Source organism: Streptomyces sp. NPDC101165 (assembly GCF_044768135.1).
GTDB lineage: Bacteria > Actinomycetota > Actinomycetes > Streptomycetales > Streptomycetaceae > Streptomyces.
Map to the genome: position 1 here is coordinate 321,391 of NZ_JBIWPG010000006.1, position 55,984 is coordinate 377,374.

Below are 55,984 nucleotides of genomic sequence, written 5' to 3' on the forward strand. Positions count from 1 at the left end.
CAGCCCGGACTAGCGGTCCACGATCCGGTCGAACTGCGTGGTGGTGTGCCGCAGATGGGCCACCAGCTCGTCACCGACCGTCGGCTCGGGGGCGTCCGACGGGACGAACAGGATCGACACCTGCATGTGCGGCGGCTCGGCGAACCAGCGCTGCTTGCCGCCCCAGACGAACGGAGAAAGGTTCCGGTTCACCGTGGCGAGGCCGGCCCGTGCGACGCCCTTGGCGCGCGGCATGACGCCGTGCAGGGCCTTCGGGGCCTCCAGGCCCACTCCGTGCGACGTACCGCCTGCCACGACCACCAGGAAGCCGTCCGAGGCCGCCTTCTGCTGCCGGTAGCCGAAGCGGTCGCCCTTGGCCACGCGCGTGACGTCCAGGACGGCGCCGCGGTACTCGGTGGCATCGTGGTCCCCCAGCCACAGCCGGGTGCCGATGCGGGCGCGGAACCGGGTCTGCGGGAACTGCTGCTGGAGCCGGGCGAGTTCCTCGGCCTTGAGGTGGCTGACGAACATGGTGTGCAGCGGCAGGCGGGCCGCCCGCAGCCGGTCCATCCAGCCGATGACCTCCTCGACGGCGTCCGAGCCGTCGGTGCGGTCCAGCGGCAGGTGGATGGCGAAGCCCTCCAGCCGGACATTCTCGATGGCGGAGTGCAGCTGCGGCAGGTCCTGCTCGCTGATGCCGTGCCGCTTCATCGAGGACATCACCTCGATGACGACACGGGCGCCCACGAGGCCGTACACGCCGTCGATCGACGACACCGAGCGGATCACCCGGTCCGGCAGCGGAACGGGCTCCTCACCGCGCCGGTACGGCGTCAGCACCAGCAGGTCACCGCTGAAGTAGTCCTTGATGCGCGCGGCCTCGTACGTGGTGCCGACGGCGAGGATGTCCGCGCCCAGGCGCGTGGCCTCCTCGGCCAGTCGTTCGTGTCCGAAGCCGTAGCCGTTGCCCTTGCAGACCGGAACGAGGCCCGGGAACTGCTCCTGCACGTGCTTGTGGTGCGCCCGCCAGCGCGCGGTGTCGACGTAGAGCGTGAGCGCCATGGCCGGACCCGGAACCTTTCTAGTGGCTGCGGTGAATCAGAGGTGCGAAGGCTGTGAAGCCTATGGAATCAAACGCCTGCGGGTCAGCGGCGCGACATGTAGATGTCGAGCGCCTTGTGAAGCAGCTTGTTCAGCGGGAAGTCCCATTCGCCCAGGTACTCGGCGGCCTGCCCGCCGGTGCCGACCTTGAACTGGATGAGGCCGAACAGGTGATCCGTCTCGTCCAGCGAGTCGGAGATGCCGCGCAGGTCGTAGACGGTGGCGCCGAGCGCGTAGGCGTCACGGAGCATCCGCCACTGCATCGCGTTCGAGGGGCGGACCTCACGGCCGATGTTGTCGGAGGCGCCGTAGGAGTACCAGACGTGGCCGCCGACGATCAGCATGGTCGCGGCGGACAGGTTCACGCCGTTGTGGCGGGCGAAGTACAGCCGCATCCGGTTGGGGTCCTCGGTGTTGAGGGCCGTCCACATGCGCTGGAAGTACGACAGCGGGCGGGGCCGGAAGTGGTCGCGCACGGCCGTGATCTCGTACAGCCGCTGCCACTCGGCGAGGTCCTGGTAGCCGCCCTGGACGACCTCGACGCCGGCCTTCTCGGCCTTCTTGATGTTGCGGCGCCACAGCTGGTTGAAGTTCTTGTGGACCTCTTCCAGGGAGCGGTTGGCCAGCGGCACCTGGAAGACGTAGCGGGGCTGCACGTCGCCGAAGCCGGCTCCGCCGTCCTCGCCCTGCTGCCAGCCCATGCGGCGCAGCTTGTCGGCCACCTCGAAGGCGCGCGGCTCGATGAAGTCGGCCTCCATGTCGCGCAGGCGCTTCACGTCCGGGCTCTGGATGCCCCGCTTGATGGTTTCCGCATGCCAGCGGCGGATGATCACCGGCGGGCCCATCTTCACGGAGAAGGCACCCTGCTGCTTGAGGTGTGCCAGCATCGGCTGGATCCAGTCGTCCAGATTCGGCGCGAACCAGTTGATGACCGGGCCCTCGGGGAGGTAGGCGAGGTAGCGCTTGATCTTGGGCAGCTGACGGTAGAGGACCAGGCCGGCGCCGACCATCTCGCTGGTGCGCTCGTCGAACCAGCCGAGGTGCTCCGAGCGCCACTCCGCCTTCACATCGGCCCAGGCCGGGACCTGCATGTGGCTCGCCGACGGCAGGCTCTGGATGTAGGCCAGATGCTGCTCTCGGCTGATGGTCCTCAGGGTCAGGCTCATGTCGGGGCGCTCCTCGGGCTGGTGTGTCCCCATGGGTTCAGGGGCTCCGGCTCTCGCGCCGAAGCCTACTGCGCCTCGCGAGCGCCCCGACTGGGGCGTACGGCACCTTCGCCCCGGCTTCTGGCCGCCGAGGCGTTTTCACGGTGTCGGGGAAGGTGCCGGACCGACGGCCGGACGGGTCAGCCGATGAGGCCGCCGAACAGTCCGCCGTTCGCCATGCCGAGCATGAAGCCGACTCCGGAGGCGCCGAGACCCAGGATCAGACCGGTCCGCTCCCGCGTGGTCTCCGAGATCCACTGGCCGTACAGGCCGGTGATGATCCCCAGCAGGCCGGCCCAGGACGCGAGCAGGTGGAGGCCGTGGAAGAAGGACGTGATGAAGGCGATCAGGCCCAGGACCAGCGTCGCCACCATCAGGGTGTCCTGGACCGGATGGGGCTTGCCGTCGGTGGCGAAGAAGGATCCGGCGGTGTTGGGTCGCAATGCCTGCTGTGCCATGAGGCACCTCCTGCGGATCGCGGCGCACTGTAGCGCCATACACACCCGATGTGTACAGATTGAAGGGCCCCCACCGCCGGATTTCAACCGGAAGCACGTGTGCGGGTAGTCTGTACCGTCTGCACCGGTGTCTGCCCAGGCCGCTGCGGGGGATCCCTCCGAGGAGCCCCCGATTGTCAGTGGTGGCCGATACCGTTGCGTACGCATCACAACCCTCCTGCCACGGAACGACCGTGGCCGCTGAGTCCAAAGGAGGTGGGTTCCACATGCGTCACTACGAGGTGATGGTCATCCTCGACCCCGATCTGGAGGAGCGCGCTGTCGCCCCCCTGATCGAGAACTTCCTCTCCGTCGTCCGTGAGGGCAACGGCAAGGTGGAGAAGGTCGACACCTGGGGCCGTCGTCGTCTCTCGTACGAGATCAAGAAGAAGCCCGAGGGCATCTACTCGGTCATCGACCTGCAGGCCGAGCCTGCGGTCGTGAAGGAGCTCGACCGCCAGATGAACCTGAACGAGTCGGTCCTCCGGACCAAGGTCCTCCGCCCCGAGACCCACTGAGCCTTCCCGCTCAGCTGATCTCGGGATTCGAGTAGCAGCAACAAGCAGCCAGAGCAGCAAACCCGCCGAGAGGTTCCCCCATGGCAGGCGAGACCGTCATCACGGTCGTCGGCAATCTTGTCGACGACCCCGAGCTGCGCTTCACCCCGTCCGGTGCGGCGGTCGCGAAGTTCCGCGTCGCGTCCACTCCCCGCACCTTCGACCGCCAGACGAACGAGTGGAAGGACGGCGAGAGCCTCTTCCTCACGTGCTCGGTCTGGCGTCAGGCGGCGGAGAACGTCGCCGAGTCGCTCCAGCGAGGCATGCGCGTCATCGTGCAGGGCCGGCTGAAGCAGCGGTCCTACGAGGACCGCGAGGGCGTCAAGCGCACGGTCTACGAGCTGGACGTCGAGGAAGTCGGCGCCAGCCTGCGCAACGCCACGGCCAAGGTCACCAAGACCGCCGCCGGTGGCGCTCGCGGTGGCCAGGGTGGTTACGGCGGCGGTGGCGGCCAGCAGGGCGGCAGCTGGGGTGGAGGCCCCGGCGGCGGTCAGCAGGGCGGCGGCGCTCCTGCCGACGACCCTTGGGCGACCGGCGCTCCCGCCGGTGGCAACAACCAGGGCGGCGGCGGCTGGGGCGGAGGCTCCGGCGGCGGTGGCGGCTACTCGGACGAGCCCCCCTTCTAGGGCTCGCATCCCCACTTCTTGATCACACAGGAGAAACACCATGGCGAAGCCGCCTGTGCGCAAGCCTAAGAAGAAGGTCTGCGCTTTCTGCAAGGACAAGGTCACGTACGTGGACTACAAGGACACGAACATGCTGCGGAAGTTCATTTCCGACCGCGGCAAGATCCGTGCCCGCCGCGTGACCGGCAACTGCACGCAGCACCAGCGTGACGTCGCCACGGCCGTCAAGAACAGCCGTGAGATGGCGCTGCTGCCCTACACGTCCACCGCGCGCTAAGGGAAGGGTGACCGACTAATGAAGATCATCCTCACCCACGAGGTCTCCGGCCTCGGTGCCGCTGGCGACGTCGTCGACGTCAAGGACGGTTACGCTCGCAACTACCTCATCCCGCGGAAGTTCGCTATCCGCTGGACCAAGGGTGGCGAGAAGGACGTCGAGCAGATCCGCCGCGCCCGCAAGATCCACGAGATCCAGACCATCGAGCAGGCCAACGCTGTGAAGGCCCAGCTCGAGGGCGTCAAGGTCCGTCTGGCCGTCCGCTCCGGCGACGCCGGCCGTCTCTTCGGTTCCGTCACCCCGGCCGACATCGCTTCCGCGATCAAGGCTTCCGGTGGCCCCGAGGTCGACAAGCGTCGCATCGAGCTGTCCGCCCCGATCAAGACCCTGGGCGCCCACGAGACGTCCGTGCGTCTGCACCCCGAGGTTGCCGCCAAGGTCAACATCGAGGTCGTCGCGGCGTGACGCTGCGCTCGTCTTGAGCAGCTGAGAGGGGCCGCCTCCTACGAGGCGGCCCCTCTTCGCGTTCGGTCCCGGTACGGCTGTGCGCGGGGCGCTGCATGTTTCACGTGAAACGGTCAGCGCGTCGCACCGGTGACGATCCAGCGGCCCGAACGGGCGCGTAGCCAGAGGGTCAGCATCCTGACCGTCATCATGAGCGTCATGGCTGCCCAGAGTGCGGTGAGGCCCCCGCCCAGCGTGAGGACGAGCAGCGCCACCGGGGCGAACACCGCCAGGGTCGCCACCATCGCCCAGGCCAGATACGGCCCGTCCCCGGCGCCCATCAGGACACCGTCCAGCACGAAGACGATTCCGCAGACGGGCTGGGAGAGGGCCACCATCAGCAGTGCCGGAAGTGCCGCGTCCTTGACCACGGAGTCGCTGGTGAACAGCGGGAGGAACAGCGGCCGGGCAGCCACCACCAGGAGGCCCAGTACGACACCGGCGGCTATGCCCCACTGGACCATGCGGCGGCAGGCCTCGCGGGCGCCGTGGGCGTCGTTCGCGCCGAGGTAGCGACCGATGATGGCCTGCCCGGCGATCGCGATCGCGTCGAGGGCGAAGGCCAGCAGGCTCCACAGAGACAGGATGATCTGGTGGGCGGCGATGTCGGCGTCACCGAGGCGTGCCGCGACACCCGTGGCGATCAGGAGAATCGCCCGCAGCGACAGCGTGCGGACGAGCAGGGGAACTCCGGCCTGAGCCGAGGCCCGGATGCCGGCGGCATCCGGGCGCAGAGAGGCCCCGTGCTTGCGGGCCCCTCGCACGACCACGACCAGATAGACGGCTGCCATGCCGCACTGCGCGATGACGGTGCCCCAGGCGGATCCGGCGATGCCGAGTCCGGCGCCGTAGACGAGTCCCGCGTTGAGTGCGGCGTTGGCGACGAAGCCTGCGACAGCGACGTACAGCGGGGTTCTGGTGTCCTGCAGGCCGCGCAGCACACCGGTGGCGGCGAGGAGGATCAGCATGGCCGGGATGCCGAGTGCGGAGATGCGCAGATACGTCGTGGCGTACGGGGCGGCGGTGGCGGAGGCACCGAAGAGGTCCACGATGCCCGGGGCCAGCGGGAGGGCGAGGGCGATGACCGCCACTCCGAGGAGCAGGGCGAGCCAGATGCCGTCCATGCCTTGCCGGATGGCTGCCTGGAGATCGCCGGAGCCGACGCGCCGGGCCACGGCGGCCGTGGTGGCGTAGGCGAGGAAGACGAAGACGCTCACGGCGGTGGTGAGGAGGGCCGAGGCCACGCCCAGGCCGGCGAGCTGGGCGGTCCCGAGGTGGCCGACGATGGCGCTGTCGGCCAGGACGAACAGAGGCTCCGCGACGAGTGCGCCGAAGGCCGGGACGGCCAGCGCGATGATCTCTCGGTCGTGCCGGCGGCGGGCGGCCTGGGGGATCGCTGGAGCCTGTGTCATGAGCACTAATCTAATCGTCCACAGGTAAGAGATGCAATTGCCGACTGACCCTTACTTCCGCTCGCGAACCGCGCACATGAGCGCACCGTTCGAGGCGATCTTGGTCCGACTGGGGAAGTTTTTCTTCTGCACAGCCGGTGGACGGTAAAGGTGCAGGTCAAAAGGGTGCGCTTGATGGGATCGAGGGCTTGTTCACAGGGCTGTCCACCGTGTCGTGCACAGGTTTCGGCAGGTTCTCCACAGCATCCGGGCCGTCGTCCACATGCCCTGTGGATAACCAGATTGGCTGACGGTGCCGACAGGCCTAACGTTGTCCGGCGCCCGCTCCTTCCCTCGGCCCGGGAAACGTCATAAAACCGACGCGCCAGAAGCGGAGTTGGGCCTCTCAATTGTCAGTGTCGTGCCGTACAACAGAGGGCACGGCGAGGTCCGCCGTGCGGACGGGAGGAGGTGGCTCGGTGAGCATTTCCGAGCCCTTGGACGATCCGTGGGCCGACAGCGGACCCAGTGATCGTCTGCCTGCCTCCCGTCGTCGAAGCGACGGCGGCCGGGGCCGTGACGAACAGCACGACCGGGGCCGGGAGAGCGGCGACTGGGAAGGCGGCTCCTCCTTCGAGCGGGTGCCGCCGCAGGACCTGGACGCCGAGCAGTCCGTGCTGGGCGGCATGCTGCTGTCCAAGGACGCCATCGCCGACGTCGTCGAGGTCCTCAAGGGTCACGACTTCTACAAGCCCGCGCACGAGACGATCTACCAGGCGATCCTCGACGTCTACGCCAAGGGTGAGCCGGCCGACCCCATCACCATCGCCGCCGAACTCACCAAGCGGGGCGAGATCAACAAGGTCGGCGGCGCGTCGTACCTCCACACCCTCGTCCAGACGGTGCCGACAGCGGCGAACGCCGAGTACTACGCGGAGATCGTCCACGAGCGAGCGGTCCTGCGCCGCCTGGTCGAGGCGGGTACCCGCATCACGCAGATGGGATACGCGGCCGACGACGACGTCGACGAGATCGTCAACCGCGCCCAGGCCGAGATCTACGCGGTCACCGAGCAGCGCACCAGCGAGGACTATCTGCCGCTCGGCGACATCATGGAGGGCGCGCTCGACGAGATCGAGGCGATCGGCTCGCGCAGCGGCGAGATGACCGGTGTGCCCACGGGTTTCACGGACCTGGACTCGCTGACCAACGGCCTGCACCCGGGCCAGATGATCGTCATCGCGGCCCGTCCCGCCATGGGTAAGTCCACGCTCGCGCTGGACTTCGCACGCGCGGCGTCGATCAAGCACAACCTGGCCAGCGTCATCTTCTCCCTCGAAATGGGGCGCAACGAGATCGCGATGCGTCTGCTGTCGGCCGAGGCGCGCGTGGCCCTGCACCACATGCGCTCGGGCACCATGACGGACGAGGACTGGACCCGCCTGGCGCGCCGGATGCCCGAGGTCTCCTCCGCGCCGCTCTACATCGACGACTCCCCGAACCTGTCGATGATGGAGATCCGCGCGAAGTGCCGCCGGCTGAAGCAGCGCAACGACATCAAGCTCGTGATCATCGACTATCTGCAGCTGATGCAGGCCGGTGGTTCCAAGCGTTCCGAGAGCCGTCAGCAGGAGGTCTCGGACATGTCCCGTAACCTCAAGCTGCTGGCCAAGGAGCTGGAGGTCCCGGTGATCGCGCTCTCGCAGCTCAACCGTGGTCCCGAGCAGCGTACGGACAAGAAGCCGATGGTGTCCGACCTGCGTGAGTCCGGCTCCATCGAGCAGGACGCCGACATGGTCATCCTGCTGCACCGCGAGGACGCCTACGAGAAGGAGTCACCGCGAGCGGGCGAGGCGGACATCATCGTGGGCAAGCACCGTAACGGCCCCACAGCGACGATCACCGTCGCCTTCCAAGGCCACTACTCCCGCTTCGTGGACATGGCCCAGACCTGACCCGGTCCCCTCTTGCCGGGGAAATGAACTCGACGCATGGCGCCCCAGCAGATGGACTGGGCCCATGACGACATCGCAAGAAGAGCTGCTCCCGGGCACCCGGCGGGCGTTGCTGCACCGGATCGCGGTCGCGCAGGCCGAAGGACGGGCGCCCTCGCTGGTCGCCGCTGTCGTGCGGGACGGACGGGTCGTCTGGCACGGGTCACGCACTTCGGTGGACGGGCATGGGCCGGACGAGAACGTGCAGTACCGGATCGGGTCGATCACCAAGACGTTCACCGCCGTGCTGGTGCTGCGGCTGCGTGACGAGGGTGTGCTCGATCTCGGTGATCCCCTGGAGAAGTATCTGCCGGGCACCGGAGCCGGCGAGGCGACGATCGCCGAACTGCTCGCACACACCGCCGGGTTGGCCGCCGAGTCACCCGCGCCCTGGTGGGAGCGGACTCCGGGCTCACTGCGCCCCGAGCTGAGCGACGTCCTCGGCGAGCAGCCCCTCCTGCACCCCGTCGGTCGTCGCCACCATTACTCCAATCCCGGCTACACCCTGCTCGGTGCACTGGTGGAGGAGCTTCGGGGCGCCCCCTGGGAGGAGGCGCTGCGCAGCGAGGTGCTCGAACCCCTCGGCCTCCACCGCACCACCGCCCAGCCGCAGGCGCCGCATGCGGGCGGTTGGGCGGTGCATCCCTGGGCCGACGCACTGCTGCCCGAACCGCTGGAGGGTCTCGGCCGCATGGCCCCTGCCGGCCAGCTGTGGTCCACCACCGGTGACCTCGCGCGGTTCGCCGCCTTTCTGATCGGGGGAGACGACCGGGTGCTGAGCGCGGAGTCGGTGCGCGAGATGCGGACGCCCGCGGCGCCGGCCGAGGCCGCGGACGTGGTGGACGGGGCGACCTATGGCCTCGGCATGCAGGTCCAACGGCGGGACGGCAGGCTCCTGGTCGGACATTCCGGCTCGCTCCCCGGCTTCCTGGCGAACCTCACCATCAGCGTGGACGACGACGTCGCGGCGGTGGTGCTGGCCAACTGCACCAGCGGCCCGCTGCTGGGAGCGGTGGGGGCCGATCTCGTCCGTATCGTCGCGGAGGCGGAGCCGCGCATCCCCGAGCCGTGGCGTCCGCTGGGTGAAGTCGAACCGGACGTCCTGGAGTTGGCGGGGCAGTGGTACTGGGGGACGCACTCCTTCGCCCTGCGGGTGATGGCCGACGGGCTCCTTGCGCTGGGACCGCTGACCGGAGGCGGCCGTCGGGCCCGCTTCCGTTCGAACGGAGACGGGACGTGGACGGGCCTGGAGGGTTACTACGCCGGAGAGCTGCTCCGGCCCGTGCGTCGCCCGGACGGTTCCCTGATCCATCTGGACCTCGGGTCGTTCGTGTTCACGCGGCAGCCCTACGAGGTGGGGGCCGAGGTGCCCGGTGGGGTGGATCCGAAGGGCTGGCGGGGGATCGCGGAGTAGGTGGCTCGTCGGCCGGGGGGGGGGGGGGGGGGGGGGGGGGCTCCCCCCCCCCCCCCCCCCCCCCCCGGCCGTTCTTTCAGAGCTGGAGCTTGAAGCCCACGTGCGAGGCGGTGAAGCCGAGGCGTTCGTAGAAACGGTGGGCGTCCGTGCGGCTGCTGTCGGAGGTCAGCTGTACCAACTGGCAGTTCTGACGCCGGGATTCCTCGACAGCCCACTCGATGAGCCGGGTGCCCAGGCCGCTGCCGCGCTCGTCGGCGTGGATGCGGACGGCCTCGATGATCGAGCGGGTCGCTCCCTTGCGGGAGAGCCCGTGGATGAGCGTCAGCTGGAGGGTGCCGATGACTCGGCCTTCCCGCGCCGCCACGACGAGCCGCTGGTTCGGGTCCGCGTTCAGTCGGTCCAGCGCCGCGAGGTAGGGCGTCAGGTCGTCCGGTGACTCGCGCTGGGCGCCCAGTGGATCGTCGGCCAGCATGGCGACGATCGCCGGCAGATCGTCCGTGGTCGCACGGCGTATTTCAAGATCTCCCATACCCGCACCCTATGCGGGCACGTTCAGGGACTCCACGACGCGTACCAGCGGGGCCAGCTCGGGGTTCCTGGCCGCTTCGTCCAGGGCTTCGCGCAGCGCGGCGTCATTGGTGGGCCGCGCCTCCTCCAGCAGCCGCAGACCCGCTTCGGTGACGTTGGTGTAGATGCCGCGACGGTCGGTGGGGCACAGGTAGCGCTCCAGCAGGCCGCGGTCCTCCAGGCGGGTCACCAGTCGTGTGGTGGCGCTCTGGCTGAGCACGACCGCGTCGGCGACCTGCTTCATCTGCAGATGGCCGCCCTCGCCCTCGTGCTGCCTGCTGAGCACGTCGAGCAGGGAGTACTCGCGCACGCTCAGGTCGTGCCCGGTCTGCAGGGCGCGCTCGATGTGCGCCTCGATCCTCCCGTGCAGGAGTGCGAGGGCGGACCAGCCCTGAGCGAGGGCGGTGAGCGCGGGGTCCGTCGCTGTCATTGGCGTTTTCCTCCGTCCTGGAGCGGCTGGATCCAGAGTAGGGCACTCCCGCAATAGTCGGCGGTTGCATGTAGCACGCGTCTGCAACTATTGTGGACGCACGCAAAGCGCTCCTGCAATCGTCTGGGAAGGTGTTACCCCCACATGCCTCTCGCGCTTCTGGCCCTCGCGATCGGGGCCTTCGGGATCGGAACGACCGAGTTCGTGATCATGGGTCTGCTGCCCGAGGTCGCCGGAGACTTCGGGGTCTCCATCCCCACAGCGGGCCTGCTCGTGACCGGATACGCCCTCGGCGTGGTGATCGGCGCCCCGCTGATGACCGTGCTCGGCACCAAGGTCTCGCGCAGGCGGATGCTGATGCTCCTGATGGGCCTCTTCACCGCCGGGAACCTGGTCTCCGCCGTGGCCCCCACCTTCGCGATCATGCTGATCGGACGGGTGATCGCCTCCCTCGCCCACGGTGCCTTCTTCGGCATCGGCTCGGTCGTCGCGGCCGAGCTGGTGGCTCCCGACAAGAAGGCCGGCGCCATCGCGATGATGTTCACGGGGCTGACCGTCGCCAACGTCGTCGGCGTTCCGCTGGGCACGCTCGTCGGGCAGCACGTCGGATGGCGCGTCACCTTCGGCATCGTCGCCGCCCTCGGTCTCGTCGGCCTGGCCGGCATCGCCAGGCTGGTGCCCGAGATGCCCAGGCCCGAAGGCGTGCACCTGCGCCATGAACTGGCCGCCTTCAAGAACGCCCAGGTCCTGCTCGCCATGGCGATGACCGTGCTCGGATTCGGCGGTGTCTTCGCGGCCATCACCTACATCGCGCCGATGATGACCCACATCGCCGGCTTCGCCGACGGGTCCGTCACCTGGCTGCTGGTCCTGTTCGGCCTCGGCATGGTCGGCGGCAACCTCATCGGCGGCAAGTTCGCCGACCGCGCGCTGATGCCGATGCTGTACGTCTCCCTGGGCGCCCTGGCCGCCGTCCTCGCGCTGTTCACGCTCACTGCGCACAACAAGATCGCCGCCGCCGTGACCATCGCCCTGATCGGCGCCCTCGGCTTCGCGACCGTTCCGCCGCTGCAGAAGCGTGTCCTCGACCAGGCCCACGGCGCTCCGACGCTCGCCTCGGCCGTGAACATCGGTGCCTTCAACCTGGGCAACGCCCTCTCCGCCTGGCTCGGCGGCATGGTGATCGCGGCCGGCCTCGGCTACACCGCCCCCAACTGGGTCGGCGCCGCCCTCGCCGCGGCCGCCCTGGTGCTCGCCGTCCTCTCGGCCGCCCTGGAGCGCCGGGACAGCGGGCGGAGCGCTGTGATGGCCTCCGGAAGCCCCTCCGGGCAGCGGACCCCCGTCCACCACTGAGCCCGCCCCGACCACAGGGCATCACCACCCTTACGTGAACGTCACCCGGACCGCTGGGGCGCAGGCCGCCCCCGGCCCGTGCGGCACCCCTCACCTCACGCACACACCGCACCAAGGAGAACGCTCCATCAGCACCACCGCCGTCGCCCCGCTCACCATTGAGGACGCCGAGCTGCTCGTCGCCACGGCCCGTCGCGCCGCCGGGGAGGCCGGAGTCACCGTCAGCGTCACCGTCCTGGACGCCGGCGGCCATCTGCTCGCCTTCCGCCGGGACGACCGGGCCGTGCTGATCTCCGGCGAGACCAGCACCCGCAAGGCCTACACCGCGCTCCAGCTGAACGCGGCCACGGCCGACCTCGTCGACGCCGTCCAGCCCGGCGGCCTCTTCCACACGCTCCCCACGGCCCTCGACCGGCCCCTGCTCTTCATCGCGGGCGGTCTCCCCGTCCACCGGGACGGTCGGCTGGTCGGCGCGATCGGCGTCGGCGGCGGTGCCCCGGACCAGGACCACGGCTTCGCCACCGCGGCCGTCCAGGCGCTCGCCTGACCGCACGCCCCGCGGCATGACGGCGCCGGCCCTCACCGCCCTGAAGCGGTGAGAGCGGCGTCTACCGTGCGACCGCTCAGCCCGCGGCGACCGTCAGCGGCGCGAACCGGCGCGTCCAGTCCCCCGGCAGGTCCGTGATGCCGTAGGTCATGACGGCGTTGAAGGCCACGGACGCCAGCCCCCGTGCCTTGGCCCAGGCCAGCAGCTCCTCGTGGCGTACATCGATGTCGGTGCGCAGCGGGCGGTCCGTATGGGCCGCCAGCGAGGTGATGAGGGCCTTGGCTGTCTCGGTGTCCCGGGCGATCAGCGGGCCGACGACATGCGTGTCCATGTTGGGCCACGCGGCCGTGTAGCCGATGATCCGGCCGCCGTCCTCGGCCACGCGCAGCTGATCGGCGAAGGCGGGCAGGCGGGTGATGAGGGGAGTGCGGTCGACGCCGAACACCTCCTCGTCGAGACGGAGGATCGAGGGCAGGTCCTCCGCGGTGGCAGCACGGGTCGCCACCCCGTGTTCCGGGCTGCCGGGTACGAAGTGTCCCTGCAGCATCTCCGCCCGGCCCGTGGCCTTGAAGCCCAGTTCCTCGTACAGCGGGCGCCCGTAGGGCGTGGCGTGCAGGGTCAGCGGCGTGGTTCCCATGGCCGCGACGACACGCTGCATCAGGCGGCGCCCGACACCCCGGCGGGCGTGGCGCTCGGCGACCAGGACCATGCCGATGGCGCCGAGGTCCGACCGCTCCCAAGATCCGTACTCCGTGACGACGCAGGCGGCGACGAGCCCTCCGTCGGGGTCGTCGATGCCGTAGCCCTTGCCTGCCGTGAGCAGGAAGCCCCACTTGTGTTCCTCGCGTTGCCACCCCCGATCTTCGGACAAGTCGGCGCACGCGGTGAGATCGCGGAGCGTCAGACGGCGGATGGGCAGAGCAGCGAGGGAAGGAGTCGGCACGCAGGTCAGGCTGTCCGACCGGCACCCCTGACGTCCACCTGTTTCGACGTAGACGCAGGTGCTTTTGGCCATGTCGTGGCCGTTCGTACAGGCCGACGACAGGCGTGCGTGTTTCACGTGAAACCTCGGCGGACGCGGCGGGGACTCCCATTAGCCTCAGCCCATGGCGAGACTTCATCTCTTCGACCTCGATGGCACTTTGCTGCACGGCACCACCGCTCCCGTGGAGATTTCCCGCCAGTTGGGCAGGGAGGCGGAGACGGTGGCGCTGGACCGGGAGATCGCGCAGGGACGGATAGGTCCGCCGGAGTATGCGACCCGGGTGTACGACCTGTGGGCGGAGCTGACCGAGGCGCATGTGGATGCGGCCTTCGAAGCGGCTCCATGGCTGGCCCGGATCCGTGAGGTCTGGGCGGCGGTCAGGGCCACGGGTGACTACTGCGCGGTGGTGTCGCTCTCACCTTCCTTCTTCGTGGAACGCCTCCTGGGCTGGGGTGCACACGCGGCCTACGGATCGCGCTTTCCCACCGTGCCGTTCACCGAGCCCGTGGACCCGGCCGGAGTACTCAACGCCGCAGCCAAGGTGACCGTCGCGGACCGGCTCTGCCAGGAATTCGGTGTGACTCGTGCCGACTGCGTCGCGTACGGCGATTCGCTGTCCGACAGGGAAATATTTGCTGTCGTACCGGTTTCCGTTGCGGTCAATGCGGACGGGCATCTGGCCGGACTCGCCACATACTCCTACACCGGCCGTGATCTGTGGGATGCCTATGAATTGGTGTACACGTCCGGTAGTTGAGGGAGTTCATGGTTCGCCCCTTGCTCGTTCCATGGGGATGCAAGGGGGGACTTGTGTGCATGGCGACGGCCGGTAGGGTCGACTCCGGTTCACGTCCGGGATGGAGTACACGCATCCCGTGCGGGCCGAGAGCAGGGCGGGCAGCCTAACGGGACGAAGAGATCGAAGAACCGCGTTTCCGGGTATACGGCCGCGGCATCGGGCCAGGATGGGATGCTGCGGAGAGTGCTACGGCTGGCCGCCCGCCGGGGGAAAGCATGCGCCTCCCGAGGAGGTGCGCAGACCGACCGAGAGATGTTCGAGGCGAGGGCACCCATGGACGCTCCGACCACCACGTCGGGGGAGAACGGCATAGCGGGCGGAGGCGGCTGGTTCACGCCGCACAAGGCGCCGTCGACCCTGCCGCCGGACGGTGATCAGGAGACGGTCGAGGCACGCAGGCCCGCGGTGGTACGCCCGGTGGGCCGGCCGACCCGGGAGGGCGCCGCCCGCCCCGCGTCCGAGGCTCCCGCCGACCACCCCACTCCTGCCGCTCCCGTCGAGCAGCCCGCGCAGCCGCTCGCACAGGCCCCGCCCAGCAGCCCACCGACCCCCGAGCCCGCAGCGGCCTTCGAGCCTTCGCACCCGGCCGCCGCGCGGACCGAGCCGGAGCACGTGCCCCCTCAGCGCTCCGCTCCGCCCGTCGTCGAGGATGCATCCCCGGACGCCCTCGCCATCCGGGGCACGATGGCCGAGATCGGCCCCGTCACCGACAAGGTCACCTCCTATTTCTACGCACTCCTCTTCGTTCGTCATCCCGAACTGCGTCCGATGTTCCCGCCGGCGATGGACACCCAGCGGGACCGGCTGCTGAAAGCATTGCTCACCGCGGCCGAGCACATCGACAACAAGCCGGTCCTCGTCGAGTACCTGCAGAACCTGGGCCGCGGACACCGGAAGTACGGCACACGCGCCGAGCACTATCCGGCCGTGGGCGAGTGCCTCATCGGGGCACTCAGCAGGTACGCGTCCGATGTCTGGACCCCGGAGATCGAGGCCGCCTGGGTGCGGGCCTACATCACGATCTCCCAGGTGATGATCGACGCCGCGGCGGCGGACGAACTGCGCGCCCCGGCCTGGTGGCACGCCGAGATCGTCACGCACGACCTCAGGACCCCCGATGTCGCGGTCCTCACCGTCCGCCCGGACCAGCCCTACCCCTTCCTCGCCGGGCAGTACACCAGCGTGGAGACGCCCTGGTGGCCACGGGTCTGGCGGCACTACTCCTTCGCCTCGGCACCCCGCTCGGACGGCCTGCTCTCGTTCCATGTGAAGGCCGTCCCGGCCGGCTGGGTCTCCAACGCACTGGTGCATCGCGCCCGGCCCGGAGACGTCATACGCCTGGGCCCGCCGGGCGGCTCGATGACCGTCGACCACACCACCGACAGCGGGCTGCTCTGCCTGGGCGGCGGCACTGGCATAGCGCCCATCAAGGCCCTCGTCGAGGACGTGGCCGAGCACGGTCGGCGCCGTCAGGTCGAGGTGTTCTACGGCGCCCGCACCGACCACGACCTGTACGACATCGACACCATGCTCAGACTCCAGCAGAGCCACCCGTGGCTCTCCGTACGGGCGATCATCGACCAGCTGGCCCATCTCCAGCTGCCCGACGCCGTACGGGAGTACGGCCCCTGGAACGAGTGCGACGCCTATGTCTCGGGCCCGCCCGGCATGATCCGCAGCGGGATCCACGCCCTGCGGGACATCGGCATCCCCTCGAACCGCATACGGCACGACTCGGTCGAGGAGCTGGTCGTCGTCGGGAACTGACCGGCGCAGGCCGACTATCCGAGGTCGGGGGCGTGCATGGCGCGGACGCCCTCGATGTTGCCGTCCAGGTAGTGGCGCAGCGACAGCGGAACGAGGTGGACGGAGGCGATGCCGACCCGGGTGAACGGGACACGGACGATCTCGTACTCGCCCGCCGGCTCCTCCACTTCGGGGCCGTGCCGCAGCGACGGGTCCATGGACTCCAGCCGGCAGACGAAGAAGTGCTGGACTTTCACGCCGGTCGCGCCGCCGTCCTCGCCGATGTGCTCCACGGTGTCCACGAAGCAGGGCACGACATCGGTGATCTTGGCGCCGAGCTCCTCGTACACCTCGCGGTGCAGGGCGTCGACGACGGTCGGGTCCGCGGCCTCGACCCCGCCACCGGGCGTGACCCAGTAGGGATCGACACCGGGCTTGGTGCGCTTGATCAGGATCAAGTCGTCACCGTCCAGAAGAACGGCTCGGGCGGTGCGCTTGACCACGGGTCGGACGGTCATGGGAGAAATGTGGCCCGGCTGGTTCCACGTGAAACATCCCACAGCGCCACCATCCGAGCGCACCGCGTAAAACCCCGGAGCAAGGGCTCAGCCCCAGCTCGCTGCTGCCCGCAGAAGCCACTCGTGCGCCCGGGCGACATGCGGCATGGCGAGCGTTCCCGTGCGCACTGCCAGGAAGTACGTGCGCAGCGGTGGCACCGCGGGGTCGTGCAGCGTCACGATCTCCCCCCGCTCGAGACCAGGGGTGCACAGATAGCGGGGCAGCACCGTCAGTCCGGCGCCCGCGGTCGCACAGGCGAGTACCGCGCGCAGATCGGGGACGATGACCGTGCCGGAGGCGGCCGGGCGCGAGTCGAAGACTGAGGCCCAGTAGCGCGAGACGAACGGCAGCGACTCGTGGACCTCGACGACCGGCAGGTTCTCCAGGGCGGGCGCCCCCTTGAGCCGCAGCGCTTCGGGGCCGATCCGCTCGGCCCAGCGGGGGGCGGCGACCAGCATGTGCTCCTCGTCGCAGAGCGCGGTGGCGGTCAGGAGGGCGCCGCGCGGCCGGACCGTGCTGATGGCCAGGTCATGGTGTCCGGCGGCCAGTCCCTCCAGTGTTTCCTCCGCGGTGCCGAAGGAGGCGCGCAGGGCGAAACTCTGGCCGTCGTCGCCGGTCAGCTCCGTCAGGACGGGAAGCGCGCGTTCGGCGGTGAACTCCGGCGGGCCGGCGAGATGCAGCGTCCGTAACGAGGACTCGTCGTCCAGGCCGCTCTCCGCTATCTCCACCAGGGCGTCGAGGTGTGGCGCGGCCTTGTGGGCGAGTTCGTCGCCGATGGTCGTCGGTGTCACCCCGCGGGCCTGCCGCAGGAACAGGGGGCGGCCCAACTGCCGCTCCAGGGTGCGGATCTGGGAGGTGACGGCCGGCTGAGAGAGGCCCAGCAGGGCGGCGGCACGGGTGAACGAGCCGGCCCGGTGCACGGTGACGAACGTGCGCAGCAAGGCCAGATCCATGGCACGCCCTTCCCTCTCCCTGCCCTCCTCCGGCCCCCGAGGCAGGCCCCAACTATAAATAAGTCGATAGGTCTCTGTCGCTACCGTGATTGGACACTGACAGAGAGTCAACTAGCCTTGTTCGCGCGGTTCTTCGCGCGCGGAACCGAAGGCGGTCCGAGCCACGAGGGGGGAGGCTCGGACCGCCGCAGAGCGGGCCGGGCGGCGCCCGATCCCGTCACTCGGCGGATTCGTCCAGGGCTCGCAGCACATCAGCCACCAGGTCCTCGGGATCCTCGGCGCCGACGGACATGCGGATGAAGCCCTCCGGGACCGGGTCTCCGCCCCAGCGGCCGCGGCGTTCCGCCGTGGAGCGCACGCCGCCGAAGCTCGTCGCGTCCTCGACCAGGTGCAGAGCTTCGAGGAAACGCTCGGCACGCGCGCGCGTGGGCAGCGTGAAGGAGACCACGCAGCCGTAGCGGCGCATCTGCCGGGCGGCGACCTTGTGCGCGGGGTCGTCGGGCAGCCCCGGATGGCGCAGCCCGGAGATCTCGGGCCGCTGCCGCAGGGCCTCGGCGACCGCGAGGGCCGTCGCGTTCTGCCGGTCGACACGCAGCTGGAGCGTGGCGATGGAGCGGTGCGCGAGCCAGGCCTCCATGGGGCCGGAGATCGCGCCGACGATCTTGCGCCACCGGCGTACGGCGGCCATCGCCTCGGCGTCACGACCGGTGACGTAGCCCAGCAGGAGGTCACCGTGCCCCGTCAGCTGCTTGGTGCCGCTGGCCACGGAGAAGTCGGCGCCCAGCTCCAGCGGGCGCTGCCCGAGCGGGGTGGCGAGGGTGTTGTCGACGGCCACCAGGGCGCCCTGCGCGTGTGCCGCCCCGGCCAGCCGCCGGATGTCACACACGTCGAGCCCCGGGTTCGACGGCGACTCGATCCACAGCAGCCGCGCGCCGTCGAGGGCCTCCAGCTGGGCGTCGCCGCCGGTGGGCGCGGTACGCACCTCGATGCCGTACGCCTCCAGCTGGGCGCGGACCAGCGGCAGCGCCTGGTAGCCGTCGGAGGGCAGGACGACCGCGTCCCCGGCGCGCAGCTGGGAGAACAGCACCGAGGAGATCGCGGCCATGCCGGAGGCGAACACCAGCGTCTCGACGTCGTCCCGCCCCGGCGCCTCCAGCTCCCCGATGGCGCGCTCCAGCAGCGTCCAGGTGGGGTTGTCGTCCCGGCCGTAGGCGTACGGTCCGGTCACCTCGCCCGGCAGGTGGAAGTGCGCGGCGAACACCGGTCCGGGCAGCGTCGGCTCGTGCTTGACGGGTTCGGGGAGTCCGGCCCGTACCGCGCGCGTGCCGTCGCCGACGCGGTCCGAGCCCTTGCCGGTGTCGCTCATGCGGCCCGTCCCTCCAGATGCTCCCGCACGGTGGCGAGCAGACCGGTGCTCGCCGCCTCCATCATCTCCAGGCACTCCTCGAAGCCGTCCCGGCCCCCGTAGTAGGGGTCCGGCACATCGAGGTCGTCGTCGGCCACAGAGTCAAAGGCGCGCAGCAGGCGTACCTTGCGGGCGTCCTCCTCGGTGGGCGCGAGACGGCGCAGGGCCTTGAGATGACCGGTGTCGAGGGCGATCACCAGGTCCAGGCGGGCGAACCAGGAGGGCTGGAACTGCCGTGCCACGTGCTCGGTGCCGTAGCCGTGCTCGTCGAGGACCGAGACGGTGCGCGGGTCGGCGGCATCCCCCTCGTGCCAGCCGCCGGTGCCCGCGCTGTCGATCTCCACCAGGTCGGCGAGGCCGGCCGCTTCGACGCGCGCGCGGAAGACGGACTCGGCCATCGGGGAACGGCAGATGTTGCCGGTGCACACGAAACAGATGCGGTAGGCCATGGCGGGCTCAGTCCTCGTCGGGCAGGACGAGGTTCAGCGCCCACGAGACGACGGAGATGATCAGGCCGCCGAGCACGGCCGTCCAGAACCCCTCCACATGGAAGCTCAGGTCGAGCTTGCCGCACACCCAGGAGGTCAGCAGCAGCATCAGCGCGTTGACGACCAGGGTGATCAGCCCGAGGGTGAGGATGAACAGCGGGAAGGTGAGTACCTTCAGGATCGGCTTGACCAGGAAGTTCACCAGGCCGAAGATCAGCGCGACCACGATCAGCGTGCCGGCCTTCTTGGCCGTGCTGTCACCTGTGAGGGTGATCTTGTCGAGCAGCCACACGGCGACCGCCAGAGCGCCTGCGTTGGCGAGCGTCTTGACTACGAAATTCTTCATGTGTCTGATCGTGGCAGACCAGATCGACGGCGAGCAGTGGGGCGAGGGCGGCAAACGGCGATGAAGGCATTCCGGCTGGACGAACTGGAGGCGGAGCGCGCCGCCAACGAAGGGGCCTACCTGCAGTTTCTGCGGGAACGGCACATGTCGGTCGGCCTGTACGCCCTCAACGCCGGCGAACACGACCCGCAGCGTCCGCACAACCAGGACGAGGTCTACTTCGTCGTCAGCGGCCGCGCATCGATCACGGTCGGCGAGGAGACCACCCAGGTGGCCCGGGGCAGCGTGGTGTACGTGCCGGCCGGCGTCGCCCACAGGTTCCACCACATCAGCGAGGATCTGCGGGTTCTGGTCGTCTTCTCTCCGCCTGAGGCCTGAGTCCGACCCTCGGGGTTCCCTAGGGGGAGGGTCAGGGGAGGACAAGGGGTGCGAGGCCCCCGCGGGACCCTCTGGCGGCCCTAGCATCGAGTGCAGACATCGAGAACTGCGTCCACGACAGCGCGCAGTACGCCGTGGACGCACCGGAACGCAAAGGACGAGGGCAATGCGAGAGATCTTCGCGGGGCTGCCGTGGTGGGTGAAGTGGGTCGCGGTGCCGGTCATCGCCCTGGTGGTCTTCGGCAGCCTGATAGCGACCGTGGTCGGCTTCGTGATCGGCCTGCTCTTCAAGGCGCTGATCTTCGTCGCCCTGGTCGGTGGACTGATCTACGTCGTGCGCAAGTTCATGTCGAACTCCTCGTCGCGCAGCGACTGGTGAGGGACGCGGGAGCCGGTGACCGGTAACGGGAATCACCGGTTCCCTCGGGGGAGGGAAGTTTCCCCGGCAGGCCGTCTGCACGCGGTGGCGGGCGGTTAGAGTCCGGAACCCCACGCGGGGCCGGGCCCCGCGGGCGGCGTACACCCCACCCGTGCTTCCTCCGCACGGGCTGCCCCACCCTCGCGCTACGGGAGTGACCCTTGGCCACGGTTGACACCGCACCGGCAGAACCCCACGCACCCCCCGCCCCGCCGCACTCCTGCACACCCCCCTTGCAGCGGCCACCCTCCGCGGGCGTCCCGGGACAGCCACGCGCCGCGTCCCTCCCCGGACCCTCGCACTCCCCGGACGTTCCGGGTCAACCGTCCGCCGCGACCCTCATCGGATCCGTGCAGCGCGCGATGCGCCTGCTGGAGACCGTCGCGGCGCACGAGTACGGCGCCCCGGCCAAGCAACTCGCCCGCGAGACCGGCCTCGCCCTGCCCACGACCTATCACCTGTTGCGCACCCTGGTGTACGAGGGCTATCTGCGCCGCGAGAAGGGGCTGTTCTTCCTCGGTGACGCGGCCGAGCGGCTGAGCAGCAGCGGGGCGCAGCAGAAACGTCGCAGCACGGTGGCCGACACTCTGGCGCACTGGCGCGATTCCATCGGTGTGCCGGTGTACTACGCGATGTACCGGGACGGTGAGATCGAGGTCATGTGTGTCGCCGAATCGCGGGAGGCCCCGGCGGTCGAGGAGTGGGCCGACTTCCGTGAGACGGGGCACGCGCACGCGATCGGCCAGTGCCTGCTCTCCCAGCTGGACGAGGACGCCCGCCGGGACCATCTGGCCCGCTATCCGGCGCAGTCCATCACCCCGTACACCGTGCGCGACAACCACGCTCTGCTGCGCCGGCTGGCCAGGATGCCGCGGATGGACCCGGTGGTGGAGCGTCAGGAGTACGCGCTGGGGACGGTCTGCGCGGCTATTCCGATCACGGTCGGCACCACGGCGGCCACGATGGCCATCTCGCTCCCCGCCCACCAGGCCGACCGTCTCCTGCCCGCCGCACAGCGGTTGCAGACCGAGATCGGGCGCCATCTGGGCGCGCTGATGCCCTCTATCAGTATCTGAAAACTCACTCCTTGTGATCTGTTGTGTACTTTCAGCAAGATTTGACTACGGTCGAGGGATCAATCCCGGCCAGTCGATGTCATTTGACGGGGTAGGCGATGCGTGAATCCGTACAAGCAGAAGTCATGATGAGCTTTCTCGTGTCGGAGGAGCTCTCCTTCCGCATTCCGGTGGAGTTGCGCTACGAGACCTTTGATCCCTATGCCGTGCGGCTGACCTTCCATCTGCCCGGTGATGCCCCGGTGACCTGGGCCTTCGGTCGCGAGCTGCTGATCGACGGGGTCGGACGGCCGTGCGGCGAGGGGGACGTGCACATCGCCCCCGTCGACGCCGAGGTCCTGGGCGAGGTGCTGATCCGGCTTCAGGTCGGCGGCGACCAGGCCCTGTTCCGCTCCTCGGCTCCGCCGCTCGTGGCCTTCCTCGACCGCACGGACAAGCTCGTGCCGCTCGGGCAGGAGGGCGCGCTGGCCGACTTCGACGCCCATCTCGACGAGGCCCTGGACCGCATCCTGGCCGAGGAACAGAGCGCCGGCTGAGACGTTGCGGCAACGGGGCGCCAAGCGCTCCGCCATGCCGCGTGCAGCTGTGCAGGAACGCTTCTTCGGTGGGTCCGGTCTCCGCCGGGTTCCTTCACCGCTTCCGGCGCCGGCCCCTGCCGCCGCGTGCCGGAACGGGCTGTGCCCCGGCGGCGGCCGCCGCGGCCGGTGCCGGCCGGTCGGCCGACACCACCAGGGCGGCGAGCGCGGTGGTGACCGGGACGGAGGCGACCAGACCGATCGAACCCACCAGCGTGCGCACGATCTCCTCGGCCACCAGCTCGCTGTTGGCGACCGTGCCCACGCTGCTCTGCGCGATCGAGAACAGCAGCAGCAGCGGCAGCGCGGCACCGGCGTAGGCGAGGACGAGGGTGTTGACCACCGAGGCGATGTGGTCGCGGCCGATCCGGATGCCCGCCCGGTACAGCCCGCGCCAGCCCATCGCCGGATTGGCCTCGTGCAGTTCCCAGACCGCCGATGTCTGGGTCACCGTCACATCGTCCAGGACACCGAGCGAACCGATGATGACGCCGGCCAGCAGCAGCCCGCTCATGTCGATCGACGGGTACAGGCCGTGGATCAGACCGGTGCTGTCGTCCGTGTTGCCGGTGAGCGCGGCCCAGTCGATGAACTCCGAGCCGAGGAAGCCGATCAGCATGAGGGAGGCCAGCGTGCCGAGCACCGCCACCGACGTACGGGCCGACAGTCCATGGCACATGTAGAGCGCGATGAGCATGATCGCACTGGATCCGACGACGGCCACCAGCAGTGGATTCGAGCCCTGCAGGATCGCGGGCAGGATGAAGAGCGTCAGCACCAGGAAGCTGACGGCCAGCGCGACCAGAGCCATGACACCGCGCAGCCGGCCCACCACGACGACGGCCAGCGCGAAGATCCCCGCGAGCAGTGCCATCGGGAACTGACGGTTCACATCGGTGACGGAGTACTGCAGGTCCTTCGGCGCCGAGGGCTCGTAGGCGACCACGACCTTCTCGTCCTCGCGCAACTGTCGTGACTGGTCCGGCTGCACGATCTCGGTGAACGTACGGCCCTGGTCGTTGCCGGTGCCGACCCGGACTGTCGCCTTCTTGCAGGTACCTTTCGCCTGCTGCTGCGCCGAGTTGCCCTCGGCGGTGGAGGCGTTGCCGGTCGAGGTGCCACTCGAGGCGTTCACCGACTTGCAGCTCACCTCGACCACCTTGGTGACCGTGGCCTGCTGCGTCTGGCGGTCGAAGCCGACGCCCGTGCGCTCGTGCGGTGGGGCTCCCCCGGGCCAGAGCACCACCAGGCCGACCACGACCGCGGCCGTGAACGGGATCAGGATCGCCGCGATGACCTTACGCAGATGCTTCGAGACCGGCGCGGCGGGTCCGTGGCTGTGGCTGTGCCCGTGCGAGTGGCCGTGTCCGGAGCCCGGAGCGTGCTGGTGCCCGTGGCCGCCATGGCCGTGTCCGCCGTCCTGTCCGGAGCCGCCTGCGCCCGGCGGTTCGGAGGGCGGGTACGGGTACTGCTCCATGGTGGTCACCGCCAGATCATCGCAAGAACGCCAGGGGCCCTCTGTTCACCGCGCCCGAATTGACGCTAGCGTGGAGGCACCTTTGCACACGCGGGAGCTCGGAGCACCGGGCTGAGAGGGCGCTGACCTCCGTATTCGCGATGTTTCACGTGGAACGTGGTTTCACGGGAAACATCGGCAGACGGAAGCCGCTGCGTCGACCGCCGAACCTGTTACCGGGTAATGCCGGCGTAGGGAGTAGGTCTCATGACCAACAAGGACGCACGCACGCCTGCCTCCGTTCAGGACGAGAAGTCCCAGGAGGCCGGGAAGTCCATCGGCTGGCACAAGGCGTACGTCGAGGGCACCCGCCCCGACCTGCGCGTGCCGGTTCGCCAGGTGCACCTCACCAACGGGCAGTCGGTCACGCTGTACGACACATCAGGCCCGTACACCGATCCACTCGTCGACACCGACGTCCGCAGGGGCCTGGCGCCGCTGCGGGAGAACTGGATCATCGCCCGCGGCGACACCGAGGAGTACGCCGGTCGTCCCGTCCGACCTGAGGACGACGGGATCAAGCACACCTCACCGCGCGGCGGGCTGCGCAACCTGGATGCGGTCTTCCCCGGACGTCCGCGTCAGCCGCGCCGGGGCCGTGACGGCACGGCCGTCACCCAGCTCGCGTACGCCCGCCGCGGCGAGATCACGCCCGAGATGGAGTTCGTGGCCGTCCGCGAGAACGTTGATCCCGAGGTGGTCCGCGAGGAGATCGCGGCGGGCCGCGCGGTGCTCCCGGCCAACGTCAACCACCCGGAGATCGAGCCGATGATCATCGGCAAGCGGTTCCTGGTGAAGGTCAACGCCAACATCGGCAACTCCGCGGTCACGTCCTCCATCGAGGAGGAGGTCGAGAAGATGACCTGGGCGACCCGCTGGGGCGCCGACACGGTCATGGACCTCTCCACCGGTCGCAACATCCACACGACCCGCGAGTGGGTGCTGCGCAACTCCCCCGTCCCCATCGGCACGGTGCCGCTCTACCAGGCACTGGAGAAGGTCGACGGCAAGGCCGAGGAACTGACCTGGGAGATCTACAAGGACACGGTCATCGAGCAGGCCGAGCAGGGCGTGGACTACATGACCGTCCACGCGGGCGTGCGCCTGCCGTACGTGCCGCTCACCGCCAACCGCAAGACGGGCATCGTCTCGCGCGGCGGCTCGATCATGGCCGCGTGGTGCCTCGCGCACCACAGGGAGTCGTTCCTGTACGAGAACTTCGAGGAGCTCTGCGAGATCCTCGCCGCCTACGACGTCACGTACTCGCTCGGCGACGGCCTCCGGCCGGGCTCGATCGCGGACGCCAACGACGAGGCGCAGTTCGCGGAGCTGCGGACGCTCGGGGAACTCAACCGGATCGCCAAGCGTTTCAACGTACAGACCATGATCGAGGGCCCGGGACACGTCCCGATGCACAAGATCAAGGAGAACATCGACCTTCAGCAGGAGATCTGCGATGAGGCTCCGTTCTATACGCTCGGCCCGCTGACCACGGACGTCGCTCCGGCGTACGACCACATCACCTCCGGTATCGGCGCCGCGATGATCGCCTGGTGGGGCACGGCGATGCTCTGCTACGTCACGCCCAAGGAGCACCTGGGCCTGCCCAACCGTGACGACGTCAAGACCGGCGTCATCACCTACAAGATCGCCGCCCACGCGGCCGATCTCGCCAAGGGGCACCCCGGTGCGCAGGAGTGGGACGACGCGCTGTCCGACGCCCGCTTCGAGTTCCGGTGGGAGGACCAGTTCAACCTCGCCCTGGACCCGGACACGGCACGGGAGTTCCACGACGAGACGCTGCCGGCCGAGCCCGCCAAGACGGCCCACTTCTGCTCCATGTGCGGGCCGAAGTTCTGCAGCATGAAGATCTCGCAGGACATCCGCCGCGAACACGGCGGCAGCAAGGCCGAGATCGAAGAGGGCATGGCCCAGAAGTCGAAGGAGTTCGCGGCCGCGGGCAACCGGGTGTACCTGCCGCTGGCGGACTGACGCACGCGGGTGGGCGCTGCTCCTCGGGCCCGATGCCCGGAGAGCAGCGCCGGCACCGGTCGGTGAAACAGGGGGGTTGGGGATGAGACCTGTGGTGTTGCTGGAGACGACGGCTCCGGCACAGTCGCTGGTCTGGCAGGACGACACTCTGGTCGACCCGGTGGGTGGCCGCGCCTGGAACTCCGCCGGTGTGGAGCAGCGGACGGACACGGGCTACGGACCGGTGTTCGACAGAAGCGTCGTCTCCTCCTCCGGCCGCCACAGCGTCGTCTACGCCGAGCGCGGGACCAGGGCTCTGCTGGTCCGGGGCTCGTACGTCGTCCGTGAACTGACGCGCAGCATTCACCACGCCGACGACTTCGACTACCCCGTCGCGCTGGGAGTTCTGCCGGACGGGCGAGAGATCCTGGTTCACTGCCCGGAGGAGTACAACGTCCTCCACATCGAGGAGGTGGAGTCGGGGAAGCGCCTGACTTCGGGCCCACGGGGAGACAAGGACGTCTTCCACTCCCGGCTGTCGGTGAGTCCGGACGGCAGGCATCTGCTCGTGGCCGGCTGGGTGTGGCATCCGTACGGCATTGCCGAGGTCTTCGATCTGGAAGCCGCGCTGACGGACCCGGCCGCACTGGACGGGCCCGGAGTGCTGCCGATGGAGCCGGGCATCGACGCCGAGGTGGAGTCGGCGTGCTGGCTCGACCGTGATCGCTTGGTGGTTGCGACCGGTGAGGAGTTCCTCGATGACGAAGAGATGCCCGCTCTGGGCCCTCGGGAGCTCGGTGTCTGGTCCCTGTCCGAGCGTCGATGGATGCACCGGAGCCGAGTCGAGTTCAAGGTCGGCACGCTGCTCGCGGGGGGCAGCAGAGTCGTCGCGCTGCATGGGCATCCCCGGCTGATCGACATCACCACCGGCGCAGTCCTGGCGGAATGGCCGGAGGTGGCTGTGGCACGCCGGGAAGGGGCCTACGGAGCCACCCACGTCCCGACCCCGGTCGCGGCGCTGCATCCCGACGGCACCCGCCTGGCAGTTGCTCGGACGGGAGGCATCGCGGTCATCCAGCTGCCGGATCCCGGCGACGGGCGGGCGCCGTAACGGAAGGAGAACGATGCCGCCCGGGGCGCACAAGATCCCTAAGGTCTCCCGTGTGGGTGGGATCGATGTTGCCAACGGAGTTGTCGGTGCGGTCATCGGCATGCTGTTCGCGGTGCTGTTCCAACAGCCCTTGCAGGACGCGTGGTTCCGGGTGCGCAGACGCTCGGCGAGGGCGCTGCGGGGTCTGAGGAGCCGGGAGGAGTCGGGACCGGCGTGGCGGACGTTCTCGCTCGGGCCCCTGCAGACCTCGGCGCTGATCGTGGAGGGAGACGGTGAGACCCCGATCCCGGCAGAGACGATCTTCGTACACGTGCTCGACGAAGAGGTCCGGCTCCCGGCGGACATGAATCCTTGGCGGGACGAGGTAGCCACCGAGAGCGAACGGCTGCGCGGCGAGGGACGTACCCCCCTGTGGAACGGGCCGCGTTATGCGGTCGAGTCGTTCGACATCTCCCGCACGGCACTGGACGAGACGCCGGAGGTGCACCTGCGGCTGCGGCCGACCGACTACTACACGTTCCTGGCTGCTCAGCAGCTCGACCGGCGGCTGCCGAACGGTGCGACCCCCCGGTCGCGCTACCTGGATCCCGAGCAGCCCCTGGCCGCCCCCGCGTTCCTCCAGTGCAGCTTCGCCGTCAACGTCGCCGTGGTCACCGCCGACGACATGCTCGTGGTGAGCCGTCGCAGCGAGCGGGTCAGGATGGCGCCCGGTGTGTGGAACTCCTCGGTCAACGAGGGCCTGTCCCGGCACATCGACTCGTCGGGACGGAGCGCGCCGGACCTGCACGCGGTGTGCCGTCGGGGAATGCGTGAGGAACTGGCCCTGGAGGCACACGAGTACACACTCGACCTTCTGGCCTTCGTCCTGGATGTCGACAAGCGCCACTGGAGCGGCCACTACTTCGCCAGGCTCAAGGAACTGAGGAGTTCCGACCTCCAGGCGCGGATGAGCAGGGGTGTGGCGGACCGCTGGGAGCATCAGACGATCGACTACGTGCCGTTCCGCCCGGCGCCCGTCATCAAGTATCTGCTCCGGGAGGACCGTGTCCACCGCTGGGCGCCGCTGGCGCCCGCGTTGTTCCACCTCGCTCTCGTGCACGCCTACAGCCGAACGTCCGTCGAACGCGTCGAGGCGCAGATCGTCCGACGGCTGTAGCAGGGCCCGGCCGGTTTTTGGCCGGGATCCGGCGTGTGCCCCGGGCGGGGCACACGCCTCACTCCGGCTGGTGTTCCGGGCCGCCGAAGTCGGGGCTCGTGTAGTCCGGGCTGGTGAAGCTCGGGCGGCCGGAGGCGGAGCCGTCGTCGGGGCTGCTGAAGCCGGGGCGGCCGTAACCCAGGCGCGGCATGCGGCCGGTCGGGGCCGGCGGGGCCGTGGGGTGCAGGGCGGCCGTGCCGGGCTGGGCGAGCGCGTCCCGCAGGAACGGCAGGATGCCGCGCTCCAGCAGGGCCTCCCGCCAGGCCTCTCTCGCCCTGGACACGTCCTCGCTCGCCGCGTCGTGGGTCCCGGCTTCCGCCGCGGCGCTGTTGCGCAGGGCGGTGAGCAGCAGCCCGACCGCGGCGACGAGGATCGCGGCCGCGGCCACGGCGCCGAACACCCAGCCCGCGGTGAGCATGGTCTGGGCGAAGGCCTGACCGGGGGCCAGCATTCTCAGGATGTAGCCGACGAGCAGGAAGATCGCCGCGGCGGTCCCGGCGAGGACGGGGGCCAGCACCGCGATCACGGCGATGGCGCCCGCCCCGGTCGTCTCGGCGGCCTCGCCGAGGCTGGTGGCGAGCCCCATCGCGTCCGCACCCGGTTCGGCGGAACCGGAATCGCGGGCGGCCGAGGGGGTGGACGGCGCCGGGTGGCGCAGTTCCTCGCGGACCTTCACGTAGTGCTGGTACTCGCTCGCCGCGGCCGCCGTGATGAGCGCGGTGGCGTTGAGGGCCATGGTGCGCAGTTGTTCGGGGTTCAGCCGCTGTCCGACAGCAGCCAGTTCCGGGCGTTGTGGTGCGGAGCGCAGCGCCTCATCGAGGATCCGCTCGAATTCCTGGCGGTCCTCGCTCAGCAGGTGCTGCGGAACGCTGTTCATGTGCATCCCCCGATGCTCCGTAGGGCTTGTGGCTCGCACGCCGGCGAGCCGTCGGGCAGAAACGGAGGGGAGCCTGCTACGGATAAGCCGATGGTAGAGCCGTGACGGCACGCGGTGACAGGGGGTTGCCGGAAATTGCGTGCCGACCTGCGCTCATACGGTATGGGGCGCACCTGCCCCGCGAACGCTCAGATATCCAGGGGAAGTTGCTGGACCAGCAGCTTTCCGGCCATGGTCACGCCGCCGTCCATGGCGATGGCGAGTCCCTCGGCGTAGACGTGCGGTCCCTCGACGACGGGGTCGCTGCTCTCCTCGCCGTCCTCGGATCCGACCTCGCCGAGCAGGTACGGAATGGGGCTGTGGCCGTGAACGATGCGGGTGCCGCCGTACATGTCGAGCAGGGAGCGTACGGCGTCGGCGCCGCCCTCGTCGCGGAAGGAGAAGCGCTTGGTGAACTTCCTGAACAGGTCCCAGCACTCGTCCGCGTCGTTGCGCGTGAGCGTCTCGCGGACCGTGTCGTTGACGGCCTCGATCGAGTCGCCGTAGTCGAGGTAGGCGGTGGTGTCGGAGTGCACGAGCAGGTAGCCGTCGACCTCCTCGACCGCGTCGAGGCGGGCCATCCACTGCAGGTGGTGGTCCTGGAGGCGGTCCATGTCGGTCTTCTGGCCGCCGTTGAGCAGCCAGGCCGCCTGGAAGGTGGCGGTGCCCGCGCCGGAGTTGACGGGGGTGTCGCCGAACCGCTTGGCGCCGAGCACGAGCAGCTCGTGGTTGCCCATGAGGGCCTTGCAGTAGCCGCCGGCCGCGGCCGCCTCGGCGGACAGCCGCATCACCAGGTCGATGACGCCGATGCCGTCCGGGCCGCGGTCGGTGAAGTCGCCGAGGAACCACAGCCGGGCGGTGCCCGCGCACCACTGGCCGGAGGCGTCGATCAGCCCCTTCTCCTGCAGGGCGGCCACCAGCTCGTCCAGGTAGCCGTGGACGTCACCGACGACGTACAGCGCGCCGGGGCCGGTCGTGGGCTCTGCGTCGGGGGCTGCGGGGGCCGGTTCGACGGGGACCTGGAGCGTGTCGCCGCGGTTGATGACGGGCAGGTCGCGCTGGGTGGGCGTGTAGCCCTCGGGGTAGGCCTCGTCCACGGACGGGAGGGTGTCGCCGGACTGGGCGTGGACGTACGGACCGGTCTCGTGGACGTACGCGGGTACCCGGAAGTCGCGCAACGTCGCCGTCCGCTCCACCTCGGGTCCCTGACCGGCCCCCTGAGTCATCAGACCCCTCCACCATCGCGCCGCAGCTGCACCGCTTCGGACTGCCTGGTCGCAGCGGCCCGCGGTGTCGTGGGCCCATCATAGGAATGCGCGTCGCGCCGTGTGATGACCCAGGGGTGGTGAATCGGAGCAAGACTCCAGTTCACTGCGGCTTTCGCCCCGTTTGGGCAGGGGTTCGACCGGCTGCCGGTATCGCGTCGGCCGCACGGCTGGACGGTCGACCGACCCGTTTGGGGCCCGCGGAGCCGTGTGCCGCGAGGCGGCCGAGCCGTGGCGGCTTTCGGCTCCCCCCCGGGGCCCGCCCGGCCCCCGCCCGCAGCGGGTGAACCGATCGCGGCCACCCGCCGGGCTCCCGTCTGAGATCCCCCGTTATCCCTCTTCCGGGGTCCGCGGTGGGCTGACTGTCGTGCGCGGGGAACGCCGCTGGGACGAGGTGCGCACGATCAGCTCCGTCGGTATCACCTGCTCGACGGGCTGGTCCGCGTCGACGCCCTCGATGGCGTCGATGAGGAGCTGGACCACCGCGGTGCCGATCCGGCGCGGCTTCAGGGAGAGCGTGGTGATGGGCGGCTCGGTGTTGGCGTACACCGTGGACTCGCTGCAGCACACCAGCAGCAGGTCGTCCGGGACGCGCAGGCCGTAGCGGCGGGCGGCGGCGAGCAGGTCGGTGCCGTTGGGGTCGAAGAGGCCGTAGACGGCGTCCGGGCGGTCGGGGCGGGCGAGCAGCCGGTCGGCGGCGACGGCTCCCGCGCACGGGTCGTGCGCCGGGTAGGCCTCGTAGACCGGGTCCTGGCCGACGCGCTCGCACCAGCGCAGGTAGGCCGTGGTGGACAGATGGGTGTACGTGTCCGTCGTCGTGCCCGTGAGCAGGCCGATCCGGCGGGCGCCCGCGTCGGCGAGGTGGTCCAGGATGCCGAGGACGGCGGCCTCGTGGTCGTTGTCGACCCAGGCGGTGACCGGGAGCGAGCCGGCCGGGCGCCCGTCGGAGACGACCGGCAGCCCCTGCCGGACGAGTTCGCTGACCACCGGGTCCTGGTCGGAGGGGTCGATGACGACCGTGCCGTCCAGGGCCACGTTCGACCACACGTCGTGGCGGGAGGTCGCGGGCAGGATGACCAGGGCGTAGCCCCGGGCGAGCGCGGCCGAGGTGGCGGCCCGCGCCATCTCGGCGAAGTACGCGAACTCCGTGAAGGTGAAAGGTTCATCCCCGTACGTCGTCACGGTCAGGCCGATCAGACCCGACTTGCCGGTACGGAGGGTGCGGGCGGCGGCCGAGGGGCGGTACCCCAGCCGGTCGGCGACCTCGCGGACATGGCGCCGGGTGGCATCTGGGAGCCGGCCCTTGCCGTTGAGTGCGTCGGACACGGTTGTGATGGAGACCCCGGCGGCGGCGGCCACGTCTCTGATGCCCGCCCGGCCCGGCCGACTGCCTCGACGTGAGGTTTCCGCGCGGCTCACCTGGTGCTTCCCTGCTGCTGTCATGGCGAGCCGATAGTAGGGCTCATGCGGTGGGGTAGTGCGGACGCATATGCACGCATTGACAGGTACGTTTCTGCATGGTCATTACGGCTCAACTGCCTTGGAAAACAAGGAAGTTGAGTGCTTTCATGGTAGGACGTGACTTGTCGACGCGCATGGGCCTGCCAAGTGCTCCATGTCTCGAAGAGGTCTCAACTCACCTGCACGGGTGATGCGCGCCACGGCGCGAGCCACCGGCGCGTAGATATATGTGTGGCGCGCCCCCCGATACGTACGCCTTCGTCTGGTGATGCCCCTGATGCCTGTGGGATCGATGAGGTTCGCCTCTTGGTGCCCCGCATCTGTTCGCAGGGACGCCGAATCCTCATAAGGTGTGGAGTATTGGAAGCCGGCGGCGTCGACGGTCCGCCGGTGGTCGCGAGGAGGACTGCGGTGAGCGAGATGAGCCCGAAGCTGCGCGCCGAGCTGGAGGGTATCCCCACCTACAAGCCGGGTAAGCCCGCCGCGGCCGGCGGGCCGGTCGCCTACAAGCTGTCCTCCAACGAGAACCCGTATCCGCCGCTGCCCGGCGTGATGGAGAGCGTGACCGCGGCCGCCTCCAGCTTCAACCGCTACCCCGACATGGCCTGCACGGGCCTGATGAACGAGCTGTCGGAGCGCTTCGGTGTCCCGCTCTCCCACCTGGCCACCGGCACCGGCTCGGTGGGTGTCGCCCAGCAGCTGATCCAGGCCACCAGCGGCCCCGGCGACGAGGTGATCTACGCCTGGCGGTCCTTCGAGGCGTACCCGATCATCACGCAGATCAGCGGTGCCCGGTCGGTGCGGGTGCCGCTCACTCAGGGCGATGTGCACGACCTGGACGCGATGGCGGAGGCGATCACCGACCGGACGCGTCTGATCTTCGTCTGCAACCCCAACAACCCGACCGGCACGGTGGTGCGTCGCGCGGAGCTGGAGCGGTTCCTCGATCGGGTGCCCGGCGATGTGCTGGTGGTGCTGGACGAGGCCTACCGGGAGTTCATCCGCGACCCCGAGGTGCCCGACGGCGTCGAGCTGTACCGGAACCGGCCCAACGTCTGCGTCCTGCGCACGTTCTCGAAGGCCTACGGCCTCGCCGGGCTGCGCGTCGGTTTTGCGATCGCGCACGAGCCGGTGGCGGCTGCGCTGCGCAAGACGGCGGTGCCCTTCGGTGTCAGCCAGCTCGCACAGGAGGCGGCGATCGCCTCGCTGCGGGCCGAGGACGAGCTGCTGGGCCGCGTCGGCTCGCTGGTGTGCGAGCGCACGCGCGTGGTCGACGCGCTGCGCGCCCAGGGCTGGACGGTCCCGGAGACCCAGGCCAACTTCGTGTGGCTGCGGCTGGGGGAGCGCACGGTCGCGTTCGCGGCGGCCTGTGAGCAGCACGGTGTGGTGGTCCGGCCGTTCCCGGGCGAGGGTGTGCGGGTGACGATCGGCGAGACCGAGGCGAACGACATCTTCCTGAAGGTGACGGAAGCGTTCCGCAAGGAGATCTGAGCGGGCTCCGTCGGGAGCACCGAAGCGGTACCGGGTGGGCCTCGCGTGTGCGGGGCCTACTCGTCTGTCAGTGCCTACGCGTGGATCAGTTCCACGCGTACGGGGTCGCCGTCCCGCACCGTCGCCAGGACTGCGGCGTCCCCGTCGAGTCGGCCCAGGACGTTGCACGGGCTCGCGAGCCGGCACTCGTCACCTCGCGAGATGGGCGTGGGCCCGTAGGGGAGGGCGAGGGCGTCGCCGTCCGTCCAGAACGCCACCGTGCCCGGCTCCACGACCTGCCGGGCGTCCGTTTCACGTGAAACGGAGACACCTGTGTCGAAATACACCTCCTCGCCCCAGGTGTGAGCGGTGGAGGCGAGCGGCAGGGCCTTGCCGAGGGCCTGGGTGGTCGGTGTGTCGTCAAGGGTCGCGGTGATGTTGCCCGCGGGCCAGGAGATCCGTATCTGCATGGCGCGCAATTCAACAAGATGTTGAAGTCACTGCCAAGACCTTGACGGCACGGCGAAGGGGGGACCCCCCGTTGGTTGCCGAAAATCAGTACGTCATAATGGCTTGTGAATGTGAACGCGTTCACAAGCGCATCCCGTTTGCTCCTCTATGTACGTGACAAGAGGGGTAAACCGCCGCAGTACCACGGCGTAGTAAGGAGAGTGACGACGTGGACCTGGCTCTGGCGCCGGAGACACTGGCGCGCTGGCAGTTCGGCATCACCACCGTCTACCACTTCCTGTTCGTCCCCCTGACGATCTCCCTGGCCGCCCTCACGGCCGGGCTCCAGACGGCCTGGGTGCGCACGGAGAAGGAGAAGTACCTCAGGGCGACGAAGTTCTGGGGCAAGCTCTTCCTGATCAACATCGCGATGGGTGTGGTCACCGGCATCGTGCAGGAGTTCCAGTTCGGCATGAACTGGTCGGACTACTCGCGCTTCGTCGGTGACATCTTCGGCGCCCCGCTCGCCTTCGAGGCCCTGATCGCGTTCTTCTTCGAGTCCACCTTCATCGGGCTGTGGATCTTCGGCTGGGACAAGCTGCCCAAGAAGATCCACCTGGCCTGCATCTGGATGGTCTCGATCGGCACGATCCTGTCGGCGTACTTCATCCTGGCGGCCAACTCCTGGATGCAGCACCCCGTCGGCTACCGGATCAACAAGGCGAAGGGCCGGGCCGAGCTCACGGACTTCTGGCATGTCCTGACCCAGAACACCGCGCTCAGCCAGGCTTTCCACACCCTCTCCGCGGCCTTCCTGACCGGCGGCGCCTTCATGGTCGGCATCTCCGCCTACCACCTGGCCCGTAAGCGGCACATCCGCGAGATGAAGACCTCGCTGCGGCTGGGTCTGATCACGGTGGTCATCGCCGGCATGCTCACCGCGGTCAGCGGTGACGTGCTCGGCAAGGTCATGTTCAAGCAGCAGCCCATGAAGATGGCCGCAGCCGAGGCGCTCTGGGACGGCCAGAAGCCGGCACCGTTCTCGATCTTCGCCTACGGAGACGTCGAGAAGAGCCACAACACCGTCGCGATAGAGATCCCGGGCCTGCTGTCCTTCCTCGCCGACGACGACTTCACCTCGTACGTCCCCGGCATCAACGACGTCAACAAGGCGGAGCAGCAGAAGTTCGGGCCCGGCGACTACCGGCCCAACATCCCGGTGGCCTTCTGGGGCTTCCGCTGGATGATCGGCTTCGGCATGGCCTCCTTCGCCATCGGCCTCGCCGGACTGTGGCTGACCCGGAAGAAGTTCATGCTGCCGCAGCACCTGAGGGTCGGCGACGACGAGGTGCCGCACCTGGTCCTGTTCCGGAACAAGGCGCTCGCCCCGAAGCTGACCACCTGGTACTGGCGCATCGCGATCTGGACCTTGGCCTTTCCGCTGATCGCCAACTCCTGGGGCTGGATCTTCACCGAGATGGGCCGTCAGCCGTGGGTCGTCTACGGCGTCCTGCAGACCCGGGACGCGGTCTCCCCCGGTGTCTCCCAGGGTGAGGTCCTCACCTCGATGATCGTCTTCACCGCGCTGTACGCGATCCTCGCCGTCGTCGAGGTCAAGCTGCTGGTGAAGTACGTCAAGGCCGGCCCGCCCGAGCTGACCGAGGCCGACCTCAACCCGCCCACGAAGATCGGCGGCGACACCCGTGACGCCGACAAGCCGATGGCCTTCTCGTACTAGGCCGGGGGAACAGTCATGGAACTTCACGACGTCTGGTTCGTCCTCATCGCGGTCCTGTGGACCGGCTACTTCTTCCTGGAGGGCTTCGACTTCGGGGTCGGCATCCTCACCAAGCTGCTCGCCCGGAACCGGCCCGAGCGGCGGGTGCTGATCAACACCATCGGGCCCGTCTGGGACGGCAACGAGGTGTGGCTGCTCACGGCGGGCGGCGCGACCTTCGCCGCGTTCCCGGAGTGGTACGCCACCCTCTTCTCCGGCTTCTATCTGCCGCTGCTGGTCATCCTGGTCTGCCTGATCGTCCGGGGCGTGGCCTTCGAGTACCGGGCGAAGCGACCCGAGGAGAACTGGCAGCGCAACTGGGAGACGGCCATCTTCTGGACCTCGCTCATCCCGGCGTTCCTGTGGGGTGTGGCCTTCGGGAACATCGTGCGGGGGGTGAAGATCGACCAGCACTTCGAGTACGTGGGGAGCCTCGGGGACCTGCTCAACCCCTACGCCCTGCTCGGCGGCCTGGTGACGCTCACGCTCTTCACCTTCCACGGGGCGGTCTTCACGGCGCTGAAGACCGTCGGGGACATCCGGCTGCGGGCACGGAAGCTGGCGTTGCGGGTCGGCCTCGTGACGGCTGTCCTGGCGCTCGTCTTCCTGCTGTGGACGCAGGCCGACAACGGTGACGGTAAGAGCCTGGTGGCCCTGGTCGTGGCGGTCGTCGCCCTGGTGGCCGCTCTGGTGGCCAATCAGATGGGACGCGAGGGATGGTCGTTCGCGCTGTCCGGCATGACCATCGTGGCGTCGGTGGCGATGCTCTTCCTGTCGCTCTTCCCGAACGTCATGCCGTCCACGCTCAACGGGGACTGGAGTCTGACGGTCACCAACGCCTCGTCGAGCCCGTACACCCTGAAGATCATGACGTGGTGCGCGGCCATCGCCACGCCGTTCGTCCTGCTCTACCAGAGCTGGACCTACTGGGTGTTCCGCAAGCGGATCGGGACGCAGCACATCGCTCCTGACGCTGCCGCACACTGAGTCCGCCGAGGGTGTGTTTCACGTGAAACACACCCTCTGGACCGAAGGGCATGGTTCACGTGAAACCAATCGATCCGCGCCTCCTGCACTACGCCCGCGCCACCCGTCTCTTCCTGGTGGCGGTAGTCGGCCTCGGGGCCGTCGGGGCCGGGCTGGCCATCGCCCAGGCCATGCTCATCGCCGAGGTGGTGGTCGGTGCCTTCCAGCACGGGCAGTCGATTGCTGAACTGTGCACTCCCCTCCTGCTGTTGGCGGGCGTGGCCGTGGGGCGATCGGTTGTCGCGTGGCTCACCGAACTCGCGGCACACCGCGCGAGCGCGGCCGTGAAGTCGGAGCTTCGGGGGCGGCTGCTGGAGCGCGCGGCCCAGCTGGGCCCCGGGTGGCTGAGCGGACAGCGGACCGGCTCGCTGGTCACCCTGGCCACCCGTGGAGTCGATGCCCTCGACGACTACTTCTCGCGCTATCTCCCGCAGTTGGGTCTCGCGGTCGTCGTGCCGGTGGCCGTGCTGGCGCGGATCGTCACCGAGGACTGGGTGTCGGCGGCGATCATCGTCGGCACCCTGCCGCTGATTCCCCTGTTCATGATGTTGATCGGCTGGGCCACGCAGTCCCGGATGGACCGCCAGTGGCGGCTGTTGTCCCGGCTGTCGGGTCACTTCCTGGACGTGGTCGCCGGGCTGCCCACGCTGAAGGTGTTCGGCCGGGCCAAGGCGCAGGCCGAGTCCATCCGCCGGATCACCGGCGAGTACCGCCAGGCGACGATGCAGACCCTGCGGATCGCGTTCCTCTCCTCCTTCGCACTGGAGCTGCTGGCCACACTGTCGGTCGCGCTGGTGGCCGTGACCATCGGCATGCGTCTGGTGCACGGCGACATGGACCTGTACATCGGTCTGGTCATCCTGGTGCTGGCGCCCGAGGCGTATCTGCCACTGCGCCAGGTGGGCGCCCAGTACCACGCGGCGGCGGAGGGGCTCGCCGCGGCGGAGGAGATCTTCGCCGTACTGGAGACGCCGGCACCGGTGTCCGGCACCGCGGTGGTGCCGGAGAGCCCGCTGACCTTCGACGGGGTGACGGTCCGCTACCCGGGGCGGTCGGCGGACGCCGTGAGCGAGGTGTCGTTCACCGTCGAGCCCGGCGAGACCGTGGCGCTGGTCGGGCCGAGCGGCGCTGGCAAGTCGACGCTGCTGAACGTGCTGATGGGGTTCGTGCAGCCCGCCGAGGGCCGGGTGCGGGTCGGGGGCGCCGATCTCGCGGACGTCGACCTGGTGGAGTGGCGGTCACGGATCGCATGGGTGCCGCAGCGCCCGCATCTGTACGCCGGGACCATCGCGGAGAACGTCCGGCTGGCCCGGCCCGACGCGGACGACACCGCCGTGCGCCGGGCCCTGCGGGACGCGGGCGCGCTGGAGTTCGTGGACGCGCTGCCCGAGGGGGCCGACACGGTGCTCGGCGAGGACGGGGCCGGGCTGTCCGCGGGGCAGCGGCAGCGGCTCGCGCTGGCCCGGGCCTTCCTCGCGGACCGGCCCGTGCTGCTGCTGGACGAGCCGACGGCCGCGCTGGACGGGGCGACCGAGGCGGACGTCGTGGCGGCGGTACGGCGGCTTGCGGCGGGGCGCACGGTGCTGCTCGTTGTGCATCGGCCTGCGCTGCTGGAAGTGGCGGACCGGGTCGTGCGGCTGGAGGGCTCGGAGTCCTTGGCGCAGCGGTCCGGGAGTTGCCCTCCCCGGGGGCCGAGTCCGCTGGATCCCCGTCCTGGCCCGACCGCCACCGGACTCGGTCAATCGGCAAGTGCCCCGAAGAGGCAGTCCGCGGAGCGCACTCGGAGTGCGCTTGCCCGGGTTCGGGGGCTCGCCGGGCCCCGGCGCGGTCGGCTTCTGCTTGCGCTGCTGCTAGGGAGTCTCGCGCTCGGCTGTGCTGTCGGGCTGATGGCCACCTCCGGCTGGCTGATCTCGCGTGCCTCGCAGCAGCCGCCGGTGCTGTATCTGATGGTGGCCGTGACGGCGACGCGGGCCTTCGGGATCGGGCGGGCCGTCTTCCGGTACGCCGAGCGGCTGGTGTCGCACGACGCCGTGCTGCGGATGCTGGCCGACACCCGGGTCGCCGTCTACCGGCGGCTGGAGCGGCTGGCGCCCGCGGGGCTGCGCACGGCCCGTCGCGGCGATCTGCTCACCCGGCTGGTCGCCGACGTGGACGCGCTCCAGGACTACTGGCTGCGCTGGCTGCTGCCCGCCGGTGTCGCGGTCGCCGTCTCCACCGCCTCCGTCGCCTTCACGGCCTGGCTGCTGCCCGAGGCCGGAGCCGCCCTCGCGGCCGGGCTCCTCGCGGCCGGTGTCGGCGTCCCCCTGGTCACCGCGGCCGCGGCCCGGCGGGCCGAGCGGCGGCTGGCGCCCGCCCGCGGAGAACTCGCGACCCGGGTGACCGACCTGCTCACCGGCACCGCCGAACTGACCGTCGCCGGCGCGCTGCCGGCCCGTACGGCCGCGGCCCGGCAGGCCGACGGCACGCTCACCCGGATCGCCTCGCGCTCCGCCGCCGTCACCGCGCTCGGCGACGGGCTCACCGCGCTGCTCTCCGGCCTGACCGTCACGGCCGGCGCCCTGCTCGGCGCCCAGGCGGTGGCCGCGGGCCGGCTCGGCGGCGTGGCGATGGCCGTGGTGGTCCTCGCCCCGCTGGCGGCCTTCGAGGCCGTACTGGGGCTGCCGCTCGCCGTGCGCTACCGGCAGCGGGTGCGCCGGAGCGCGGAGCGCGTGTTCGAGGTGCTGGACGCCCCGGAGCCCGTGCGCGAGCCGGAGCGGCCCCGGCAGGCGCCCGCCTCGCCCTTCCCGGTCGTGCTCAGGGGCCTGGGCGCCCGGCACGCGGGGCAGCACCGGGACGCACTCGCCGGACTCGACCTCACGCTGGAGCAGGGCCGCCGGATCGCCGTGGTCGGTCCTTCCGGATCCGGCAAGACGACCCTCGCCCAGGTGCTCCTCAGGTTCCTCGACCCGCAGGCGGGCTCGTACACGCTCGCCGGTGTGGACGCGTACGCCCTGGCCGACGACGACGTGCGACGGCTCGTCGGACTGTGCGCCCAGGACGCGCACCTCTTCGACAGCAGCGTGCGCGAGAACCTGCTGCTCGCCCGGAAGGACGCCACCGAGGCCGACCTGCGCGACGCGCTGGCCCGGGCCCGGCTGCTGGACTGGGTGGACGGGCTGCCCGACGGGCTGGACACGCTCGTCGGCGAGCACGGGGCGCGGCTGTCCGGCGGGCAGCGGCAGCGCCTCGCGCTGGCCCGCGCACTCCTCGCCGACTTCCCGGTCCTCGTCCTGGACGAGCCCGCCGAGCACCTGGACCTGCCGACTGCGGACGCGCTCACCGCGGATCTGCTCGCCGCCACGCAGGGCCGTACGACCCTGCTGATCACCCACCGGCTGGCCGGGCTCGGTGCGGTCGACGAGGTGGTCGTGCTCGACGCCGGCCAGGTGGTGCAGCGAGGGCGGTACGCGGAGCTGGCCGCCGTGGACGGGCCGCTGCGGGACATGATGCTGCGGGAGACGGCGGCGGAGGAACTGGCGGGAGCGCGGTGACGGGCGCACGGGTGACGCACCCGCGTTCACGGATGCCTCGCCCGAACGCACGAGTACCTTGCCCGAGCGTCCGCGACACAGGGGACTGATGACGCTCGGGTCGCGCCCGCCGCACCAGGCTCCGAGCCTTCGTCAGACGCGCTCGGCGATCATCCGCTCGATCACGACCGCGACGCCGTCGTCGTTGTTGGCGACCGTGCGGCCCGAGGCGGCGGCGACGACGTCCGGGTGGGCGTTGCCCATCGCGTACGACTGGCCGGCCCAGGTCAGCATCTCGACGTCGTTGGGCATGTCCCCGAAGGCGACGACCTCCTCGGGCGTGATGCCGCGCTCGGCGCAGCACAGGGCGAGCGTGCTGGCCTTGGAGACGTCCGGGCCGCTGAGTTCCAGCAGGGCGCTGGGGCTGGAACGGGTGACGTTGGCGCGGTCGCCGACCGCGAGGCGGGCGAAGGTGAGGAAGGCGTCCGGGTCGAGGTCGGGGTGGTAGGCGAGGATCTTGAGCACGGGCTGGTCGGCGTCCGGGCCGTCGGCGGCGAGGAGGACCTCGGCGGGCAGGAGGTTGTCCGGTATCTCCATGTGCAGCTTGGGATAGGCCGGTTCCTGGTGGAAGCCGTACGTCTGCTCGACCGCGAACACTGTGCCGGGTACCGCGTCACGCAGCAGCCGTACGGCGTCCAGCGCGTTCTCCCGGGCCAGTTCGCGCACCTTCACGAAGCGGTGGGCGCCGGGGCCGCCGTGCAGGTCGACCACGGCGGCGCCGTTGCCGCAGATCGCCAGGCCGTGGCCGTGGACGTGGTCGCTGACGACGTTCATCCAGCGGGCCGGGCGGCCGGTGACGAAGAAGACCTCGATGCCCGCGGCCTCGGCGGCGGCCAGCGCGGCGACCGTCCTCGGAGAGACCGACTTGTCGTCGCGCAGGAGAGTGCCGTCGAGGTCGGTGGCGATCAGCCGCGGCGGTAGAGCGGCGGCCGGGGTCCCGGGTTGTCTGGTCGCTGAGGTCACCGGGTCATTCTCGCGCATATGCCAGCACGCCCGTGCGGAAGTCCGCACAGATGAGTCCACAGACACATCGGCGACGGCCGACAGGTGACGTCTGTCACCCGGTCACGCCAGCTGGGCGGGCGCCTCCATGGCGATCCGCTCGAAGACCTTCTCGTCCGCGGCGAAGTCCGAGTCCGGGATGGGCCAGTGGATCACGATCTCGGTGAAGCCCAACTCCTGGTGGCGGCCGGCGAAGTCCACGAAGGCGTCCAGGGATTCGAGCGGCCGGCCGCGGTCCGGGGTGAAGCCGGTGAGCAGGACCTTCTCCAGCTCGGTCACGTCCCGGCCGATCGACGCGCACGTCTCGGACAGCTTCTCCAGCTGTCCGCGCAGCGCCTCGACCGACTGCTCCGGCGTGCCGTTCTCGTAGAGCTTCGGGTCGCCGGTGGTCACCCACGCCTGGCCGTGCCGTGCGGCGAGCTCGAGTCCGCGCGGGCCGGTGGCCGCCACCGCGAAGGGCAGCCGGGGCCGCTGCACACAGCCCGGGATGTTGCGTGCCTCGTGCGCCGAGTAGAAGCGGCCCTCGTGCGTCACCGCGTCCTCGGTGAGCAGCCGGTCGAGCAGCGGCACGAACTCGGCGAACCGGTCGGCGCGCTCGCGCGGCGTCCACGGCTCCTGGCCGAGGGCGGTCGCGTCGAAGCCGGTGCCGCCGGCGCCGATGCCGAGGGTGATGCGGCCGCCGGAGATGTCGTCCAGGGAGATCAGTTCCTTGGCGAGGGTCACCGGGTGCCGGAAGTTCGGCGAGGTGACCAGCGTGCCGAGGCGGAGCCGCTCGGTGGCGACAGCGGCGGCGGTCAGCGTCGGCACGGCACCGAACCACGGGCCGTCGCGGAAGCTGCGCCAGGACAGGTGGTCGTAGGTGTACGCGGTGTGGAAGCCGAGCTGCTCGGCCCGCACCCAGGCCGAACGGCCGCCCTCGCTCCAGCGGCGGTACGGCAGGATCACGGTGCTCAGACGCAGACTCATGCGTCCGAGGGTACGGGGCCCCACGCTCACGGGCCGAAATCGATCAAGAGAACCGCAGATAGCGGGGTGGTACCGCCTTGGTGAGCCACACTCCGTTCGCGCTGACGTGGAACACGTGGCCGTCGCGGTGCATGGCGCCGGCGTCCACGGCGAGCACGACGGGGCGGCCGCGGCGGGCGCCGACCCGGGTCGCGGTCTCGCGGTCGGCCGAGAGGTGGACGTCGTGCCTGTTCATGGGCCGGAGGCCCTCGGCACGGATCGCGTCCAGGTGGGCGGCCACGGTGCCGTGGTAGAGGTACGGCGGCGGAGTCGCCGGGGGCAGGCCGAGGTCGATCTCGATGCTGTGGCCCTGGCTGGCACGGATTCGCGTGCCCTCGATCGCGAAGCGCTGCTTGTCGTTGGCGGCCACCACGTGGTCGAGCTCCTCGCGGGTGAACCGGAACCCGTGCGCGGCGGCCGCGGCGATCAGTGTGTCGATCTCGACCCAGCCGCCCGGGTCGAGTGCGAGGCCGATGCGCTCGGGCTGGTGGCGGAGGTGTTTCGAGAGGTACTTCGACACCTTCACGGTGCGTCTTTCTTCCATGCCTCCAGGGTGCTGGAGAGACGCGGATCACGCAGGTTGTTTTCTCTGGGGGGTTTGATCCACAAGCAAGTCCAGTTATCCACAGGGTAATTGAAGAAATTGTGGACAACTGACGGGCACTTCAGAGTGATTCGCCAAGTTCGCTGCAGGAGCGCCTCGGTGGTGCAAGGTCGTCCAAGGCCCTTGCGTTGACCTCTCGTTCGGCGGCGAGTGCGATGAACGCGGCCGTGTGTGCGCGGCCAACGAGGTGCTCCACAGCGGTGATCGTCTCGGTGGGCAGGTCGACGGAACGCGTTCGACCGGGCGCCTCGGGCGCATCCTCGGCACCGAGGCGTGTTCGCAGGTGCCGGATCGCGAACACACGCATGGCCCGGGCCAGTTCGGCGTCCACGGTCTGCTGGGCGAGGGGGCGGAGGCGGCGCACCAGTGAGGCCGCTTCCGCCGCGTGGGCGTCCGTGCGGTGGGTGGGGTCGTCGAGGTAGCGGGCGAAGACGTACTCGGTGGTGAACTCCAGGAAGCGGGCGGCTATGTGCTCCACCTGGCCCCTCAACTCCCTGAGGTGGCCCGAGATCGCGGAGAGCGGGACCCCGGCGGCGTGCAACTCCGCTGCCACGGACAGCTCTTGGGGGCTCGGCACCAGAAAGGTGTCGGGGTCGCCGTCCACCGGTTCCAGTACGCCGAGTTCGACCGCCTCGGCGACGGCGTCCTCGTCGGGGGCGCCGCCGAAGCGGGCGTCGAGCTCGGTGCGGGTGATGCGGGCCGGCTCCTCGTCGGTCCACGGGCCCTCCACCTCGGTGACCAGGCCGAGGACGCCGCCCAGGTCGCGGCCGGTGTCCCAGGCGTCCAGGAGGTCCTTGATCGAGGCGAGGGTGTAGCCGCGGTCGAGGAGGTGGGCGATCTGGTGGAGACGGGTGAGGTGGATGTCCGAGTAGAGGTTGGCCCGGCCCTGGCGCTCGGGACGGGGGAGGAGGCCTTTGTCCTGGTAGGCGCGGATGGTTCTGACGGTGGTGCGGGTGCGGTGGGCCAGGTCTTCGATGCGGTAGCTCTTTCGGGCCGGGGGGTCGGTCATGTGGGGGTTCCCAGGAGGGACACCGGAGGCTTCACAGCTTCGGCTCCACCCGCGCGATCCCCCTCAACACCCCCGGCATGAAACGCGACAGAAGATGCGCGCCCCTCGCCTCGGGTGTCACCGGTACCACCGCCTTGTTGTGGGTCACCGCGTCCAGGACGGCCTCGGCGACCTTCTCCGGTGGGTAGTTGCGCAGGCCGTAGAGGCGGGCGGAGTGCTTCTGGCGGCGTCGTTCCTCGGTCTCGTCGACTCCGGTGAAGCGGGCCGTGGAGGTGATGTTGGTGTTGACGAAGCCGGGGCAGATCGCCGTGACTCCGATGTCCTGTCCGGCCAGTTCGGCGCGCAGGCACTCGGAGAGCATCAGGACCGCCGCCTTGGAGGTGCTGTAGGCGGGCAGCGCGCGGGACGGCTGGTAGGCGGCCGCCGAGGCGATGTTGACGATGTGGCCGCCCTGGCCGCGCTCGGCCATGCGCGCGCCGAAGAGGCGGCAGCCATGGATCACGCCCCAGAGGTTGACGTCCAGGACCTTGCGCCAGTCCTCGGTCGTGGTGGTGAAGAAGGAGCCCGACAGGCCGATCCCCGCGTTGTTGACCAGCACGTCCAGCACGCCGTACTCGCGGTGCACCTTCTCGGCGAGCTTCTCCATGACCTGTTCGTCGGAGACGTCCGCCGTCTCCGCCCACGCCTCGGGGGCGCCGACCAGCCGGGACAGCTCGGCGGTGCGGGCGGCGGCCTCGGCGTCGCGGTCGACGGCCACCACGCGCGCGCCCGCCTCCGCGAAGGCGAACGCCGTGGCCCGGCCGATGCCGCTGCCCGCTCCGGTGACCAGCACCAACTGCCCGCCGAACCGGTCCGCGTGGCGGCCGGCGGCCCTGGGCTCCGGCCGGCCGCCCTCGACGCTCGTCACGAACTCCTCGATCCAGGCGGCCACCTGGTCGGGACGTGTACGCGGGATCCAGTGCTTGGCCGGGAGCGTGCGCCGGGTCAGCTGCGGCACCCACTGCTCCAGGTCGTCGTACAGGCGCTCCGACAGGAACGCGTCCCCCTGGGGCGTGATGAGCTGCACGGGCGCGTGCGCGAACGCGTCCGTGCGGGGCCTGAGCAGCCGGGCGCGGACGTTGTCCCGGTACAGCCAGGCGCCGTGCGCCGCGTCGGAGGGGAGGGAGGGGGTCGGGTAGTCGCCGGCGGGGACACCTTCGGTCCGCTGGAGGATCTTCGGCCAGCGCCTGCCGAGCGGGCCGCGCCAGGCCAGTTCCGGCAGGGCGGGGGTGTGCAGCATGTAGACGTACCAGGACTTGGCGCCCTGTCCGAGGAGCTGGCCCACCCGGCGGGGCGTGGGACGCTGCACGCGCGCGTTGATCCAGTGCCCGAAGTGGTCCAGGGAGGGGCCGGACATCGACGTGAAGGAGGCGATACGACCCTCCGTGCGGCCCACCGTGACGAACTCCCAGGACTGCACCGAGCCCCAGTCGTGCCCGACGACGTGCACCGGGCGGTCCGGGCTCACCGCGTCCACGACCGCCAGGAAGTCGTCCGTGAGCTTCGCCAGGGTGAAGCCGCCGCGCAGGGGCTGCGGTGCCGTGGAGCGGCCGTGGCCCCGGACGTCGTACAGGACGACGTGGAAGTGGTCGGCGAGGCGGACGGCGACCTCCGACCAGACCTCCTTGCTGTCCGGGTAGCCGTGCACCAGCACCACCGTCGGCTGCTCCGGGTCACCCAGCTCGGCCACGCACAGCTCGACCCCGCCGGTGTGCACCCGGCGCTCACGCGCACCCTTCAGCGTCACTTCGCCTCCGCCCAGCGCCGCACGTGCGGCAGATCGTCGTCCAGCCAGAACGCGCTCTGCTCGGGGTCCCGGGAGTCGGTGACCACCAGGATCTCCTCGAACTTCGCGCCCGTACCCCGGAAGCCGAGGTGGGGTTCGACCGCCCACAGGCCCGGCTGCGGCGGGTGGTCGGAGAAGCGGTACGGCGACCACAGGGGCGACCAGCCCTCGCGGTGGCCGTGCAGGGCGTCGGCGGCCAGGCCCTTCAGGGACTGTGTGCCGAACCCGAACAGATGGAGCGACCAGCGGCGCTGCTTCACCCGGTCCACCTTGTGGGCGATCACGCCGAACGGGTACGCCCGGTGCCGGTTGGCGTAGCCCTGGCGGACCATGAGGCGGTCCACGTCCTCGTAGATCTCGCGCAGCGGCCGCCGCTCGCGCACCTCGCGCAGGATCAGCTCCCGGTGCCCCTCCAGGTCGGCCATCAGCCGGTCCTGCACCGGGTTGACACCGAGGGAGCCCGAGTAGCCGATGTCGGCCGTGTGTCCCTCGTAGACCGGGGCCATGTCCAGGATGAACGGCATCCCGGGCTCCAGGGCGCGGTCGGTCGGGAAGAACTGCAGCGGGATGCGGAAGTTCACGAACGCCGTGCGGTCACCGAACCAGGCGAAGGGCAGGTGGAACCAGTCCCGCACCCCCCGCTCGCGCAGCCACTCGCGCTGCATCCGCGCCGCCTCGCGCTCGGTCACACCCGGCTCCAGGCGTGCCGCGACCGCCTCCGCGCACTCGTACGCGAGGCGCTGCACCCGCCTGAACCCCTGCAACTCCAGGGAGAGTTCGCTGCTCACTGCCGTCGTCATGCCGCCCCGTCCCGTCGACTGCGGTACGCGTCCGTAACTTGACACTGGTGAATGTGACAGTTGTTAGAGGCGGCGTCAATAGGCGGGATCAAGGCTGTGGACAACGCTCGGTGAGCTGCTGTTGATAACTCTCAGGCAGGGGATCCCTCAGGGACCCGTAATACTCGAGTCTGACGCGAAGACGGCTCTGAGGTCTGACGACCGGCGTGGTCCGGATCACTACCTTCGATGACGTGACTGTGATCGCGACCGAAAGCCTGAGCAAGCGGTTCCCCCGGGTGACCGCGCTCGACCGGCTGTCCGTGGACATCGGAGCCGGTGTGACCGGACTCGTCGGAGCCAACGGCGCCGGCAAGTCCACCCTGATCAAGATCCTGCTGGGTCTGTCCCCCGCCACGGAGGGCCGCGCCGAGGTGCTCGGCCTCGACGTGGCCACCAAGGGCGCCGCCATCCGCGAACGCGTGGGCTACATGCCGGAGCACGACTGCCTGCCGCCCGACGTCTCGGCCACCGAGTTCGTCGTCCACATGGCCCGCATGTCCGGCCTGCCGCCCACCGCGGCACGCGAGCGCACCGCGGACACCCTGCGCCATGTCGGCCTGTACGAGGAGCGCTACCGCCCCATCGGCGGCTACTCCACCGGCATGAAGCAGCGTGTGAAGCTGGCCCAGGCCCTGGTGCACGACCCGCAGCTGGTCTTCCTGGACGAGCCGACCAACGGCCTCGACCCGGTCGGCCGCGACGAGATGCTCGGCCTGATCCGCCGCATCCACACCGACTTCGGCATCTCGGTCCTGGTCACCTCCCACCTGCTGGGCGAACTCGAGCGCACCTGCGACCACGTCGTCGTCGTCGACGGCGGCAAGCTGCTGCGTTCCAGCTCCACCACGGACTTCACCCAGATCACCACGACCCTCGCGATCGAGGTCACCGACAGCGACGAACACCCCGACGGCACCCGCGCGGTCCGCGAGGCGCTCCACGCGCGCGGGGTGGACACCGACGACAGCAGTGGCCTCCCCGGCGCCGGGCACATCCTGCTGCTCACCGCGCAGGGCGAGGAGACGTACGACCTGGTGCGGGACACCGTCGCCGACCTGGGCCTCGGGCTGGTGCGCATGGAGCAGCGCCGGCACCACATCTCGGAGGTCTTCACGAGCGAGGAAGAGCAGCGGAAGGAGGCGGCCGTCCATGGCAGTTGAGCAGCCCATGCCGACATCCGTCGCACCGTCGGGTGACCAGACCCGGATCCACAACATCGGCTACCGCAACTACGACGGCCCGCGCCTCGGCCGAACCTACGCGACCCGCTCGCTCTACTCGCAGTCCCTGCGCGGCGCGTACGGCCTCGGCCGCTCGGTCAAGTCCAAGGTGCTGCCGATGCTGCTGTTCGTGGTGATGTGCGTGCCCGCGGCCATCATGGTCGCCGTCGCGGTCGCCACGAAGGCGAAGGACCTGCCCGTCGACTACACGCGCTACGCGATCCTCATGCAGGCCGTCATCAGCCTGTACGTCGCCTCGCAGGCGCCCCAGTCCGTCTCGCGCGACCTGCGCTTCAAGACCGTGCCGCTGTACTTCTCGCGGCCGATCGAGACCGCCGACTACGTGCGCGCGAAGTACGCGGCGCTGGCCTCGGCGCTGTTCGTCCTCACCGGAGCGCCGCTGCTCGTGCTCTACATCGGCGCGCTGCTGGCCAAGCTCGACTTCGCCGACCAGACCAAGGGATTCGCGCAGGGAATCGTCTCCGTGGCACTGCTCTCGCTGCTCTTCGCCGGTATCGGTCTGGTCATCGCCTCGGTGACCCCGCGGCGCGGCTTCGGCATCGCGGCCGTCATCGCCGTCATGACGATCTCCTACGGCGCGGTCTCCACGCTCCAGGCCATCGCCCAGGCGCAGAACAGCACGGGTGCCATCCCCTGGATCGGCCTCTTCTCGCCCGTCACGCTGATCGACGGAGTGCAGTCCGCGTTCCTCGGCGCGAGCTCGTCGTTCCCCGGAGCGGTCGGACCCGGCAACGGGGAGGGCGCGGTCTACGTCCTCGTCGTCCTGGGCCTCATCGCCGCCAGCTACGGCCTCCTCGTGCGCCGCTACCGGAAGGTGGGACTGTGACCACACTCTCCATCGACCACGTCTCCCGCTGGTTCGGCAACGTGGTCGCCGTCAACGACGTCACCATGACCATCGGCCCCGGCGTCACCGGCCTGCTCGGCCCGAACGGCGCCGGAAAGTCCACCCTCATCAACATGATGGGCGGCTTCCTGGCCCCCTCCACCGGCACCGTCACCCTCGACGGACAGCAGGTGTGGCGCAACGAGGCCATCTACAAGCACATCGGCATCGTCCCCGAGCGCGAGGCGATGTACGACTTCCTCACCGGCCGCGAATTCGTCGTCGCCAACGCCGAGTTGCACGGGCTGGGCGCGAAGGCCGCCCAACGGGCCCTGGCCACGGTCGAGATGGAGTACGCGCAGGACCGCAAGATCTCGACGTACTCCAAGGGCATGCGCCAGCGCGTGAAGATGGCGAGCGCCCTGGTGCACGACCCGTCGCTGCTCCTGCTGGACGAGCCCTTCAACGGCATGGACCCGCGCCAGCGCATGCAGCTCATGGAGCTGCTGCGGCGCATGGGCGACGAGGGCCGCACGGTGCTGTTCTCGTCCCACATCCTCGAAGAGGTCGAACAGCTCGCCTGGCACATCGAGGTCGTCGTCGCCGGGCGGCACGCGGCCAGCGGCGACTTCCGCAAGATCCGTCGCCTGATGACCGACCGCCCGCACCGCTACCTGGTGCGCTCCAGCGACGACCGCGCGCTCGCGGCCGCGCTGATCGCGGACCCGTCGACGTCCGGCATCGAGGTCGACCACGCCGAGGGCGCCCTGCGCATCCAGGCCGTCGACTTCGGCCGCTTCACCACCCTGCTGCCCAAGGTCGCCCGCGACCACGGCATCCGGCTGCTCACGGTCTCGCCGTCCGACGAGTCCCTCGAGTCCGTCTTCTCTTACCTGGTCGCGGCGTAGGAGGCCGAAGATGTACGACCCCACAGTCGCCCGGCTCACCTACCGGGCCCTGCTCGGCCGTCGCCGGGCCCTCATCCTGGGCGCCCTGCCGCTCCTGCTGATCGCGATCTCCGTCGTCGTCCGCGGCCTCGCGGGTGCCGACGACCAGACGGCCGCCGACCTGCTGGGCGGCCTCGCGCTCGCCACGATGGTGCCGATCATCGGCGTCATCGCGGGCACCGGCGCGATCGGCCCCGAGATCGACGACGGCTCCGTCGTCTACCTGCTGGCCAAGCCGGTGAAGCGCCCGACGATCATCTTCACCAAGCTGATCGTGGCGATCGCCGTGACGATGGTGTTCTCGGCCCTGCCGACGCTCATCGCGGGCTTCATCCTCAACGGCAACGGTCAGCAGATCGCCGTCGCCTACACGGTGGCCGCACTGGTCGCCTCGATCGCCTACGCGGCGATGTTCCTGCTGCTCGGCACGGTGTCCCGGCACGCGGTGGTGTTCGGCCTCGTCTACGCCCTCGTCTGGGAGGCCCTGTTCGGCTCCCTGGTGTCCGGCGCCCGCACCCTGAGCGTCCAGCAGTGGTCGCTCGCCGTCGCCCACAAGGTGGCCGGCGGGGACCTGGTGACCTCGGACGTCGGACTGCCCACGGCGACGGTCCTGCTGGTCGTGGTCACCGTGCTCGCCACCTGGTACGCGGGCCAGAAGCTACGGTCGCTGACGCTCGCGGGCGAGGAGTGACAGGTCACGGCCTTGACGGGGGCTTCACCTCGGTCCGGGCACACTGGGCGGAGCGGATGTACGGCTAGCAGGCCGGTACACGGCTAGGAGGCCGCAGATGGCAGAGGAGATCCCGCAGTACGACGGACGAGGGCGGACCGGCGGTGACGTCTGGGACGAGCTGGTCCTGGACGAGGACTTCGTGCGGGCCGCCGAGACCTCCGAGCCGTCCGCCCGGGCCCGGATGCTCGCCGCCCGCTGGCGTGCCGAGGAGCCGGAGCCGCAGCCGTGGCGGTCCGACGACCCGCCGGCGGGCTGGTTCTTCAGCAAGGCGCGCCGGCGCAGGTGGCGCCGCCGGTAGTGGCGGCCCCCGGTCAATTCGGTGGCGTCCAACCCGGCGGCGGGGCACAGTGGTTGTGCCCCGTCCGCCGGGAGTGTCCCGGCGCCGCGTTCTGGGAGAGGAGTTGGGCGATGTCCATGCACGGCAGTACGTCCAGCTCCCTTCAGGGCAGCCTGAGCCGGGCTCCGGAGTGATCCCTACCCCTCCGTAGAGCTCATGGGAGCTGCCCGGGGCGGCCGCTTCGAGCACGCGATGTGTCTCTCGCGTGGGCCGCCCACCCGGAGGATTGGCCGAGTGGTAAGGCACTGGCTTGCACTGTGTTCAATCAAAAGCGAGTCATGGTCGGGCCTGGAAAGCCCGCGCACGTTCGATCCGTGCATCCTCCGCACGACGCTGCCGCTTCGGCTCGGCCGACTCCGCAGCTGCCCGCTGGCCGAGCAACCGCTCCAGCACCACCGCGATCCCGTCCTCCTCGTTGGAGGCCGTGACCTCGTCCGCCACTTCCCTCAGCTCCTCGTGGGCGTTGGCCATCGCCACGCCCCGGGACGACCAGGCGAACATCGGGACGTCGTTGGGCATGTCGCCGAAGGCGATGGTGTCGGCGGCCTTCAGGCCCAGGCGGCGGGCCGCCAGGGACAGCCCCGTGGCCTTGGACAGGCCGAGGGGCAGCAGCTCCACGATGCCCTTGCCCGCCATGGCGACCGTGACGAATCCGCCGGCCGCCCGGCGGGCCGCCTCCACCAGCTCGTCGTCGCCCAGCGTCGGATGCTGGATGTAGATCTTGTTCAGCGGAGCGGCCCAGAGGTCGGACGCGTCCGTGAAGGGGGTGGCGGGAAGGGCGCCCGTGACCGCGTAGCCCGGCCCCACCAGCACCTTGCCGTCCAGGCCGTCCTGGCTCGCCGCCAGGTACAGCGGGCCCACCTCGGCCTCGATCTTCGCCAGGGCCACGCCCGCCAGCTGCCGGTCCAGGGTCACGGACGTCAGCAGGCGGTGCGCCCGGGCGTCGTACACCTGCGCGCCCTGGCCGCAGACGGCGAGGCCGTCGTAGCCGAGGTCGTCGAGGATGTGCCGGGTCCAGGGGGCCGCGCGGCCGGTGACGACGATGTGCGCCGCGCCCGCCGAGGTGGCCGCGGCGAGCGCCTCACGGGTGCGCTGCGAGACCGACCCGTCGGAGCGCAGGAGCGTTCCGTCGAGGTCGGTGGCGATGAGTCGGAACGGGAATCCGGCGCTCACTTGGCGACCGGCTCCAGGACCTCCCGGCCGCCGAGGTACGGACGCAGCACCTTGGGCACGTACACCGAGCCGTCGGCCTGCTGGTGGTTCTCCAGGATCGCCACGATCGTGCGCGGTACGGCGCACAGCGTGCCGTTGAGCGTGGCCAGCGGCTTGATCTGCTTGCCGTCGCGGACGCGGATCTGCAGCCGGCGGGACTGGAACTCGGTGCAGTTCGAGGTCGAGGTCAGCTCGCGGTACTTGCCCTGGGTCGGGACCCACGCCTCGCAGTCGTACTTACGCGAGGCCGAGGCGCCGAGGTCGGCGGAGGCGACGTCGATGACGCGGAACGGCAGCTCCAGCGAGGTCAGCCACTGCTTCTCCCACTCCAGCAGGCGCTTGTGCTCCTCCTGCGAGTCCTCGGGAGCGACGTACGAGAACATCTCGACCTTGTCGAACTGGTGCACGCGGAAGATGCCTCGCGTGTCCTTGCCGTGCGAGCCGGCCTCGCGGCGGAAGCACGGGGAGAAGCCCGCGTAGCGCAGCGGCAGCCGGTCCGCGTCGATGATCTCGTCCATGTGGTACGCCGCCAGCGGGACCTCGGAGGTGCCGACCAGGTACAGGTCGTCCTTGTCGAGGTGGTAGACGTCCTGGGCCGCCTGGCCGAGGAAGCCGGTGCCGGCCATGGACTGCGGGCGCACCAGCGCCGGGGTGAGCATCGGCGTGAAGCCGGCCTCGGTGGCCTGCGCGATCGCCGCGTTCACCAGGGCCAGCTCCAGCAGGGCGCCGACACCGGTGAGGAAGTAGAAGCGGGAGCCGGAGACCTTGGCGCCGCGCTCGACGTCGATCGCGCCGAGGAGCTGGCCCAGCTCCAGGTGGTCCTTGGGCTCGAAGCCCTCGGCGCCGAAGTCGCGGATCGTGCCGTGCGTCTCCAGCGTGACGAAGTCCTCCTCGCCGCCGACGGGCACGTCGGGGTGGACGAGGTTGCCGAGCCGGAGCAGCAGCTGCTGGGTCTCGGTGTCGGTCGCGTCGCGCTCGGCGTCGGCGGCCTTGACGTCGGCCTTCAGCTGCTCGGCACGCGCCAGCAGCTCGGCCTTCTCGTCGGGGCCGGCCTTGGGGATCAGCTTGCCGAGCTGCTTCTGCTCGGCGCGCAGCTCGTCGAAGCGGACGCCGGAGGACCTGCGCCGCTCGTCGGCAGACAGGAGGGAGTCGACGAGCGCGACGTCCTCTCCACGGGCGCGCTGGGACGCGCGCACACGGTCGGGGTCCTCACGAAGCAGGCGAAGGTCAATCACGAGGCCAAGGCTACCGGTGCGAGCTCCCGGGCCACGACCCACTATTGCGACTCGCGCCTTACGTGCCGTTATGGGGCAATTGCGCAGAGTGTCGAAGCGTGTCAATAAAAGCCGTCTCATTCCCTGGAACGAGGCAGTCGGCCGACCCCTGGTTGACCGGATTCCCTTGTGGGGAGCGGGACTTGGCGGGCCGGTTGTCCACAGGAATCCACACGCCGGGAAGAGTTATCCACAGGCTGTGCGGAAAGTCTGTGGACTGCGGAATTGATCACTCCGGAAGTTCCGGCCGGACTGAAGAATTCCCGGTTCAAACAGGGCTGACACCCACTTTCGGGTGGAAAGGGGTCGCTCCAAAAGATGAACCAAAGGAAACGAGTGGACGAAGGGTGACCTGCCGGGCGGTGGCCACATCTGGGACGTCCAGGACGATTTGTCGACCGCATGGCACTGTTGTGTCGACTTGTCCCCAGGTCGAGAAGCGGACCTGTGGATAACTTCTGTGGATAACGAAGATATGCAGGTACGACTGGCTAGAACCGGCCGTCCTGGCAGCGCGCAACCCAGTCCGCGGCCTGCACGAACTCCTCGTCCGAGGTCCCCGGCAGGGTGGCCCGGGCCTCGCCCGGCTTGATGTCCGCGCGCGGATAGGAACCGAGGAAACGAACCTGCAGACAGATCCGCTTCAGCCCCATCAGCGCCTCGGCCACCCTCCGGTCGGAGATATGGCCCTCGGCGTCGATGCAGAAGCAGTAGTTGCCGATGCCGGCACCGGTCGGCCGGGACTGCAGGAGCATGAGGTTGATGCCGCGGGTGGCGAACTCGCCGAGCAGGTCGCGCAGGGCGCCGGGGTGGTCGTCCCGCTGCCACAGCACCACCGAGGTCTTGTCGGCACCGGTCGGCGCGGCGGGCCGGGCCGGGCGGCCGACCAGCACGAACCGGGTCTGCGCGTTCTCCGCGTCGTGGATCCCGGTCTCCAGGGCCTCGAGGCCGTACCGGGCGGCGGCGAACTCACCCGCGAACGCGGCGTCGTACTGGCCCTCCTGGACCAGCCGGGCGGCGTCCGCGTTGGAGGCGGCCGACTCCCAGTGCACGTCCGGGAGGTTCTTCTTGAGCCAGTTGCGGACCTGCGGCTGGGCGGCCGGATGCGCGGAGACCGTCTTGATGTCGGACAGCTCGGTGCCCGGGCGGACCAGCAGCGCGAAGGTGATCGACAGCAGCACCTCGCGGTAGATCATCAGCGGTTCGCCCGCGACCAGCTCGTCCAGGGTGGTGGTGATGCCGCCCTCGACGGAGTTCTCGATCGGCACGAACGCGGCCTCGGCCTCGCCGGCCCGCACCGCGTCCAGCGCGGACTGCACCGACACGTACGGGATCAGTTCGCGGGTGGCCGCCTCCGGAAGCGTGCGCAGGGCGACTTCGGTGAAGGTGCCTTCGGGACCGAGATACGCATAGCTCGCTGGCATGTCCTCACCCTAATGGGCGCTGGCGGACGCGGCCCTCGCGTCTCACGGACGCCACTCGACCGGGTGGTTTGAAGCCCGGAATCACCCCTCCAGCAGCCGCTGTCCCACGTACTCTCCCTGGGCCGCACCGCCGGGCACCGCGAACAGACCGCTCGACTCGTGCCGGATGTACTGGGACAGCGCGTCCCCTCGGTCGAGCTTGCGCTGCACCGGTACGAAGCCGCGCAGCGGGTCCGCCTGCCAGCAGACGAACAGCAGCCCGGCGTCCGGCGTCCCGTCCGTGTCGATGCCGTCGTGGTAGGAGAACGGGCGCCGCAGCATGGCCGCGCCGCCATTCCGGTCGGGCCGGGTGATCCGGGCGTGGGCGTTGATCGGGACGACGTACTCGCCCTTGGCGTTGGCCTTCTCCAGATCCATCGGGGTCGTCTCACCGCCTCCGGACAGCGGCGCACCGTCGGCCTTCCGGCGCCCGATGACCGCCTCCTGGCCCGTGAGCGAGAGCTTCTCCCAGTCGTCGAGGAGCATGCGGATACGGCGTACGACGGCGTAGGAGCCGTTCGCCATCCACGTGGGCTCTCCCGAGGCGGGCACGAAGATCCGCTTGTCGAAGTCGGCGTCGGCCGGCTTGGGGTTGCGGGTGCCGTCGAGCTGGCCCATGAGGTTGCGGGCCGTCATGGGGTGGGCCGTGGCGCCGGGGGTGCGGTTGAAGCCGTTCATCTGCCAGCGGACCCGGGCCGCGCTGCCGGCGTCCTTCTGGATCGCGCGCAGCGCGTGAAAGGCGACCAGTGCGTCGTCGGCGCCGATCTGCACCCACAGGTCGCCGTCGCTGCGCGCCTTGTCGAGCTGGTCGGAGGAGAAGTCGGGCAGCGGGTCGAGGGCGCCCGGCCGCTGCTTCTCCAGACCGGTCCTGCCGAAGAAGCTGTGACCGAAGCCGAAGGTGATCGTCAGCGAGGACGGGCCCGCGTCCCGGGCCACATCGGTGTCGTCGTGCGGCGCCGCCTCGCCCGCCATGAGCCGCTCGGCCGTCGCCGACCAGCGGCGCAGCAGGGCCGCCGCCTCCTTGCGGCCCGCGCCCGCCGCCAGGTCGAAGGCGACGAGGTGGCCGCGGGCCTGCAGTCCCTCGGTGATGCCGGGCTGATGTTTCCCGTGAAACATCGCCCGATCGGAGCCCACCGAGGTCAGCGGCGTGGCCTGGGCGGGCGCGGCCGTGTAGCCCACGGCGCCGCCGGTCGCGCCGAGCACGAGCCCGGTGGCCCCGGCGGTGCCGATCAGCGCGCGCCGGGAGATGCCGCGGCCGCCGTCGGCGGCGGGCTCCCGCACCGCGGACTCGGGCGTACGGGCCTGGGGAAGGGACTGGTCGGGCATGGGGGGTTCAGCCGATCTGCGCGTTCTTGGAGACGGTCACCTGGTCGATGTCGGAGGTCCGCACGGTCACGGCGATCTTCCAGTCGCCCGCCATGGGGATCTGCACGCTGCTCGCCGACCAGTGGCCGGTGGTGATGTGGTCGGGGGTCACCGGCAGCGGGCCGATCTTCTTCGCCGTGAGGGTGAAGGCGACCTTCACCTCGGGAATGTCGAAGGCGCGCCCGTTGGGCCGCTGGACGTAGACGTGCATCTCGTTGCCGCCCACGCGCGCGGGGTCGAGGTCGACCCGCACGAGGCCCTTGCCGTCGGTGCCGCCCGTGTCGAAGGGCATGTCCAGGGTCAGTGTGCCGGAGGAACTCGACGAGGAGGAGGACGAGGACGACGTGGCCGCCTTGGCCTCCAGCTCGGTGCGGCCCGGCTCGGTCTGGGTGAGCCAGGTGGT

At 70.0% G+C, this 55,984-nt stretch carries 54 protein-coding genes, 1 tRNA gene and 1 riboswitch (1 of these 56 cut by a window edge); of the genes, 27 read left to right on the top strand and 28 right to left on the bottom strand.

Annotated elements, in window-relative coordinates:
- Positions 1-9 precede the first annotated feature (9 nt).
- The 3 genes from ACIRVH_RS15255 to ACIRVH_RS15265 form a co-directional block, all read right to left on the bottom strand.
- Positions 10-1,041 (bottom strand): alanine racemase, encoded by a 1,032-nt coding sequence (locus ACIRVH_RS15255; protein WP_403952708.1) that lies wholly within the window; start codon positions 1,039-1,041, stop codon positions 10-12.
- Positions 1,042-1,124: 83 nt separating this feature from the next.
- Positions 1,125-2,246 carry a lipid II:glycine glycyltransferase FemX gene (locus ACIRVH_RS15260; RefSeq protein ID WP_403952711.1) on the bottom strand — a complete coding sequence of 374 codons (1,122 nt, stop codon included), beginning with the start codon at positions 2,244-2,246 and terminating at the stop codon, positions 1,125-1,127.
- A 179-nt stretch (positions 2,247-2,425) separates the two neighbouring features.
- Entirely contained in the window at positions 2,426-2,743 is a 318-nt protein-coding gene (locus tag ACIRVH_RS15265) for a hypothetical protein (protein ID WP_403952714.1), read from the bottom strand.
- 266 nt (positions 2,744-3,009) lie between these two features.
- Here ACIRVH_RS15265 and rpsF point away from each other — a divergent pair, with 266 nt between their 5' ends.
- The 4 genes from rpsF to rplI all read left to right on the top strand — a co-directional run bounded on the left by rpsF (position 3,010) and on the right by rplI (position 4,707).
- The gene (gene rpsF / locus ACIRVH_RS15270; protein WP_005482942.1) at positions 3,010-3,300 is read left to right on the top strand and encodes a 30S ribosomal protein S6; all 291 of its coding nucleotides are present in this window, start codon (positions 3,010-3,012) and stop codon (positions 3,298-3,300) included.
- 80 nt (positions 3,301-3,380) lie between these two features.
- Positions 3,381-3,965 carry a single-stranded DNA-binding protein gene (locus tag ACIRVH_RS15275; protein WP_403952717.1) on the top strand — a complete coding sequence of 195 codons (585 nt, stop codon included), beginning with the start codon at positions 3,381-3,383 and terminating at the stop codon, positions 3,963-3,965.
- A gap of 40 nt (positions 3,966-4,005) precedes the next feature.
- On the top strand, positions 4,006-4,242 hold the full coding sequence (gene rpsR / locus ACIRVH_RS15280; protein WP_003949403.1) for a 30S ribosomal protein S18: 237 nt from the start codon (positions 4,006-4,008) through the stop codon (positions 4,240-4,242).
- Between the two features lie 18 nt (positions 4,243-4,260).
- Positions 4,261-4,707 carry a 50S ribosomal protein L9 gene (gene rplI / locus ACIRVH_RS15285; protein ID WP_067000461.1) on the top strand — a complete coding sequence of 149 codons (447 nt, stop codon included), beginning with the start codon at positions 4,261-4,263 and terminating at the stop codon, positions 4,705-4,707.
- A gap of 113 nt (positions 4,708-4,820) precedes the next feature.
- On the opposite strand, the gene ACIRVH_RS15290 is transcribed toward rplI, so the two are convergent.
- Entirely contained in the window at positions 4,821-6,158 is a 1,338-nt protein-coding gene (locus ACIRVH_RS15290) for an MATE family efflux transporter (RefSeq protein WP_403952719.1), read from the bottom strand.
- Between the two features lie 458 nt (positions 6,159-6,616).
- On the opposite strand from ACIRVH_RS15290, the gene dnaB reads away from it, so the two are divergent.
- The gene (gene dnaB / locus ACIRVH_RS15295) at positions 6,617-8,092 is read left to right on the top strand and encodes a replicative DNA helicase (RefSeq protein WP_403952721.1); all 1,476 of its coding nucleotides are present in this window, start codon (positions 6,617-6,619) and stop codon (positions 8,090-8,092) included.
- A 64-nt stretch (positions 8,093-8,156) separates the two neighbouring features.
- A complete protein-coding gene (locus ACIRVH_RS15300) occupies positions 8,157-9,545 on the top strand; it encodes a serine hydrolase domain-containing protein (protein WP_403952723.1) in 1,389 nt (462 codons plus the stop codon).
- A 76-nt stretch (positions 9,546-9,621) separates the two neighbouring features.
- Here the strand turns inward: ACIRVH_RS15300 and ACIRVH_RS15305 are convergent, their stop codons facing one another.
- Together ACIRVH_RS15305 and ACIRVH_RS15310 are read right to left on the bottom strand one after the other, a co-directional pair.
- The gene (locus tag ACIRVH_RS15305) at positions 9,622-10,074 is read right to left on the bottom strand and encodes a GNAT family N-acetyltransferase (protein ID WP_403952726.1); all 453 of its coding nucleotides are present in this window, start codon (positions 10,072-10,074) and stop codon (positions 9,622-9,624) included.
- A gap of 9 nt (positions 10,075-10,083) precedes the next feature.
- Positions 10,084-10,542 carry a MarR family winged helix-turn-helix transcriptional regulator gene (locus ACIRVH_RS15310; protein ID WP_145878917.1) on the bottom strand — a complete coding sequence of 153 codons (459 nt, stop codon included), beginning with the start codon at positions 10,540-10,542 and terminating at the stop codon, positions 10,084-10,086.
- A gap of 144 nt (positions 10,543-10,686) precedes the next feature.
- Between ACIRVH_RS15310 and ACIRVH_RS15315 the strand changes: the two genes are divergently transcribed.
- Together ACIRVH_RS15315 and ACIRVH_RS15320 are read left to right on the top strand one after the other, a co-directional pair.
- The gene (locus tag ACIRVH_RS15315; RefSeq protein WP_403952730.1) at positions 10,687-11,895 is read left to right on the top strand and encodes an MFS transporter; all 1,209 of its coding nucleotides are present in this window, start codon (positions 10,687-10,689) and stop codon (positions 11,893-11,895) included.
- 127 nt (positions 11,896-12,022) lie between these two features.
- Positions 12,023-12,442, top strand: a complete 420-nt coding sequence (locus ACIRVH_RS15320) for a heme-binding protein (protein ID WP_403953044.1) — start codon at positions 12,023-12,025, stop codon at positions 12,440-12,442.
- A 76-nt stretch (positions 12,443-12,518) separates the two neighbouring features.
- Here ACIRVH_RS15320 and ACIRVH_RS15325 read toward each other — a convergent pair whose 3' ends face one another.
- Positions 12,519-13,385 (bottom strand): GNAT family N-acetyltransferase, encoded by an 867-nt coding sequence (locus tag ACIRVH_RS15325; RefSeq protein ID WP_403952733.1) that lies wholly within the window; start codon positions 13,383-13,385, stop codon positions 12,519-12,521.
- A 163-nt stretch (positions 13,386-13,548) separates the two neighbouring features.
- Between ACIRVH_RS15325 and ACIRVH_RS15330 the strand changes: the two genes are divergently transcribed.
- Complete coding sequence (locus tag ACIRVH_RS15330; protein WP_403952735.1) at positions 13,549-14,184, top strand: HAD family hydrolase; 636 nt, start codon at positions 13,549-13,551, stop codon at positions 14,182-14,184.
- A gap of 294 nt (positions 14,185-14,478) precedes the next feature.
- Positions 14,479-15,993, top strand: a complete 1,515-nt coding sequence (locus ACIRVH_RS15335; RefSeq protein ID WP_403952738.1) for a globin domain-containing protein — start codon at positions 14,479-14,481, stop codon at positions 15,991-15,993.
- 14 nt (positions 15,994-16,007) lie between these two features.
- On the opposite strand, the gene ACIRVH_RS15340 is transcribed toward ACIRVH_RS15335, so the two are convergent.
- The 5 genes from ACIRVH_RS15340 to ACIRVH_RS15360 form a co-directional block, all read right to left on the bottom strand.
- Positions 16,008-16,490, bottom strand: coding sequence for an NUDIX domain-containing protein (locus ACIRVH_RS15340; RefSeq protein ID WP_389178940.1), 483 nt, complete (start codon positions 16,488-16,490; stop codon positions 16,008-16,010).
- A gap of 87 nt (positions 16,491-16,577) precedes the next feature.
- Positions 16,578-17,483, bottom strand: coding sequence for a LysR family transcriptional regulator (locus ACIRVH_RS15345; RefSeq protein ID WP_403952740.1), 906 nt, complete (start codon positions 17,481-17,483; stop codon positions 16,578-16,580).
- A 217-nt stretch (positions 17,484-17,700) separates the two neighbouring features.
- A complete protein-coding gene (locus ACIRVH_RS15350; protein WP_403952743.1) occupies positions 17,701-18,849 on the bottom strand; it encodes a cystathionine gamma-lyase in 1,149 nt (382 codons plus the stop codon).
- On the bottom strand, positions 18,846-19,337 hold the full coding sequence (locus ACIRVH_RS15355) for a low molecular weight protein-tyrosine-phosphatase (protein WP_403952746.1): 492 nt from the start codon (positions 19,335-19,337) through the stop codon (positions 18,846-18,848). Before ACIRVH_RS15355 ends, ACIRVH_RS15350 begins: the two co-directional genes overlap by 4 nt.
- Positions 19,338-19,344: 7 nt before the next feature.
- Positions 19,345-19,722 (bottom strand): phage holin family protein, encoded by a 378-nt coding sequence (locus ACIRVH_RS15360; RefSeq protein ID WP_403952748.1) that lies wholly within the window; start codon positions 19,720-19,722, stop codon positions 19,345-19,347.
- 60 nt (positions 19,723-19,782) lie between these two features.
- Between ACIRVH_RS15360 and ACIRVH_RS15365 the strand changes: the two genes are divergently transcribed.
- The 4 genes from ACIRVH_RS15365 (at position 19,783) to ACIRVH_RS15380 (ending at position 22,130) form a co-directional block, all read left to right on the top strand.
- A complete protein-coding gene (locus ACIRVH_RS15365) occupies positions 19,783-20,100 on the top strand; it encodes a cupin domain-containing protein (protein ID WP_403952750.1) in 318 nt (105 codons plus the stop codon).
- Between the two features lie 166 nt (positions 20,101-20,266).
- Positions 20,267-20,479, top strand: a complete 213-nt coding sequence (locus ACIRVH_RS15370; protein WP_145878899.1) for a DUF5326 family protein — start codon at positions 20,267-20,269, stop codon at positions 20,477-20,479.
- A gap of 200 nt (positions 20,480-20,679) precedes the next feature.
- Positions 20,680-21,594, top strand: a complete 915-nt coding sequence (locus ACIRVH_RS15375; RefSeq protein ID WP_403952752.1) for an IclR family transcriptional regulator — start codon at positions 20,680-20,682, stop codon at positions 21,592-21,594.
- A gap of 98 nt (positions 21,595-21,692) precedes the next feature.
- Positions 21,693-22,130: an SsgA family sporulation/cell division regulator gene (locus tag ACIRVH_RS15380; RefSeq protein WP_403952755.1), complete on the top strand. Its 438-nt coding sequence runs from the start codon at positions 21,693-21,695 to the stop codon at positions 22,128-22,130.
- Between the two features lie 94 nt (positions 22,131-22,224).
- Here ACIRVH_RS15380 and ACIRVH_RS15385 read toward each other — a convergent pair whose 3' ends face one another.
- Positions 22,225-23,646: a YibE/F family protein gene (locus ACIRVH_RS15385; protein WP_403953047.1), complete on the bottom strand. Its 1,422-nt coding sequence runs from the start codon at positions 23,644-23,646 to the stop codon at positions 22,225-22,227.
- A gap of 80 nt (positions 23,647-23,726) precedes the next feature.
- Positions 23,727-23,900, top strand: a riboswitch (TPP riboswitch).
- On the opposite strand from ACIRVH_RS15385, the gene thiC reads away from it, so the two are divergent.
- From thiC to ACIRVH_RS15400, 3 genes are all read left to right on the top strand, one after another.
- Positions 23,893-25,677, top strand: coding sequence for a phosphomethylpyrimidine synthase ThiC (thiC, locus tag ACIRVH_RS15390; RefSeq protein WP_403952757.1), 1,785 nt, complete (start codon positions 23,893-23,895; stop codon positions 25,675-25,677). It overlaps the preceding riboswitch by 8 nt.
- Positions 25,678-25,759: 82 nt before the next feature.
- Positions 25,760-26,767: a hypothetical protein gene (locus tag ACIRVH_RS15395; RefSeq protein WP_403952759.1), complete on the top strand. Its 1,008-nt coding sequence runs from the start codon at positions 25,760-25,762 to the stop codon at positions 26,765-26,767.
- Between the two features lie 52 nt (positions 26,768-26,819).
- Complete coding sequence (locus ACIRVH_RS15400; RefSeq protein WP_403952760.1) at positions 26,820-27,923, top strand: hypothetical protein; 1,104 nt, start codon at positions 26,820-26,822, stop codon at positions 27,921-27,923.
- A 58-nt stretch (positions 27,924-27,981) separates the two neighbouring features.
- Here the strand turns inward: ACIRVH_RS15400 and ACIRVH_RS15405 are convergent, their stop codons facing one another.
- The 3 genes from ACIRVH_RS15405 to ACIRVH_RS15415 form a co-directional block, all read right to left on the bottom strand.
- Entirely contained in the window at positions 27,982-28,845 is an 864-nt protein-coding gene (locus ACIRVH_RS15405) for a hypothetical protein (RefSeq protein ID WP_403952762.1), read from the bottom strand.
- Positions 28,846-29,027: 182 nt separating this feature from the next.
- Positions 29,028-30,104: a metallophosphoesterase gene (locus ACIRVH_RS15410; RefSeq protein WP_403952764.1), complete on the bottom strand. Its 1,077-nt coding sequence runs from the start codon at positions 30,102-30,104 to the stop codon at positions 29,028-29,030.
- A 369-nt stretch (positions 30,105-30,473) separates the two neighbouring features.
- Positions 30,474-31,586, bottom strand: coding sequence for a LacI family DNA-binding transcriptional regulator (locus tag ACIRVH_RS15415; protein ID WP_403952767.1), 1,113 nt, complete (start codon positions 31,584-31,586; stop codon positions 30,474-30,476).
- A gap of 429 nt (positions 31,587-32,015) precedes the next feature.
- On the opposite strand from ACIRVH_RS15415, the gene hisC reads away from it, so the two are divergent.
- Positions 32,016-33,095, top strand: a complete 1,080-nt coding sequence (gene hisC, locus ACIRVH_RS15420; protein WP_403952769.1) for a histidinol-phosphate transaminase — start codon at positions 32,016-32,018, stop codon at positions 33,093-33,095.
- Between the two features lie 74 nt (positions 33,096-33,169).
- Here the strand turns inward: hisC and ACIRVH_RS15425 are convergent, their stop codons facing one another.
- A complete protein-coding gene (locus tag ACIRVH_RS15425; RefSeq protein ID WP_403952771.1) occupies positions 33,170-33,544 on the bottom strand; it encodes a cyclophilin-like fold protein in 375 nt (124 codons plus the stop codon).
- A gap of 209 nt (positions 33,545-33,753) precedes the next feature.
- Here ACIRVH_RS15425 and ACIRVH_RS15430 point away from each other — a divergent pair, with 209 nt between their 5' ends.
- From ACIRVH_RS15430 to cydD, 3 genes are read left to right on the top strand one after another with little or no spacing between them, the layout of a single operon-like run.
- Positions 33,754-35,262, top strand: coding sequence for a cytochrome ubiquinol oxidase subunit I (locus ACIRVH_RS15430; protein ID WP_403952774.1), 1,509 nt, complete (start codon positions 33,754-33,756; stop codon positions 35,260-35,262).
- A gap of 15 nt (positions 35,263-35,277) precedes the next feature.
- Complete coding sequence (gene cydB / locus ACIRVH_RS15435; RefSeq protein WP_403952777.1) at positions 35,278-36,288, top strand: cytochrome d ubiquinol oxidase subunit II; 1,011 nt, start codon at positions 35,278-35,280, stop codon at positions 36,286-36,288.
- Positions 36,289-36,347: 59 nt separating this feature from the next.
- Positions 36,348-39,857, top strand: a complete 3,510-nt coding sequence (cydD, locus tag ACIRVH_RS15440) for a thiol reductant ABC exporter subunit CydD (RefSeq protein ID WP_403952780.1) — start codon at positions 36,348-36,350, stop codon at positions 39,855-39,857.
- A gap of 132 nt (positions 39,858-39,989) precedes the next feature.
- Here the strand turns inward: cydD and ACIRVH_RS15445 are convergent, their stop codons facing one another.
- From ACIRVH_RS15445 to ACIRVH_RS15470, 6 genes are all read right to left on the bottom strand, one after another.
- Positions 39,990-40,877: an HAD hydrolase family protein gene (locus ACIRVH_RS15445; RefSeq protein WP_403952782.1), complete on the bottom strand. Its 888-nt coding sequence runs from the start codon at positions 40,875-40,877 to the stop codon at positions 39,990-39,992.
- 84 nt (positions 40,878-40,961) lie between these two features.
- Positions 40,962-41,864, bottom strand: a complete 903-nt coding sequence (locus ACIRVH_RS15450; protein WP_403952784.1) for an LLM class flavin-dependent oxidoreductase — start codon at positions 41,862-41,864, stop codon at positions 40,962-40,964.
- A gap of 43 nt (positions 41,865-41,907) precedes the next feature.
- Entirely contained in the window at positions 41,908-42,447 is a 540-nt protein-coding gene (locus ACIRVH_RS15455) for an RNA 2'-phosphotransferase (protein WP_403952787.1), read from the bottom strand.
- A gap of 121 nt (positions 42,448-42,568) precedes the next feature.
- Entirely contained in the window at positions 42,569-43,516 is a 948-nt protein-coding gene (locus ACIRVH_RS15460; protein WP_403952789.1) for a MerR family transcriptional regulator, read from the bottom strand.
- Between the two features lie 31 nt (positions 43,517-43,547).
- Positions 43,548-45,302, bottom strand: a complete 1,755-nt coding sequence (locus ACIRVH_RS15465) for an SDR family oxidoreductase (RefSeq protein ID WP_403952790.1) — start codon at positions 45,300-45,302, stop codon at positions 43,548-43,550.
- Positions 45,299-46,141: a M24 family metallopeptidase gene (locus ACIRVH_RS15470; RefSeq protein ID WP_403952792.1), complete on the bottom strand. Its 843-nt coding sequence runs from the start codon at positions 46,139-46,141 to the stop codon at positions 45,299-45,301. Before ACIRVH_RS15470 ends, ACIRVH_RS15465 begins: the two co-directional genes overlap by 4 nt.
- 239 nt (positions 46,142-46,380) lie before the next feature.
- On the opposite strand from ACIRVH_RS15470, the gene ACIRVH_RS15475 reads away from it, so the two are divergent.
- From ACIRVH_RS15475 to ACIRVH_RS15500, 6 genes are all read left to right on the top strand, one after another.
- Positions 46,381-47,343 carry an ABC transporter ATP-binding protein gene (locus tag ACIRVH_RS15475; RefSeq protein ID WP_403953049.1) on the top strand — a complete coding sequence of 321 codons (963 nt, stop codon included), beginning with the start codon at positions 46,381-46,383 and terminating at the stop codon, positions 47,341-47,343.
- Positions 47,333-48,250 (top strand): ABC transporter permease, encoded by a 918-nt coding sequence (locus tag ACIRVH_RS15480; RefSeq protein ID WP_403952795.1) that lies wholly within the window; start codon positions 47,333-47,335, stop codon positions 48,248-48,250. The genes ACIRVH_RS15475 and ACIRVH_RS15480 overlap by 11 nt, the downstream gene beginning before the upstream one ends.
- Positions 48,247-49,158, top strand: coding sequence for an ABC transporter ATP-binding protein (locus ACIRVH_RS15485; RefSeq protein WP_403952798.1), 912 nt, complete (start codon positions 48,247-48,249; stop codon positions 49,156-49,158). Before ACIRVH_RS15480 ends, ACIRVH_RS15485 begins: the two co-directional genes overlap by 4 nt.
- A gap of 10 nt (positions 49,159-49,168) precedes the next feature.
- Entirely contained in the window at positions 49,169-49,888 is a 720-nt protein-coding gene (locus tag ACIRVH_RS15490) for an ABC transporter permease subunit (RefSeq protein ID WP_403952800.1), read from the top strand.
- Between the two features lie 97 nt (positions 49,889-49,985).
- Positions 49,986-50,228 (top strand): hypothetical protein, encoded by a 243-nt coding sequence (locus ACIRVH_RS15495; RefSeq protein WP_403952802.1) that lies wholly within the window; start codon positions 49,986-49,988, stop codon positions 50,226-50,228.
- 259 nt (positions 50,229-50,487) lie between these two features.
- Positions 50,488-50,593: transfer RNA gene (locus ACIRVH_RS15500), tRNA-OTHER, on the top strand.
- Here the strand turns inward: ACIRVH_RS15500 and ACIRVH_RS15505 are convergent.
- The 5 genes from ACIRVH_RS15505 to ACIRVH_RS15525 form a co-directional block, all read right to left on the bottom strand.
- A complete protein-coding gene (locus ACIRVH_RS15505; RefSeq protein ID WP_403952804.1) occupies positions 50,544-51,440 on the bottom strand; it encodes an HAD family hydrolase in 897 nt (298 codons plus the stop codon). The two genes, ACIRVH_RS15500 and ACIRVH_RS15505, sit on opposite strands and share 50 nt — an antisense overlap.
- Positions 51,437-52,714: a serine--tRNA ligase gene (gene serS, locus ACIRVH_RS15510; RefSeq protein WP_403952806.1), complete on the bottom strand. Its 1,278-nt coding sequence runs from the start codon at positions 52,712-52,714 to the stop codon at positions 51,437-51,439. Before serS ends, ACIRVH_RS15505 begins: the two co-directional genes overlap by 4 nt.
- A gap of 530 nt (positions 52,715-53,244) precedes the next feature.
- Positions 53,245-54,177, bottom strand: a complete 933-nt coding sequence (gene pheA, locus ACIRVH_RS15515) for a prephenate dehydratase (protein ID WP_403952809.1) — start codon at positions 54,175-54,177, stop codon at positions 53,245-53,247.
- An 81-nt stretch (positions 54,178-54,258) separates the two neighbouring features.
- The gene (gene efeB, locus ACIRVH_RS15520) at positions 54,259-55,542 is read right to left on the bottom strand and encodes an iron uptake transporter deferrochelatase/peroxidase subunit (protein WP_403952812.1); all 1,284 of its coding nucleotides are present in this window, start codon (positions 55,540-55,542) and stop codon (positions 54,259-54,261) included.
- A 7-nt stretch (positions 55,543-55,549) separates the two neighbouring features.
- Positions 55,550-55,984, bottom strand: the 3' end of a protein-coding gene (locus tag ACIRVH_RS15525; RefSeq protein WP_403952815.1) for a copper resistance CopC/CopD family protein. It continues 1,527 nt past the right edge of the window; 435 of the gene's 1,962 nt are visible here — the last part of the coding sequence; its start codon lies off the right edge, out of view — the gene reads right to left on this strand; it ends in the stop codon at positions 55,550-55,552.

Coding starts and splice junctions, on each gene's coding strand:
- ACIRVH_RS15255 (WP_403952708.1), bottom strand. CDS start 1,041: ATGGCGCTCACGCTCTACGTCGACACCGCGCGCTGGCGGGCGCACCAC.
- ACIRVH_RS15260 (WP_403952711.1), bottom strand. CDS start 2,246: ATGAGCCTGACCCTGAGGACCATCAGCCGAGAGCAGCATCTGGCCTAC.
- ACIRVH_RS15265 (WP_403952714.1), bottom strand. CDS start 2,743: ATGGCACAGCAGGCATTGCGACCCAACACCGCCGGATCCTTCTTCGCC.
- rpsF (WP_005482942.1), top strand. CDS start 3,010: ATGCGTCACTACGAGGTGATGGTCATCCTCGACCCCGATCTGGAGGAG.
- ACIRVH_RS15275 (WP_403952717.1), top strand. CDS start 3,381: ATGGCAGGCGAGACCGTCATCACGGTCGTCGGCAATCTTGTCGACGAC.
- rpsR (WP_003949403.1), top strand. CDS start 4,006: ATGGCGAAGCCGCCTGTGCGCAAGCCTAAGAAGAAGGTCTGCGCTTTC.
- rplI (WP_067000461.1), top strand. CDS start 4,261: ATGAAGATCATCCTCACCCACGAGGTCTCCGGCCTCGGTGCCGCTGGC.
- ACIRVH_RS15290 (WP_403952719.1), bottom strand. CDS start 6,158: ATGACACAGGCTCCAGCGATCCCCCAGGCCGCCCGCCGCCGGCACGAC.
- ACIRVH_RS15300 (WP_403952723.1), top strand. CDS start 8,157: ATGACGACATCGCAAGAAGAGCTGCTCCCGGGCACCCGGCGGGCGTTG.
- ACIRVH_RS15305 (WP_403952726.1), bottom strand. CDS start 10,074: ATGGGAGATCTTGAAATACGCCGTGCGACCACGGACGATCTGCCGGCG.
- ACIRVH_RS15310 (WP_145878917.1), bottom strand. CDS start 10,542: ATGACAGCGACGGACCCCGCGCTCACCGCCCTCGCTCAGGGCTGGTCC.
- ACIRVH_RS15315 (WP_403952730.1), top strand. CDS start 10,687: ATGCCTCTCGCGCTTCTGGCCCTCGCGATCGGGGCCTTCGGGATCGGA.
- ACIRVH_RS15330 (WP_403952735.1), top strand. CDS start 13,549: ATGGCGAGACTTCATCTCTTCGACCTCGATGGCACTTTGCTGCACGGC.
- ACIRVH_RS15335 (WP_403952738.1), top strand. CDS start 14,479: ATGTTCGAGGCGAGGGCACCCATGGACGCTCCGACCACCACGTCGGGG.
- ACIRVH_RS15340 (WP_389178940.1), bottom strand. CDS start 16,490: ATGACCGTCCGACCCGTGGTCAAGCGCACCGCCCGAGCCGTTCTTCTG.
- ACIRVH_RS15345 (WP_403952740.1), bottom strand. CDS start 17,483: ATGGATCTGGCCTTGCTGCGCACGTTCGTCACCGTGCACCGGGCCGGC.
- ACIRVH_RS15350 (WP_403952743.1), bottom strand. CDS start 18,849: ATGAGCGACACCGGCAAGGGCTCGGACCGCGTCGGCGACGGCACGCGC.
- ACIRVH_RS15355 (WP_403952746.1), bottom strand. CDS start 19,337: ATGGCCTACCGCATCTGTTTCGTGTGCACCGGCAACATCTGCCGTTCC.
- ACIRVH_RS15360 (WP_403952748.1), bottom strand. CDS start 19,722: ATGAAGAATTTCGTAGTCAAGACGCTCGCCAACGCAGGCGCTCTGGCG.
- ACIRVH_RS15365 (WP_403952750.1), top strand. CDS start 19,783: ATGAAGGCATTCCGGCTGGACGAACTGGAGGCGGAGCGCGCCGCCAAC.
- ACIRVH_RS15370 (WP_145878899.1), top strand. CDS start 20,267: ATGCGAGAGATCTTCGCGGGGCTGCCGTGGTGGGTGAAGTGGGTCGCG.
- ACIRVH_RS15380 (WP_403952755.1), top strand. CDS start 21,693: ATGCGTGAATCCGTACAAGCAGAAGTCATGATGAGCTTTCTCGTGTCG.
- ACIRVH_RS15385 (WP_403953047.1), bottom strand. CDS start 23,646: ATGGAGCAGTACCCGTACCCGCCCTCCGAACCGCCGGGCGCAGGCGGC.
- thiC (WP_403952757.1), top strand. CDS start 23,893: ATGACCAACAAGGACGCACGCACGCCTGCCTCCGTTCAGGACGAGAAG.
- ACIRVH_RS15395 (WP_403952759.1), top strand. CDS start 25,760: ATGAGACCTGTGGTGTTGCTGGAGACGACGGCTCCGGCACAGTCGCTG.
- ACIRVH_RS15405 (WP_403952762.1), bottom strand. CDS start 28,845: ATGCACATGAACAGCGTTCCGCAGCACCTGCTGAGCGAGGACCGCCAG.
- ACIRVH_RS15410 (WP_403952764.1), bottom strand. CDS start 30,104: ATGACTCAGGGGGCCGGTCAGGGACCCGAGGTGGAGCGGACGGCGACG.
- ACIRVH_RS15415 (WP_403952767.1), bottom strand. CDS start 31,586: ATGACAGCAGCAGGGAAGCACCAGGTGAGCCGCGCGGAAACCTCACGT.
- ACIRVH_RS15425 (WP_403952771.1), bottom strand. CDS start 33,544: ATGCAGATACGGATCTCCTGGCCCGCGGGCAACATCACCGCGACCCTT.
- cydB (WP_403952777.1), top strand. CDS start 35,278: ATGGAACTTCACGACGTCTGGTTCGTCCTCATCGCGGTCCTGTGGACC.
- ACIRVH_RS15445 (WP_403952782.1), bottom strand. CDS start 40,877: ATGCGCGAGAATGACCCGGTGACCTCAGCGACCAGACAACCCGGGACC.
- ACIRVH_RS15450 (WP_403952784.1), bottom strand. CDS start 41,864: ATGAGTCTGCGTCTGAGCACCGTGATCCTGCCGTACCGCCGCTGGAGC.
- ACIRVH_RS15455 (WP_403952787.1), bottom strand. CDS start 42,447: ATGGAAGAAAGACGCACCGTGAAGGTGTCGAAGTACCTCTCGAAACAC.
- ACIRVH_RS15460 (WP_403952789.1), bottom strand. CDS start 43,516: ATGACCGACCCCCCGGCCCGAAAGAGCTACCGCATCGAAGACCTGGCC.
- ACIRVH_RS15470 (WP_403952792.1), bottom strand. CDS start 46,141: ATGACGACGGCAGTGAGCAGCGAACTCTCCCTGGAGTTGCAGGGGTTC.
- ACIRVH_RS15480 (WP_403952795.1), top strand. CDS start 47,333: ATGGCAGTTGAGCAGCCCATGCCGACATCCGTCGCACCGTCGGGTGAC.
- ACIRVH_RS15490 (WP_403952800.1), top strand. CDS start 49,169: ATGTACGACCCCACAGTCGCCCGGCTCACCTACCGGGCCCTGCTCGGC.
- ACIRVH_RS15495 (WP_403952802.1), top strand. CDS start 49,986: ATGGCAGAGGAGATCCCGCAGTACGACGGACGAGGGCGGACCGGCGGT.
- pheA (WP_403952809.1), bottom strand. CDS start 54,177: ATGCCAGCGAGCTATGCGTATCTCGGTCCCGAAGGCACCTTCACCGAA.
- efeB (WP_403952812.1), bottom strand. CDS start 55,542: ATGCCCGACCAGTCCCTTCCCCAGGCCCGTACGCCCGAGTCCGCGGTG.